Origin of the sequence: Neoroseomonas terrae (genome assembly GCF_018129025.1) — a bacterium.
GTDB lineage: Bacteria > Pseudomonadota > Alphaproteobacteria > Acetobacterales > Acetobacteraceae > Neoroseomonas > Neoroseomonas terrae.
The window spans coordinates 163153-218158 of record NZ_JAAEDI010000006.1 but is presented as its reverse complement, the minus strand read 5'-3'; the positions used below and the strand labels follow the sequence as shown (position 1 = coordinate 218158).

The window sequence follows — 55006 nt, the reverse complement described above, 5'->3', positions numbered from 1 at the left end:
GCATTCGGGCGCTGGCCCTGAAGCAGGAAACGACACAGGGCGTCGATGCCATCGCCGGCACGCCGTCGCCGTCCGACTACGTCACCTGCCGCTGGACCGTCCGACCGGTTCGGGACCTGGTGCAGAATCCGGGTGAGAGCGGCGCCTATGACGACCTGGCGCCGATCCCGGCCGGCGCGCGCGCCGAACTGCGGATCGCGGTGCCGATGGTCGGCAGCGGCACGGCCGGCCAGGCGCCGGAATGGGGCAAGGCCATGAAGGCGTGCCGCATGGAGGAAGTCGTCACCGCCGCCGCGGTCGGCGCGCCGACGGCAGCCGCATCCGGCACCGGCACCACGGTGACCGCGGCCAGCCCGTTCGGCACCACGGCGCAGCAGTACCGCGGCATGGCGATCCTGCTGACCGGTAACCCGGCCGCCGGCGCGGTCGACGTCGTCATCGACTACACGACCGGCCGTGTCGTCTCGCTCGGGCGCACCTACTCGCCCATCCTGTCGTCCGGCACGTCACTGCAGATTCCGACCAACGTCCTGTACCGGCCGATCAGCGACGAATCGCAGGAAGCTGGCCTGACCGCCTACATCTATGAGGACGGGCTGCGGCACCGGTTCCTGGGCATGAAGGGCAGCTGGGGCATCGGCCTTATCGCGGGGCAGCCCGCCAGCCTGGTCTACACGCTGACCGGCATGGTCGCCGCCTACAAGGAAGCCGCGACGATGGTCACGAACTTCGTGCCCGTCACGCGCCGCCCCCCGCTTTGGATGGGCGGCATGTCGCAGCTCAACCGCGCCGTCGCGGACGTCCAGTCCGTGAACTTCGAGATGGGCAACCGGTCCTACTACACCGAGAATCCCGAAGCCCCGCAGGGGTATGACGTGCCGATCCTGACCGGCGCATCGCCTCGCTACACCCTGAACCCGTTCAGCCGCACGACCCGGTCCCCGGCGCGCGCAGGCGCGTGGGAATCGGGGGTGCCGATGCCCTACGCCGCCATCTGGGGCGCCACGGCCGGCAACCGCTTCGCGCTGTCCTGCCCATCCGCGCAGGTCACCGAGCTGGGCGATGAGGAACGCGGAGAGCTCGGCGTCGATTCCATCGTGCTGACGCCGGACACGCCGAACGCCGGCGCGTTCCTCTGCTGCTTCTGACCGAACCCCGCCGCCGCGGGTCAGGCGCCGCGCCGGCGCTGCACGGACGGCAGGCATGGCGGTGCCTGCCGTCCACCCTCTTCCCGCCAGGAGATTACATCATGACCAAGCCCATCGTGAGCGGTGGCGTTACGATCGACGTGCCCATTCCAGGCACTGATCGCAGTTTCACCCTGCATGCGCCGACGTTCGGGGAGTTCGGTGAAATCGTCGCCCGTTCGGCGTCGATGGTTGTGCCGAACGACGCGATCTTCGTCGACGCCCTCCGTCAGGAGATCCAAGGATCCGGCCTCCCCGAAGAGCAAAAGGCCGCGCACCTCGCTGCGCTCGATGCTGACGAGACGGCGCAGGACGCGCTCACCTCCCACTACGCGGCGTTCGGGCCCGACCGATCGACGTGGTCGGCGGAGGAGCGGAGGGATTTTGGTCAGGCGGATCGGGATGCGAGTGCTGCGCGGCGCCGCCGGATGCGAGCGGAGTGGGCGATGCGTGAGGCGAAGGCTCTGATCGAGTTGCGCCGACACCAAATTGAAGAGCATCGCTCGGAGCAACTGGAGCTTCTCGCGATTTGCCTGCGTTGGAAACGCGACGCAGTGGCGGCCCTGCCGACCGGTGACGTCGAGGTGCTGCATGCGGCGGCGATGCGCTTGGTTCGGCCGGGCCCGGCCGCGGAAAAAAACTGAGGGCCGCCCTGGCGGTCTCGCGCGACCCCGAGGCATTCCGAGGTCGCGCGACACCGGAGGGCGGCGTTCCCTTTCGCGTCGGCGATGAATGGTGGCCACGCAATCCGCAGCATGTCGTACCCCGGGCCTATCACCATGCGGTGCGCCTCTGGGCGCGCTGCCGCGGTGGCATGGGCGGGCTGGCGCTTCTGCCGGAGGCAGGTGGGATCAACCAGCAGCCCGCCTGGCTGATCAACGCCTTCGCAGTCCTGGATGCCGCAGAGCGGCGCTTTGATGAGCTCGACAAGCAGGAGCAGGGATAGGCATGCGCATATCGCTGAAGACGGTTCCAACCGTCAGCGCGATCCGCGATGCGCTGCGATCCAAGCGTGCGCAAGTCGAGGACGCCGCCCGCCGTACGATGAACATCCTGGCGGAGCGCGGGGTCCGGGCAATCCAGGGAGAGATGCGCCGGGTCTTCGATCGCCCGACGCCCTACGCGCTGAACAGCCTTGCGTGGGTGGAAGACCTGCCGGGGCCCGCCGCGGCGGTCGTCTGGCGCGGCAGTACCGATCCGTGGAGCCGGGCCGGTCAATTCAAGGGCGCTCATGAGGGCGCCTACCAGGGCTACCTGCGCGCGCAGATCGGAGGCGGCCCCCGCCGGCAGAAGGCGGGCGAGCGGCGACTTCAGATGCGGATGCCGGGGGGGCAGACGGTTTACCTCGTACCGACGCAGTTCGCCCAGGTCGATGCCTATGGCAATGTGACCGGCCCGCGGATGAACAAGATCCTGTCGGATCTCCAGGCGCTCGGCGGGGCTGGGCAGGGTTTCGATGGAAACCGCCGGCCCGGCAAGCGCAGCCGTGGGCGTCGCCGGGCCGAATACTACTTCGTCGTCTGGCCCGGCCAAGCAGTGCGCCGGACACCGGGTGGTCGCCTGCTGCCAAACAACCTGCCGCCGGCCATCTACCAGAAGCTGGACGTGAAGGGGGCGGAGGTCATTCGCCCCATCCTGATCTTCGCAAAGAAGCCGCCGGTCTACCGGCAGCGGTTGGATCCAAAGGCGATCGTCGCCGGCGTCGTTGCGCGGGAAATGCCGGACGTGTGGGCGGACCGGCTCTCCAAGGCCATTCGGAGATCAGCATGAGCAGCAGCTTAGGGGGCGGCGGTATCCCGCCCATCGAACTGCGCGCCGATGGCGGCGAAGCATTCAATCGCGTCCTGGATGAGGCCGGCCGGGCTGCCGAGCGCCTCGGCCAGCGAGCGCAGGCGAGCGGGCAGCAACTCGGCGCTCTGGCAACTGGCGCCGAAAGCTCGTCACGCGTTCTGGGCGCGCTGCAGGCGGTGGGTACTGCCGCTTCTAGCAGTCTGACGAAGCTGGGCGGGGACTTCGCGACCATTGCGCCGGTGATGGAGCGAGCGACGGGGGCGGCGACCGGCCTGCTTGGTGTCCTTCGCGGGGGAGCGGGTTTGGTTGCCGCCTTCGGGGCGGCAGGCGCCGCGGCGGGTGCTGCCTACGCGATCTTTCAGAACTGGGAGCCCATCACCCGGGCGCTTGGGACATCATTCGACTTCCTGACCGGCCGCGTGCGCCTCAACGAGGAAGCGGTACGAGACGCTGCGGAAGGCGTCCGGGCCTTCATCCGGCTGAGTGAGGATGCGGCGGAGCGGGCCCGGCGGCTGTATCGCGAGGGCATGGCGAGCATTCGGGATCAGGCCAATGCCTCCGCCACGCTCCTGGAAGCGAATCTCCAGGCCCAACAGACTAGCCTTGGATCGCTGACGCGAGGCGCGCGCGTTGGAACCTCTGTCGATGCGACTATCGATGCATTGCAGTCCAACCCGAATCGGTCTGTCGCAGACAGTGCAATTCTGGAGACGCTGCTCCGTCAGCAATCCGCACTGCGCGCGGAGGCGGCTGCCACTGCGGCCCGCCTTGATCGGGACCCTGAAGTCCTGCGAGTGCGGGGCGAGGTCGCGATGCTGGAGCGGCAGATTGCCGGTCAGCGGAATGTTGCCGCGCTGATGGAGGGCCGCATCGCGGCCTCAGTCCAGGACGGCTCCAGTCCGAATCGTCCACCAGCGCCAAGGTCGGGCCGCGGGGGATCGTCGCGCGAGCGGCAGTCGTATGGCCCTCTCGACGGCTCCAACAACGCCTGGATGGAGTGGGTCAACCAGCAGGACGAAGCCCAGAAGCGCGCAGCGGAGAATGAGCGCCAGGTGCTCGAGCGGCGCGAGGAACAGAACCGCCGCGTCACGGATCGCATCGTCGACTACGGCGCCGAGCGCTTCGCTGACCTGTTCGATGAGAACGGCCAGGGCTGGGACGGTATGTGGGACGCGATGGAGCGGACCGCGAAGTCCACCATCGCCCGCATCGCGGCGGAGGCGGTGATCCGTCCTGTCATCGCGCCGATCGTGCAGTCGCTGGGTCTCGGGGGCCTGGGCAGCGGCAATGGCGGCATGTCGGGGCTGTTTGGCCTGGGCAGTATATTCGGCGGTGGGGGCGGCGGGTTCAGCCTCGGCGGCTTCGGCGCCCCCGCCATGGCCGGCGGGTCCATGCCAATGATGTGGTCCGCTGGTCCCGCCGGTGCCGGCGGGGTGGCGGCGGCGCAGGGCGGCGACGGCTCCCTCGACCTGTTCGGCCTCGCCCGCACCGGAAGCAGCCTCTACAGCAATCTCAGCGGTGGCGGCGGCTCCTCCTGGCTCGGCGGCCTCAGCGGGTACATCAACAACCCGATTTGGCAGTCGGGCGCAGGGTGGTTTGCGTCCTCCGGCGCTGGTGCGACGAATGCCGCGCTGGCCGGGATGGGCGCGGGCGTCTACGGCCCTGCTGCGCCGGCTGCGGTAGCTGCCGCTCAAGGCAGCGGCGGCATGCTGAGCACCCTCGGCAGCGTGTCCCTCGGTACCTACGCCGCCGGCATCGGCGGTGGGTACATGCTGGGCACGACGTTCGGCAACATGATCGCCAAGACCGATGCGCAGCGGACCAACGTTCAGATCGGCTCGGGTGTCGGTGCCGTCGGGGGCGCCGCTGCCGGTGCGATGATCGGTTCGATTATTCCCGGCGTTGGCACTGCGATCGGTGCCCTCGTCGGTGGCCTGGTCGGCGGGTCTGGCGGCGGCTCCCTGGGCGGCCTGATCGGCCCCTCGCGCCAGTTCTCCGGCGGCGACGTCGGTATCGGACTGGCCGACAACGGGCACTTCTCCATCGTCGGAGCCGGCGGCAAGCGCTGGGATGAATGGGGGGCGCGCGCATCGGTTCAGGAGGCGATCGACCCCATCAATCAGTTGCTTGGCGCTACCGGTGTGCGCGTCACCGATTCCGTCCGCGGGGCCGCCGGCCTCTGGGGCGCGGTGGATATCGTCGGCTCGGGCATGTCGCCCAACAGCCAATTCGACCCGCAGGACCTGTTCGGCCGTGTGCGCGGCAACCTTACCGCCAACAATGCCAACCTCGAGACGGCCCTGCGTGCCGGCACGGTTGGCTCCTGGCAGGAGATCGAGACGGCCAGCCAGTTCATCACGCAGATCTACGAACCGATGCTGAAGGCCAAGGAGGCGGGCAGCCAGTTCGAACAGACCCTGAAGACCATCGCTGACAGCTTCGCGCCCGCAATCGACGGGGCGCAGCGGTGGGGCCTGTCGATCGATGCGCTGAGCGCTGCGCAGGCGAAGCAGACGGAGGAAGCCTACGCCGCGCGCAGCCGCGCTGATGTGCGCGCTGCCCAGGGTCTGGACGCCCGGCGCATGGCGACGGGCGGGCGCGCCTTCGATGCGTCGATCTTCAGTTTCGACATCCAGACGGAGGATGAGCGCCGGGCGCTGGAGGCAACCCTGACGGATCTCGGCATCGGCGAGGGCTCGGGCCTGCGCGCGGAAAGGCTCAGCTACTACGACGTGGTCAGGGGTGAGGAGCGGGCATCCCTCTATCGCGACCGCGACCGGCAGCTGACCGGCCTGGGGACGGCGTTCGAGATGCGGCGCCTCGGGGCGCTCGGCACGCCGGACAGCATGATGCAGGCATTCGACCTGCGGGCCACGGCGGAGATGGAAGAACTCCGGACGGCCCTGAAGGCCCTCGGCGCCGCTTCCGATGACGTGCGCGTCAGCATGCTCGCCTCCGCGCAGGCAACCGAGCGTGATGTATTGCTCAAGCAGCAGCAGGATCAGAAGGCCGGCACCGCGCGCGACCTCCTCCTCGGGCTCACGGTCGGCGGCGGGGGCGGGTTGGCGCCGGAGGCGCGCTATTTCGCGGGTCTCCAGGCCTACAACCAGGCACGGCAGAGCGGGGATATCAATCAGCTATCGAGCGTGGCGCAGACGTTCCTGCCGGTGGCGCGCGACTACCTCGGCACCAGCGAGCGGTTTGCCGCCCTGACTGCCGGCTTCGGACGGGACATCGCGGCGCTGGGCGGCGATCAGTACGGCCTGTCCGCGCTGCTCGACGTGCAGGCCGGAAGCACCGCTGCGCTGGAGCGGATCTTCGACATGAACGGTCTGGCGCTCGACGAGATGAAGGGGATGCGGGGCGACATCAATCGCCTCCTGTTCACCCTGGAAGCCCTCATCGCGCGCCGCTAAACCTGACGGGGAACATCAATGCCAATCCTGCCCTGGCGTGCCAAGCAGTCCACCGACACGGTGGGGACCGGCACGCTGACACTCAACTCCGCCTCGGGCGCCGGGCGCAGTTTCAATGCTGCCTATGGCGCGTCGTCCATCGCCGTGAAGTACGTCATCTCCTGGGCGAACGGTTTCGAGATGGGCTTCGGGCAATTCAACGGCGGATTGCCGGGAACGCTGACGCGAGGCGCGGTCCTGGCATCGTCCAACAGCGATGCCCTGGTGTCGCTGCCGCCGGGCACCAAGGATGTGTTCGCCTGGATCGACGCGGGGGAGCGACGCGTCATCGAGAGCACGGCGACGACCGTTAACCTGACGCTCGCCGACCTCGGCAACTTCCTCAACTGGTGGACCGCGGCGAGCGCCGGCACGGTGAACCTGCCCGCCATCGCCACGGTGCCGATCGGCAGCGACATCGAAATCCGCAATGGCGGGAACGCTCTGCTGACGATAGACGCGAACGCGTCCGAGACCATCAACGGTGGGGCGACGCTCACACTAGCGCCGGGTGAGGTGGCAACCCTTCGGCGGGTGACGTCCGGCTGGGTCAGTAGCGCGCTCCCTGCCGAGGTGTTCGTCCGTTCCCAGGGCGGCGTCCTGGTCGGCGCGATCGACTTCACGCTTCCGGCCGGCTTTCGCGCCTTCCGGATCACGATCACCGAAATGGCGGTGAGCACCACGAACTGCCAGATCGGGCTTCGCACCTCCACCAATGGGGGCGCATCGTTCGCGGCTGGCGCCTCGGACTACAATTTCCGGCAATTGTGGAACAGCACGTCGAGCCTGGTCGGTACGTCGACGGGCAACTCCTCCATGCTGCCGATGTCGTCGTCTATGGACGGGTCGACGCTGCTGACGGGCGATTACACCTTCTTTGTCGGTGACAGCCCGGTCGCCCCCTCCCTGGTCGGAAAGGCCACCTACGTCGATTACGGCGGCGGCGGTTCGTATGGCGGGATCGGCTTATTCGGCGGCCGGCGCAACGCTGCCGGTGCGGTCAACGCGATCCGCATCCTGCCGACGGTCGGCACGCTGTCCGGCAACGTGACCATCGCAGGGATTCGCTGACATGCAGAAGATGGTGGACGGCCTCCTCGTCGAGATGTCGGAGGAGGACCTGGCGCAGATGGAAATCGACGCGGAGCGCGCCGCGCTGGTGTTGGTCCCTGATTCCATCTCGCGCACGCAAGGCCTTATCGCCCTGCTGGGCGCCGGGATCACCGAGCAGATGATCCGCGACCGCATCGCGCTCATCGAGAATGAAACCGAGCGCGAAGTCACGCGGCTTCGGTTTGAGCAGCAGACATGGCTGCGGGGCAGCGACTTCATCGCCTGGGGCGCCGAGCAGTTCGCGCTGACGGCCGAACAGGTGGACGGCCTCTTCGTCACGGCGGTCGGACTGTGACGTGATGCAAAGCGCAGGATTCGACGGTCCTGGCTTCCAACCGCCGGCGACGCTGCCTGCGATGTTCGAAGAGGCGGCGGGTCTGACGCGGCCGGTGCTGACGGCGGGGTCCGAGCCGCGCGCGGTGGTGCTGTTGGTGGAAGTCGACGCGAAGGGGCTGGCGTCCTCATGAACCTGGGCTTCGATGCTCCCGGCTTCTGGCCGCCCGCTTGGCTGCCGGATGCGTTCGTTTCGCCGCAGGGTATCGACACGCTGCGGTGGGCGAGTGCCGGCTACGCGACGGCCAGCACCGACGACCCGGCGAGCACGGTCTACCAGCCGCGCCTGACCGGCGATGTGGAGATCAGCCAGTCGGCGCTCGATGCCCTGGGGATCGGGGGGAAGCTCACGGTGGGGCTATCCACGATCGGACTGGATGACGCGGACGCGGCACTGCGCGACCTGCACCGCTACGGGCTGGCCGACGGGCGGGGGCTGCGGATCCGGCGTGTGCCGGTGGTGGACGCGCGCGCAAGCGACGTCGGAACGCCGCTGGCGGGCAAGGTGCTGGGAATGCGCCTGGATCTCTCGGCAGGCACTGCGACCATAACCCGCACCGACCCTGTGCTGGCATTCTCGGGCCTGACGCGCGGGGTGGATCGCGGGGCAGGGCGCACCGGCACCCTGGTCGGTGTTGATGTGCTGGAGCGCCTCGCGGTGCCGCTGCAGCCGACGAAGTACGCGGGGACCGGAGGCATCGAGGGCGGCGACGAGCTCAAGGACCGGCCCAAGCCTGTGCTGCTCGGGCGCTGCGGCAACGTGACCCCCAACTTCCTCGGCAACATCGACCTCGGCGCCGGCAGCCTGCCGACCTACCAGGTGTCCTGGCGACAGGTCTTCTCCATCGATGCGGTGCGCATCCGCGGCGTGGAACAGGCGCTGGTCAGCAGCGGCACACCGACGGTCGGCCAGGCGCGGCCGTGGGAAGCTCTCGGCATGTTCCAGCTCGGGAGCACGCCGGACGGGATCGTGACGGCCGACGTTCGCGGCGACGCCGATGGCGGGTACGTCAGCAGCACCGCGGGCGTCCTGCGGCGGCTGATCAATGCGCTGGGGCCGGGCGTCGGCGCGCTGGAGATCGACGGCAGTTCCTTCGCCTTTGCTGAGGCGGACATCCCGGGCGAGATCGGCTGGTACAGCGGCGGGCAGGAGATCACAGCCTCCGACGCCGCGAGCACCATTGTGCAGGCCAGTGGGGCGGTGCTCTGCGGTGGTCGGTCGGGCGCCATTCGCCTGTTCGATCCGATCGCGAGCGACGCGACTGATCAGTTCGATATCAAGGCGGGTTGGGTCCTGGACTGCCGCCCGGTCTCGCTGCCGGCCTCGCTCCGATCGCTGTCCACCTCCGTCGGCGTGAACTGGCGGCCCAATTGGACCCCGATGACGGACGTGGCGGGTAGTGTCCCGGCCGCGGATCGCGAGCGGCTGAAGAATCGCGCGTCGGGCCCGGAGCGTATCAACAGTGTCACGCTCACCCAGCGCCTCGCGCCGCAAAGGGACATGCTGCTTCCCGGGCTGTTCTGGTCGCAGGCGGACGCCTCGACCCGAGCGCAGGCGTGGGCAAGGTGGCTGGAGGCGGGGCCGCGGATCTTTGAGATCACCACCGATCGCTATCTCGGTCAGATCGAGTGCGGGCACGTCGGCCGCGTTTCGTACGACCTGTGGGAGATGGGCGGCGGGGTGCGTGGCGTCGTCGTCGGGTGGCGGGAGCAGCTCGGGGCGCAGCGGCTGACAATCACCATCGCGACCCAGGGAGCCTGAGATGCCGGGTGCCTTCCTTTACGACGACGTGACCGCGCGCGCTGCGTCGGTGACAGCCGCTGCCGCCACGGTTCCGACCATGCCGCTATCGAATCTGCAGGATCCTCAGCCGCGGGTGCGGACGCGGTTCATGGGGAGCAGTGCGGCGATCCTGTTCGACCTTGGCGCGTCGCGCCCGCTCGATTGCGTGGCGCCCCTGTCCGGCACACTGACGGCCTCGGCAACGATCCGTGTTCGGCTCTCAACGGCCGATATCACGGGCGCCGCCGGCGACGCTTGGGATAGCGGCGTGGGGCCCGCAGCGACCGGCGACGAGGCCAACGGCAACGTAGTCGTGGTGCGCGCCGCAGGTCCGGCGACGGGCCGGTACCTCCTGGTGGAAGTGACCGACGCGGCGTTGTCGGAGATCGATATCGGCCTCGTCGTGGCGGGGGCGCTGTGGCGCATGACCCGTGCTCAATCCTGGGGTTACCAGGAAGATCGGATGATCCTCGATCGCCGGGATAGGAATGGGTACACGGGGGCGGAGTTCCCCGCCCCGGCGCTGAGCAACCCGCGCTTTGCCGCGTTTGAGACGCGCTACCTCGGCGTGTCGGAGATCGCCACGCAGTACCGGGCGATGGTGCGACGGAACGGCGCGGTGCGCGACGTGCTGTGGGTGCCGGATACCGGGCTCAGCCGGGTGGAGATGAACCTCCGCAGCATCTGGGGTGCCGTCGTGCAGCCCGGCCAGGCTGACGGCATGACGCGGACGGCGTTCCCCGGCTGGTCGCGCTCCTGGCGCGTCGTGGAGCGGCTTTGATGGTGCCGGAGATCCTCGACCTCACCGGGGCCGTCGCGGGCGCCCTGATCGGCGCCGCGGGCTTCTGGTTGCGCGGCGCGGCGGTGTTCGCCCGCGTCACCGGCCGCGGCGCGACGACGGCGCGGGTTGTTGCCTGGGCCGTCCCGTTGGCGCTGCTGGCGTGGTTGGTGACGCCGCTGCCGTGGGGCTGGTCGCTGGCGCTGGCAGTCGCGCTCTGGCTCGGCTGCCTGCCCGGCTGGTGGCGGTCGAGCGACCTCGGCAGGAACGAGGGCGGATGGTCCCGCGACGCGGCGCTGCACATGGTGCGGGGCGTGCTGTGGGGGGCACCCGCGGCCGTGGTGCTATGGCTCGCCGGCGGCGGTTGGTGGTGGCCGTTGGTGGCTGGGCTGACCTGCGCGCCGGCGTACGAGATCGGGTGGCGGGTGCGGCCCGTCGGTGACGCGCGGCGCCCGGGCGCGACGGAGATCGGTGAATTGCTGTTCGGCGGCGCGCTTGGCGCCGGGGTGATCGCGGGCTCCTGGCGCGTCGTGGAGCGCGTCTGATGCTGTCCCGGCTGGACTACCCGGACACCGACCTGCTGGCGGTGGCGCGGGCGAATAGCGGCTGGTCGTTCGGGCCGGACGGTGTGCTGGCCGAGCGGCTGGCAAACACCCTGCGCCCTGACTGGGATCCAGCGACAGGGGCGCATCGCGGGCTGCTGGTAGAGGCGGCGATCACCAACCGCATCACCGATCCGCGCTTCCAAGGTGCCGCATGGTCGCAAAGCAACGTGGTGCTGGCACCGAATGCCGGCCTTGCGCCCAACGGCCTTACCGAGGCGGCGCTGCTGACCGACGGCGGCGCGACCAGCACGCATGTCATCGGTGCGGCAAACATGACCGTGGCGAACATCGGTGACGTCTATACGTCCTACGTCATGGCTCGGGCTGGCGCCGGCAGCTTCATTCAGTTGCTTTGGGCCAATGCGATAGCGGGCTTTGGCTCCTGGGCGAACTTCGACCTCGCCAATGGCGTGGTCGGCAACACGGGTGCGAACGTCAGCAGCGGCATCCGTCCGCTGCGGGACGGCTGGTTCCTCTGCTGGATGTCGGGGGCGATGACAGGCGCGGCGACGGCCGCCTCGCTCAACCTCTACCTCATCACGGGCGCCGGCCAGGGCAGGGCGCCGAGCTACGCGGCCGCTGGGCTGAGCGTGTACCTGTGGGGCGGTCTGACTGCCCTCGCAGGCTTCGTGCCGAGCCCGGTGCTTTCGCCCATCGGCTCGCCCGGGCCTTCTACCCGCTCCGCCGACAACGTCTCCTTCATCGACGTCCAGCGCTGGCTCACGCCAGCCGCCGGCACCTTCGTCATCGACTTCATCCCCGGGGACGTTCTCAGCGGCGATCGTGAGCTGCTCACGGTCGACGACGGCACGTCCAGCAACCGCATCCGCCTGTCGCTGATTGCGGGTGGCACGACGGTCCGGCTTCGCTCGATAGTCGGGGGCGTGATCGCGGGAACCGTCGCGATGGCCTCCGGTCCGGCGCTGCAGCGGCACACGGTGCGCGCGTCCTACGGGCCGGCGGGGCTGGTCCTGTCGGTCAATGGCGCGGCGCCCGTCTCGACCGCCGTCGCCATACCGCCGGGGCTACAGCGGGCATTCCTCGGCAATGCCGCTGGGGGGAATCACCTGAATGGCTGGATCGGCCCGCGCGCGGAGCACCTGGCGCGGCAGTACACCGATGCGGCCGGGCCCGACGGCTACACGATCAGGGATCGCTGACATGCCGACGACGGTCTCCGCACGCGAGTTCCTGCGGCATCCTTTGGCGTTCACGCTGCATCGTCTCGCCGCGATCTTCCGCGAGGACAGCGCCTGGGCCGAGTTCAGCAGCGCCGTCGGCATGCTGGCCTTCGGTTCGTGCCTGCTGCTCGGCCGCGGAGCCGAGGACTATCGATCCTTCGATCTGATGACGGAGATCCTGCCGGGGCACGGCGTCGCGGTGTTCACTGTCGCTGGTGGCCTGGTGCAGTTGTTCGGCCTGTTCTTCCGCATTCGATTCCTGCGCGCCATCGCTGCCATGGGCGTGGTGATGTGGCTCGGCAGCCTATCGTTCCTGGTGTGGCCAATCTTCCCCTGGTCGCCCTTCCTGGCTGCCACTGCCGCATGGACGTTCCCGAACCTGCTGGTGGTGGCCAAGCATGCCCGCGACTGGTGACGCCTACGCTCTGCTGATCCAGGGCGCGATGTGGTTCGGCTCCGCCGCCGGCGCGGCCGTGCTGTACGGCTGGTGGGACCGGTGGGCAAAGAAGCGCACCGAGGACCGGCAGTTCGAAACCGACGAAGAGAGGCGCCTGCGCGAGCGCGAGGAGAAGTGGCAGGCCGACCTGGTGAAGGACCGGGACCGCGCGCGCGCGGCTGAGCGCGAGGCGGAGGAGCGGCTGGACGAAGCGCAGGAGAGCGGCACGCGCTGGATGCTGGCTGGGCGCCAGATGGAGGAAGTGGCGCGAACCCAGCGCCACCGCGGCAACGACCTGATGCAAGTGCTCCGAGGGCTGTTGACTGAGGAGCAGCGCAAGCTGGCTGGGCCGGCGACCGACTATCACCTGCCACCAATTCCATCACTCGAGACGCTGCGCCCCCCGAAGGGCGCGTGACCCCCGCCGGCGGGTGCCGGCATCCAACATCGGAGATCCCCGTGAACCTCGCCCCCATCATGGATGCGGCGGTGCTGGCGGCTGCCGGCGCTGTAACCGCGCTTGCCGGCCTGCTGATCCGCAGCCTGCCTCTGCTGCTCCGCTATCTGTCGGTGCAGATCAACGGTGCCGACACCACGCTGATTCGGCACGCGATCGAGAACGCCGCGCAGCTCGCCCTGGAGAAGGTCCGGCAGGGCCTCGGGAGCGAGGTCGCCATTCAGGGCATGGCGGACTACGTCGCCGGCGCCTTGCCCGAGACGACGCAGCGCGTCGGCATCGCGCGCGTCACGCTGGAGCAGATGTGCCGGGCCGCCTTCGCGCGGAAGGTCGCGGCGGGTGACGGATGATGCCCGCCTTCCTCCTTTCCCCCGTCGCCCGCTGGCTCGCCGCCGGCGCCGTCCTGCTGGTGCTGTTCGGCGCCTGGCGCGTCGAGGCGGCGCGGCGGGAGGCCGCCGACCTGCGCGCCGTTGCCGCTGAGGAAGCGGTGAAGGGCAGGGACACCGCCATCGTCGCGCTCGAGCGCCTCGCCATGGCCGTCGCCGAGCGCGACGCGCGATTCCAACCGATCCGGAGGGCCGTCGATGCCGCGCCTGTCACGCACGCCTGCGTTGCTGCCCCTGCTGTGCGCGCCGCTCTGGATGGGCTGCGCGCCCGTGACGCCGGCGCCGCGGGTGTTCCCGCCGTCGACGCTGGTGTGCCGGCCGGAACCGCCGGTGCCCGTCGCCCCCGATGACCAGGCGCTCGCGCGCTGGATCCTGGATCTGGCCGAGGCCGGCGAGGACTGCCGGCAGCGGCTCGCAACCGTGAGGGAGATCGCTACCCCATGAGCATTTTCAGCTGGCTGCGCGGCGGTGCAGCAGCGCCGCCGCCTGTCGCGCCCGGGCCGATCCAGCCGATCGAGCCCTGGCCTCGACCCACCCGGGCTATCCCGGTGCACGCCGTTGGCGACCCCGTGCCAGCGTTCCGCCCGACCGAAGCGGACCTCCGATTCCAGGATTGCGTCGCCATCGTGCTGAAGCATGAGGGCGGCTTCGTCGACCATCCAGCTGATCCGGGCGGGGCGACGAACATGGGGATCTCGCTGCGCTATGCGCGGACGCTCGGCAGCATGATGGATCTCGACGGGGACGGTGACGTCGATCGGGACGATATCCTGCTCGTGTCGCCCGCGAAGGCGGCGATGGTGTATCGGCAATGGTTCTGGGCGGATGTCCGCGGTGATGACCTGCCCGCCGGCGTCGACCTGGCCGTGTTCGATTTCGCGGTGAACAGCGGTGGCATGCGGGCGGCGAAGTGTCTCCAGCGCATGGTCGGCGTCGGGGCGGATGGCTTCGTCGGGCCGATCACGCTGGCTGCCGTGCGCGCGGTGAACGACCGGGCGCGGCTGGTGGACCGGATCTGCGATGATCGGCTGGCGTTCCTGAAGGTGGCGCGGAACAGCAACACCGGCGCGCTGCTGTGGCCGACCTTCGGGCGGGGGTGGCAGCGCAGGGTGGATGACATCCGCGCGCGCGGCAGGTTGATGGGCCCCTGATCAACGTCCCGCGCCCTCGGGCGGACTAGGTATCACTGCCCATGAGGTGCGTTCCCCTCGTAGTCTTTCGGGGAACCTGAGGTGTGAAGTTTGGAAGCGTCGCTGATCTACCTTGCGCGGCAACTGATCCTGGATGTTCACTGGACGTGAAGGGGGCCGTTGCCGCGGCCCTCCTTCGTCAGGAACTACTGGCTCGAAGCGTTACCGGCCCTGCTTCGGTGGGGTCGGCTTCGCCGTCGGAGGGGTCGTTTTCGAAGGGGTCCGGATGGTTTCCACCACCGACCCTTCCTTGTCGCGGCGAGCCGCTTCCACTGGTTTGAACTGGCCAGTGCCAGCGTCCCGGCCGATCTTCCGAGTAGTCATGTTTACTCCTGCTTGTTCGCAGTCGATGGGATGCCCACCGATGCGGTAGGCAAACGAACATTAGCGCTTGCGCCCCGAGTCGGCCCAGCAGTGGTGGGTGGTGGATGGCGGTGGATATCGTGGTTGGGGGTGGCAAGTGCGGCCCCCCAGCGCAACAGGAGGCGGTCACGCGCGTTCCTTTGCGGAGGCCGCCATGCCGAAGTTCAGACGCAGGATGAAGTTGCCCCCAGAGGATCCGGCGCTCGAGGCGCTCGCTCGCAGGAAGGCCGAAGCATTGGCGCGGGCTGAGTTCGGCGAAGGCGGCTTCTGCCGCCAGGTCATGCGCCAGGGCGACACCCACGAGTTCTGGTGCCACATCGCCCACCAGCCCGGAGAGGCTGGGGACCTCGTCGGGAAGATGGTGACGGTGAAGGTGCCCTAGGGCTTCCTCGGCGGTACCACCTTGATCCAGGGCGGCAGTCGCTGTTGGTCGAGCCACAGGTCGACCAGGTAGACGATGGTGCCCGGCACGCCGAAGCTCGACCCGTCGAGCGGGTGGCCCTCCATCTTCAGTCGGCAGACGTGTCCGCCTGGATTGCAGTCGATCTGGGCGCCGCGATGCTCATAGCTCGGCCCGCCGAGGGGGCCGGTCGCGGTGACGAGCTTCTCGGGGTCGGGGCGGCGGCCGTCGAGGCGGTGGGGGAGCGGCAGTGCGTCGGTCATGCCGGGTCGCGCTTCTCGCCGCGGGCCACGATGATCAGCGAATCATCCGGCAGCGGCCGCTGTAGGGCCTTCGCGAGGTCCCAGGGCGCGGTCATCCACATCTCGCGCTCATCCTCCTCCGTCAGGATCACGGGCATCGCCTTCGGATGGATGGCGCCGACCTCCCGGTTCGGCTCGCATGTCAGGAAGGCGAAGAGGTCGGTGGTGACCTCCCCCTCCTTCAGCTTTCGCACAGACGTCCACTGCGGCAGCCAGATCCCCGCGAAGAACGCGAGCGGCCGATCGGCGCCCAGCGCGAACCACGCCGGCGGCTTGCGGCCGTCCGGCTGCGGCTCCGGTTCTGCGAAGCTGGTGAACGGCACGAGGCAGCGGTTCGCCGGCCCCAGCCAGCGCCGCCAGTGCGCCGAGTTAGTGTTGCGCACATTCACCACCCCCGAATCCACCTTTCGGCCGTGCAGGACGAACGCCGGCGACGGCATGCCCCAGCGCGCCATTGCGAGCTCGCGCCCCTCCGTCGTGTTCCGCACGATTGGCGCGGCATAGTCGGGGAAGACCGCCGGCATCGGTGCCATGTTCCCAGTCAGATCTCGCCAGGGCTTCGCGAGGAGGCGGATCGCCGCCTGGTTGGTGTGGACCGCGTAGTTCGTGCACATGTAGTCCTCCCAGACGTCCTCGAGCTCCTCCGGCCAGGGTGCCGTCACCGCCGGCAGAGGTCCACGCGCCGCCCTTCGTTCCTTGGGCCCTGTGTCGACGTGCAGCTGCAATGCGACGTTTCGGTTGCCGCAGCGACAGCGCAGGCGACGCCGTAGCTCGAGGGTGCGGATCAACGGGCCGAAGCGCTCGATCGCCGCGGGGATCCCGACCTCATACGTCGCGCGGCAGGCGCCCGGGGCATGGGAGCAGAAGAAGCAGAGATAGTGGAGGTCGTCGGGCACCGACCGGCCAAGCTGCACACCGTCAGGGTGCAATTCGGCTGCCGGGAACCAGGCCGACTTGGAGGGGCGCGGCGGCATGGCCCGAGGCTAGCCGACCGTGAACGGGATGAGAACACGCGAGGCCGTCAGCGCCGAGCAGCGGTCGCAATCTGCTCCGCATTCGGCATCCCCTCCAGCAGCATGTCGGCCCAGATCTGCGCCAGCTCGCGCCGGCGCGTGCGGTGCAGGGCGCGGTTGTAGGCGCCCTCGACCGGATCCTTCGGGCCGTGCGCCAGCATGAGGTCGATGGCCTGGCGATCGGCGGGGTATCGTTCATTCAGGACGGTCGACCCAGTGGCGCGCCAGCCATGCGCGACATGCTCGCCGCGGAAGCCAGCGCGATTCATCAGGTACCCGATCGCGTTCTCGCTGAGCGGCCGGCGGGCCTGGCGCGTGCTGGGGAAGAGAAGGGGCCCTCGGCCCGCCAGTCGCGTTGCTTCCTTCACCACGTCGACGGCGTGCGTCGACAGCGGCACGACGTGTTCGAACTGGCTTTTCATCCGCTCCGGTGGGATGCGCCAGGTGGGCTCCTGGCCGTCGAGATCCTCGAATTCGTCGAGTACGGCTCCACGCACCTCGCCGGGCCGCACCAGCGTCAGCGCAAGCAGCCGTAGGGCCAGCCGAGTGACCGGGAATGCCGGCAGCTGCTCGCAGGCCTGCAGCACCTCCCGCGCCCGGGCGATCGTCGTCACCGCCGGCCGGCGGCCGCTCTTGTCGATCGGCGTCATGGCTCGGCTGAGATGGGCCGCAGGGTCACGGCCGTTGCCGGTCGACGCGATGTGGAACTGGAAGGCGTGGGAAATCCGCTGCCGCAGCCGGTGCGCCAGGTCGACCGCCCCGCGCTTCTCCACCCGCCGCAGCGCCTCGAGCACCATGGGCGTCGTGATCTCGGGAAGGGGCAGGGCGCCGATCGTCGGGAATATCTCGCGCTCGAGGCTGGCCAGCACGTCCGCCGCATGGTGCGGCTTCCAACTGGGCGCCTTCACCGCGTGCCATTCGCGGGCGACGACCTCGAATGTTGCCGGCGGGGCCTGCCCTGGCTGCAGGGCGCCAGCGCGCTTTAGCGCTGAGGGATCGACGCCGCGCCGCTTTGCGGCCTTCGCCTGGTCGCGCGCCTCACGCGCGGCAGCGAGCGAGATCTCCGGGTAGCTGCCAAGCGACAGCAGCTTCTCCTTCCCATCGATCTTGTACCGGACACGCCATAGTTTGCTTCCGCTTGGCGTGACGAAAAGGTGCAGGCCGCCGGCGTCGGGGATCCGGTATCCGGATTCGCGCGGCTTCGCCTGGCGCACCTTCACGTCTGTGAGCGGCATCGATCCTCCGGTGGGTATCGGCCGCTGGGGATACCCGCTCCATACCCGCTGTTCCCATTTACTGAGGGTGGAACGGACGGGAAGGGAGGGGAAGAAAAAACCGCAGAAGGCCGGGCCTCTGCGGTTCAAAATGGAAGGCTACAGATGCGCTTGGAAGGGCGCTTGGCTCCCCGAGTAGGACTCGAACCTACGACCTAGGGATTAACAGTCCCGCGCTCTACCAACTGAGCTATCGGGGAACGGAGCCGGGCGCCGCGTATAGTCCTGCGCGGCAGCAGTGTAAACCCTTCCTGCGCGGTGGAGGTCCGGAGCGGAATCGAACCGCTGTAGAGGGTTTTGCAGACCCTTGCCTGACCACTCGGCCACCGGACCAACGCGCTGAGATCACCAGATTGAATAGAGCAGCCTTGGCAGGGCTTGGCGGTCGCCGTCCCTCGCGTTTGGCAGTGCCCGGGGGATGCCCCCCCGTTCACGTGGCGCGCTTCTTACTGGCGGCGCGGCCCCGGTGCAACCGGCTGACAGAAGCCTTATGCGCTCTTTTCGTTACACGCCGCCGGTCGGGGGACGGGCGGGCGTCTGTGCGCTTGGCGCGGCCGGGCGGGCAGACCTATAACCCGGGCTCGTTTTCGAAGGGCCTTCACAGATGGATTTCGCCGAGGCGCGCCGGTTCATGGTCGATGGTCAGCTCCGGCCGAACCAGGTGGACGACCCGCGCATCGTCTCGGCCATGCGGGACCTGCCGCGGGAACGCTTCGTGCCCGCCGCCGCCGCCATGCGGGCCTATGCCGATGCCGATGTGCCGCTGCCCGGCGGGCGGGCCATGCTGAAGCCGCTCGTCCTCGCGCGGCTGGTGCAGCTCGCGGCGCTGCGGCGCGGGGAACGCGCGCTGGTGCTCGGCGCGGGCACCGGTTGTGGCGCGGCGCTGATGGCGACGATGGGTGCGACGGTGACGGCCGTCGAATCCGATCCGGCGCTGCTGGCGATCGCGCGCGTCGCCCTGGCGGCGACCATGCCCGCCGGCCAGGTGACGCTGATCCAGGCCGCGCCGGAGGGCGGCCATCCGGCCGGCGCCCCCTATGACGTCATCATGATCGAGGGCGGCGTCCATGCGGTACCGGAGGCGGTACAGGACCAGCTCATCGAGGGCGGGCGGCTCGTCGCCATCGGCCTCGCGGGCGGGCCGCCGGGGCGCGCCTGGCTGATGCGGCGCGTCGGCGGCAGCATGACGACCACGATCGACTTCGATGCCCATGCCGCGGCAGTGCCGGGCTTCGGCGTGGCACCGGCCTTCGCGTTCTGACACCGTGGCCACGGACCCCGCCGGATTTTCTCCGTCGGGGTGGCGCAGCCCTGTTGCGGTGCGTTAGCTTCCCTACGTTTAGCGTCGGGCTCGGCAGCGGATCCCGTGCGTTGCCGCGCGCCATCCAGTTGGGGGATTGAGGACGTGATGACCAGCCTGCGACGGACCATGCTTCTTTCCGCCGCGCTGACCGTGCTGCCGGCTGCCGCTTCGTGGTCCCAGTCGCTGCAGGAGGCGCTGGCCGCCGCCTACGCGAACAACCCGGGATTGCTCGCCGCCCGCGCCCAGGCCCGCGCGGTGGACGAGAACGTGCCCCAGGCGCTGTCCGGCTGGCGGCCCACCGTCATCATCGGCGCGGCCGGCGGCTATGCCGACACCAGCACCCGGTCACAATCGACGGTGGCCGTCGCGCGCGACGCGCAGGGCAACATCATCAACCTCGACAGCGCGGGCACGCCGTTCTCGGTGTTCTCGGACCAGCCGCGCACGACGGCGAACGTGACGGCCACGGTGACCCAGCCGCTATACCGCGGCGGCCGCACCACGGCCGGGACGCGGCGGGCGGAGAACCAGGTCTATGCGCAGCGCGCACGGCTGCTCGCCGTCGAGCAGACCGTCCTGCTCGACGGCGTGCGCGCCTATGTCTCGGTGGTGCAGAACCAGGAGGAGGTTCGGCTCAACGAGAACAACGTGCAGGTGCTGGTGCGGCAGCTGCAGGCGACGAACGAGCGCTTCCGGGTCGGTGAGATCACCCGCACCGACGTCGCGCAGGCCGAGGCTCGCCTCGCCGCGGCGCGATTCCAGCTGGAGCAGTCGCAGGGCACGCTGCAGGCGTCGCGTGCCACGTTCGTCCGCGTCATCGGGCTGGCGCCGGCATCGCTCGTCGCGCCGCCGCCCATCCGCCCGCCGGTGCGGAACTTGCAGGAAGCGATCCGCCGCGCGACCGGCGACAGCCCCGCGGTGGTCGAGGCGACGTTCAACGAGTCGGCCGCGCGGGACAATATCGACCTGCAGTTCGGCGCGCTGCTGCCGTCGCTGAGCGCTCAGGCGCAGGCCTTCCGCATCGACAACAACCAGACGCGCGGGTCGCGCCAGACCGGCGCCCAGGTCACGGCGAACCTGTCGGTGCCGCTGTATCAGGGCGGTGCCGAGCATTCCGCCGTGCGCCAGGCGCGCCAGCAGGCGCAGCAGGCGCGTCAGTTGCTGATGGATGCGCGCCGCGTCGCCGAACAGGATGCCACCCGAACCTGGGAGGCGCTGACCACCGCGCGCGCGCAGGTCGACAGTTCCCGCGCCGAGATCCGGGCACAGGAGATCGCGCTGGACGGCGTGCAGCGAGAGGCGATCGTCGGTAGCCGCACCACGCTCGATGTGCTGAATGCCGAGCAGGAACTGCTCAATGCCCGCACGCGACTGGTGCGCGCGCTGGCGACGCTGATCAACTCCTCCTACGAACTGACCGCGTCGCTCGGCCGACTGACCGCGCAGGATCTGTCGCTGCCGGTGCAGATCTACGACCCGCGCGCCTACTACAACACGGTGCGCGACCGCTGGGTCGGCACGGGCGATTTCAACGAACAGGTGCCGCAGGCGGCGGTGGTGCCGCAGGGCGTCATCTCGGTGCAGCCCTTGGTGCCGATCAACCCGACGCCCGCGGCGCGGCGGACGCCATGAGCGGGCAGGGCAACCCGCCGGCCGGGCCTCCCGCCGAACAGTCGATGGAGGACATCCTTGCCTCCATCCGCCGCATCCTGAACGAGGATGATGCGGCGCCGCCGACCGCCGCCGTGGAGGAAGGCGCTGCGGCGTCGACCGCGGCGCCGGAGCCATTGCTGCTGACGGAGGAGATGATGGTTTCCGCGCCGGAGGAGCCTGCCGCGGCGCCACCGTCGCAGCCCGCGCCGCCGGTCGTGACGGCGGCGCCGGACCCCGAGCCGGTTGAGGCCGATCCGCCCGCGCCCTCTGCGCCGCCCCCCGACGCGCTGCTGGCCCCGGCCGTGGCCGCCGCGGCGGCGGCCTCGGTCGGCCAGTTGCTGCGTGCCGTCAGCACCGAGCGCACCGCCCAGGTTAGCCGCGGCGGGCCGAGCATCGAGGATGTGGTACGCGAGGAGCTTCGCCCGCTGCTGAAGGACTGGCTGGACCAGCATCTGCCGGCCATCGTCGAGCGGCTGGTCCGGGCCGAGATCGAACGGGTGGTCGGCCGCGCCCTGTCCTGACGCGCAGGCCGCCCTTGACGCGGGGCGGCCGGCGATGAAGGGATGCGCCCATGCTCGACAAGTCCTTCGACCCCGCCGCCATCGAACAGCGCCTCTATGAGGGCTGGGAAGGCGCGGGCGCCTTCTCCGCGAACCCCGCTTCGCCGGCCAAGCCCTTCACCATCATGATCCCGCCGCCCAATGTCACGGGCAGCCTTCATATCGGCCATGCGCTGGACAACACGCTGCAGGATGTCCTGATCCGCTGGCGGCGCATGCAGGGGCGCGACGCGCTGTGGCAGCCGGGCACCGACCATGCCGGTATCGCGACGCAGATGGTGGTGGAACGGCTGCTGGCGCAGGAAGGCAATGCGGACCGGCGCAGCCTGGGGCGCGAGAACTTCGTCAAGCGCATCTGGGAGTGGAAGGCGGAATCGGGCGGGACCATCACGCGGCAGTTGCGGCGGCTGGGCGCCTCGCTCGACTGGCCGCGCGAACGCTTCACCATGGATGAGGGCCTGTCCGTCGCGGTGCGCGAGGTCTTCGTGCGGCTGTATCGCGAGGGGCTGCTGTACCGCGACAAGCGGCTGGTGAACTGGGACCCTAAGTTCCTGACCGCCATCTCGGACCTGGAGGTGGAGAGCAAGGAGGTGAAGGGCTCGCTTTGGCACCTTCGCTACCCGATCGAGGGCGAGCCGGGCCGCTTCCTGGTGGTGGCGACCACGCGGCCGGAGACGATGCTCGGCGATACGGCGGTGGCCGTGCATCCGGAGGATGAGCGGTTCCGCGCGCTGGTCGGCAAGCGCGTGATCCTGCCGCTGGTCGGCCGCGCCATTCCGGTCGTGGCGGATGAGTATTCGGACCCCGAGAAGGGGTCGGGTGCGGTGAAGATCACGCCGGCGCACGACTTCAACGATTTCGAACTCGGCAAGCGGCACGACCTGCCGATGCCCTCCGTGCTGGATGCGGAAGGTCGCGTGATGCTGGACGAGATCGCGGCGGCCTTTGCTGCGATGGATGGCGTGTCGGATCTTGATTTCGTCCGAGGCCTCGCCGGACAGGATCGCTTCGCGGCGCGCAAGGCGATCGTCGCGCGGCTCGAGGAACTGGAACTCGTCGAGAAGATCGAGCCGCACACCCATGCCGTGCCGCATGGCGACCGATCCGGCGTGCCGATCGAGCCGCGGCTGACGATGCAGTGGTATGTCGACGCGAAGACGCTGGCGCAGCCGGCGATCAAGGCGGTCGAGACCGGGCAGACCGTGTTTACGCCCAAGCAGTGGGAGAACACCTTCTTCGCCTGGATGCGCGACATCCAGCCCTGGTGCGTGTCGCGGCAGCTCTGGTGGGGCCACCAGATCCCGGCCTGGTATGCACCGGATGGCGAGGTGTTCGTCGCGCATTCCGAGGAGGAGGCGCGCACGCTCGCGCAGGCCAAGTTCGGCCGCGACGTGGCGCTGACGCGCGACGAGGACGTGCTCGACACCTGGTTTAGCAGCGGGTTGTGGCCCTTCAGCACGATCGGCTGGCCGGAGAAGACGCCGGAACTCGCGAAGTACTACCCCGGCGACGTGCTGGTGACGGGCTTCGACATCATCTTCTTCTGGGTCGCCCGCATGATGATGCTGGGCATCCACTTCATGGGCGAGACGCCCTTCAAGACGGTCTGCATCCACGGCCTGGTGCGCGACGAGAAGGGCCAGAAGATGTCGAAGTCGAAGGGCAATGTGCTCGACCCGCTGGAGCTGATCGACGCGCATGGCGCGGATGCGGTGCGCTTCACGCTCTGCGCGCTGGCCGGGCCGGGACGCGACATCAAGTTGGCGAAGCAGCGTATCGAGGGGTATCGCGCCTTCGCCACCAAGATCTGGAACGCGTCGCGCTTCTGCGAGATGAACGGGATCGCGCCGCGAACGGATTTCGATCCGTCGGCGGCGACGCTGCCGTTGTCGCGCTGGATCCTCGATGCCGCGAACAATGCGGTGGCTGAGGCCAATGCCGCGCTCGAAGCCTTCCGCTTCGATGACTATGCGATGGCCTGCTACCGCTTCACCTGGAACACCTTATGCGACTGGTTTCTGGAATTCGCCAAGCCGGTGCTGAACGGGCCTGACGGAGCGGAGAAGGAGGAGGTGAAGGGTGCGGCCCAGCATGTGCTCGGCACCATCCTGAAGCTGCTGCATCCGGTGATGCCGTTCCTGACGGAAGAGCTTTGGCACCGGATGGGCTTCGGCGAGGAAGGCAGCCTGATCCGCACCGCGTGGCCGGAGGCGGCGTCGGTGCAGGGCGCGGCCGAGGCGCGTGTGGAACTCGATTGGGTCGTGCGGCTGGTTTCCGAAATCCGCACCGTGCGGTCGGAGATGAACGTCGCGCCGTCCATCACGGTGCCGCTGCTGTTGTCGGGCGCGTCGGGGGAATCGCTCGATCGCGCGGCGCGCTGGTCGGATGCGATCAAGCGGCTCGGGCGCGCGACGGAGATCCGCGAGTTGGCCGGCGACCCGCCCAAGGGCTCGGTGCAGGCTGTGGTGGGCGAGGCGACGGTGATGCTGCCGCTGGGCGACGTCATTGACCTGCCGGCGGAGCGCGCGCGCCTGGCCAAGGAACGCGCGCGCATCGAGGGCGACGCGAAGAAGGCCGAGGCGAAGCTGGGCAGCGAGGTCTTCGTCTCCCGCGCACCGGAGGAGATCATCCAGGAGAACCGCGACCGCCTGGCCGCCGCGCAGACCGAGATGGCGCGGCTGGACGCGGCGATGGCGCGCATCGCCGGCTGATGGTCGACGCCGGCACGCTCAACCTGATCGGCGGTCTCACCATCTTCATGGTGGTGACGGTCGCCGGGCGGGGTGTGCTGGCGCGGCGTGGGATGTCGATGGCTGTCGCACAGACGGTGGCGGGGCTTGTCGGGATCGCCCTCGCGGTCGCCTTCATCCTCTCGATGGAATAGGAACTTTACGAGAACATTCCGCCTGCCTAAGCTGCTCCGCGTGCCTCGGGAGGATGCGGGATGGCGGTCGGGCAGATGGGCGGCTTCGTCGCGAGGCGTGGCGTTCCCCGCGCCCCGCGGCTGGCGTGACCGCCATGGCGAAGGCGCGCATCCATATCGGCGTCGGCGGCTGGACCTTCCCGCCCTGGCGCGGCGTGTTCTATCCGAAGGGGCTGCCGCACAAGGATGAGCTCGCGCATGCGGGCAAGCACCTGACCGGCCTTGAGATCAACGGCACCTATTACCGCCTGCAATCGCCGGAGAGCTTCGCCAAGTGGCATGACGAGGTGCCGGAGGGCTTCGTCTTCGCGCTGAAGGGGTCGCGCTTCGTCACCAACCGCCGCGTGCTGGCCGAGGCCGGGCCCTCGTTGGAAAAGTTCTGCGCCAGCGGGCTGTCGGCGCTGAAGGACAAGCTGGGGCCGATCAACTGGCAACTCGCCGGCACGAAGCAGTTCGATGCGGAGGATATCGACGCCTTCCTCGGCCTGCTGCCGAAGGAAGTGGATGGTGTCACGCTACGCCACGCGATGGAGGCGCGGCATGAGAGCTTCCGCCATCCCGAATTCATCGACATCGCGCGCAAGCATGGCGTGGCGGTCGTCATCGCGGCCGACAGCGAGTTCCCGCTGATCACCGACCTGACAGCGCCCTTCGCCTATCTCCGCATCATGGGGACGACGGCGGAGCATCCGGCGGGCTATGCGCCGAAGGTGCTGGACGCCTGGGCGAAGCGCGCGCAGGCGCTGGCGAAGGGGGAGGGGCTCGACGACCTTGCCGAACCTGTAGGCAAACCGGGGAAGAAGACCGCGCGGGACGTCTTCCTCTTCGTCATCAGCGGGGAGAAGGAACGCAACCCGGCCGCGGCGGTGGAGATCATCGGCCGCATGCAGGGCTGACCGGGCGCGGGCGAAGGGCTGACGGCGGCCGCCGGCCACCCATATGCGGGGCATGATCCCGCTCTCCGTTCTCGATCTCTCCCCGATCCCCGAGGGCAGCGACGCCGGCCAGGCGTTGCGCCACTCCCGCGATCTTGCCCGTCATGCGGATGCGCTCGGCTACCGGCGCTTTTGGATGGCGGAACACCACAACATGGCTGGCATCGCGAGCGCCGCGACGGCCGTCGCCCTCGCGCATGTCGCGGAAGGCACGCAGCGCATCCGCATCGGCGCCGGCGGCATCATGCTGCCGAACCATGCGCCGCTGATCATCGCGGAACAGTTCGGCACGCTCGCGGCGCTGTATCCGGGGCGGGTCGATCTCGGCCTTGGCCGTGCGCCGGGCACGGATCAGGTGGCGGCGCGGGCGCTCCGGCGCAACCTCGCCGGCGATGCGGACAGCTTCCCGCAGGATGTCGCGGAGCTGATGGAGTATTTCCGCCCCGCCCATCCCGACCAGGCGCTGCGCGCCGTGCCGGGGGAGGGCCAGGATGTCGAGGTCTGGATCCTCGGCTCCAGCACCTTCGGGGCGCAGCTCGCCGCCTATCTCGGCCTGCCCTACGCCTTCGCCTCCCACTTCGCGCCGCAGCAGATGATGGATGCGCTGAAGATCTATCGTGAGCGGTTCCGGCCGTCGGATCGTCTCGCGACGCCGCGGGCGATGGTCGGTGTCAACGTGTTCGCCGCCCCGACGGAGGACGAGGCGCGCTTCCTGTTCTCGTCGCTGCAGCAGGCGTTCATCAACCTGCGCATTGGCCGCCCCGGCAAGCTGCCGGCGCCAGTCGAGGGCTTCGACGCGCGGATCGGCCCGCGCGAACATGCGATGCTGTCGCACTCGCTGTCCTGCTCGGTGGTCGGCACGCCGGAGACGATCCGTCGCGACCTGGCCGAACTGGCGCAGCGCACCGGCGCGGATGAATTCATGGTGACGGCGCAGATCCACGACCCGGCCGCCCGCCTGCGATCCTTCGCACTGCTCGCCGAGGCGCAGGCGATGGCGGAGGCTTGACGCCAGCCGCGCATCCGCCCCGGATACGCGGCAGACCAGCCCGAGGAAGCCAGTCAAATGCCGTCGACCTGGGACAAATCCCGCCTGCCCAGCCGCCACACCACGCTGGGGCCGGAACGCGCGCCGCACCGGTCCTACTACTACGCGATGGGCCTGACGAAGGAGGAGATCGAGCAGCCGCTGGTCGGCGTCGCCTCCTGCTGGAACGAGGCGGCACCGTGCAACATCGCGCTGTCGCGCCAGGCGCAGGCGGCGAAGAAGGGCGTGAAGGCAGCGGGGGCGACGCCGCGCGAATTCACCACCATCACGGTGACGGACGGCATCGCGATGGGGCACCAGTCGATGAAGTCCTCGCTGGCATCACGCGAGGCCATCGCGGATTCGATCGAGCTCACGATGCGCGGCCATTGCTATGACGCGCTGGTCGGCATCGCCGGCTGCGACAAGTCGCTGCCCGGCGTGATGATGTCCATGCTGCGGCTGAACGTGCCGAGCGTGTTCATGTATGGCGGCTCGATCATGCCCGGGAAGCATCACGGGCGGGACGTGACGGTGCTCGACGTGTTCGAGGCGGTGGGTCAGCACGCCGCGGGCAACATGTCCGACGAGGAACTGGACGATCTGGAACGCCACGCCTGCCCCGGTGCCGGCGCCTGCGGCGGCCAGTTCACCGCGAACACCATGGCCTGCGTGTCGGAGGTGATCGGCCTCGCATTGCCGTTCTCCGCTGGCGCGCCGGCGCCGAACGAGGAACGCGACGACTACGCCGTGGCCTCGGGCAAGGCAGTGGTCGAGCTGATACGCCGCAACCTGCGTCCGCGCGACATAGTCACGCTGGACGCGCTGCACAATGCGGCGGCGATTGTCGGCGCCACGGGCGGTTCCACTAACGCCGCGCTGCACCTGCCGGCCATGGCGCATGAGGCCGGCATCCGCTTCACCCTACAGGATGTCGCGGAGATCATGCGCAAGACGCCGCATATCGCGGACCTTAAGCCGGGCGGGAAATACGTGGCGGCGGATGTGTTCCGCATCGGCGGCGTGCCCGTCATCATCAAGGCGCTGCTCGACGGCGGCTATGTGCGCGGGGACTGCCTGACGGTCACGGGCAAGACGCTCGCGGAGAACCATCGCGAGGTAATCGTCCCGAAGGACCAGGACGTGGTGTACCCCACGACCAACCCAATCAGCCCGATCGGCGGTGTCGTCGCGTTGCACGGCAACCTCGCGCCGGACGGCGCCATCGTGAAGATCGCGGGCATGCACAACCTACGCTTCGAAGGCACCGCGCTGTGCTTCGATTGCGAGGAAGACGCCTTCGCCGCCGTGGAGGCCCGCGCCTACAAGCCCGGCGACGTCATCATCGTGCGCTACGAAGGCCCGAAGGGTGGGCCCGGGATGCGCGAGATGCTGTCCACCACCTCCGCGATCTACGGGCAGGGGATGGGCGACAAGGTCGCGCTGATCACCGATGGGCGGTTCAGCGGCGCCACGCGCGGCTTCTGCATCGGCCATGTCGGGCCGGAGGCCGCGGTTGGCGGCCCGATCGCGCTGCTGCAGAATGGCGACCGCATCGTCATCGATGCCGAGGCCGGCACTATCGACATGATGGTGCCGGAGGAGGAGATCGCCCGCCGCCGCGCCGCCTGGAAGCCGCGCGCGCACGATTACAATGCCGGTGCGCTGTGGAAATACGCGCAGCTCGTCGGGCCGGCGCATCTCGGTGCCGTGACCAATCCCGGCGCGGTGGCCGAAACGCACTGCTACGCCGACCAGTAACCGCCACACCGCCGCCACGGCGGCGCCACAGGCAACGCGCCTGCTTCGTCTCGCGTTGAAGGGCTGCGGTTTCGACCGCGGCCCGCTGACGGGAGATGCGAAAGCATGACGAAGCGCCTGTTGTTGCCCGCGCTCGCGGGGCTCGGTCTGGCGGGGTGCGTGGCCTATCCCGCGCCGCCGCCACCGCGGCCCGTCTATGTCGCGCCGGCGCCGGTTTACGCGCCGCCGCCGCCGCCACCGGTCTATGTCCAACCGCCGCCGCGCCGCCAGCGTGTCTGGGTGCCCCGGCGCTGCGACGCCTATGGACGCTGTTACGGCGGGCGCTGGGTGTGGCGATGATGCGGGCGGCGTCTTATCGGCGCGCGCCATGCTCACCATCTTCCTGAACAGGGGACGGGCGGCGCCGGGGCCGTCCGACTCGGAAGGAATACCGTGATGCGCCCGGTCGTCGCTGTGCTGCTGGTTGCCGCTGCCCCCCTGCTCGGGGGCTGCGTTCAGTATCCGAACGGGACCTGGGGCCCCGCGCCGGCACCGCAGCCGGCTGTCGTTCCGTATGTCCCGCCCCCGGTCGCCTACGCGCCCCCAGCCTACGGCTATGGCTACCAGCCGGGCGTGCCTGTCTATGTCGCGCCGCCGCCGCCGGTCTATGTGGCGCCGCCGGTCAGCATCGGCATCGGGTTGGGCTGGGGCGGCGGCTGGGGTCGCGGGTACTACGGGCCGGGCTACTGGGGCCGGCCATGGTACGGGCGGCGCTGGTAGTCAGCGCAGCGTCGCAATCACCGGCGTATGGTCGGATGGCTGCATCTCGCTGCGCGGCAGCGTGTCGACCTCGCATGTGTTCAGCCGATCGGCCAGTTCCGGGCTAAGCATCACATGGTCGATTCGCAGGCCGCGGTTGGTCTCGAAGGCCGCGCCGTAATCCCAGTAGGTGAACAGCGTCTCCCGCGGGTGCAGCGCCCGCAGCGCATCGGTCATGCCGAGATTCAGCAGCGCGCGGAACTGCGCCCGCGTCTCGGGCCGCACCAGCGCGTCGGTCGGCGGCAGGGCGCCGGGCGCAAGGTCCGCATCCGTCGGGCACACGTTGAAGTCGCCCAGCACGGCAAGCGGCGTGAAGCTGTCGAGCCGGTCGGCGACGACGCTCCGCAGCCGCGCCATCCAGTTGAGCTTGTAGGCATAGCCCGCCTCGCCGCCGGAATTGCCGTTGGGCAGGTAGATGCCGGCCACGTTCATCCCATCGACGCGCACCTCGATGTAGCGGGCGTGGCCGTCCTCGGGATCGCCCGGCAGGGCCTCGGCCACCACGTCGAAGGGGATTCGCGCGATCACCGCGACGCCGTTCCGCCCGCCCGACTGGCCGACGGCGCGGGTCGTGTAGCCCAGCGCCTCGAAATCCGCGCAGGGGATCTGCTCGGCCAGGCAGCGCGTCTCCTGGAGGAACAGCAGCTCGGGCTGCACGCGCTCGAGGAAGCGCGCGACATGGCCGAAGCGCTGGCGGATCGAATTGACGTTGAAGGTCGCGAGTTTCATGCCGGCCGGGATCGTAGGGTGGCCGGCACCATACCCTTCACGTGGAAGCCGCGGTCAAGCCGCCCGGGTCAGCCGACCGAAAACGACGTCCCGCAGCCACAGGCGGAGACGGCCTGCGGGTTGCGGATGGCGAAATGCGCGCCGATCAGCTCCTCGGCCCAGTCGAGTTCAGCGCCGGCCAGCAGGTCCAGCGACACCGGATCGACGAAGACCCGCCCTGAGCCGTCGCCGACGACCAGGTCCTCGGCCTCCGGCGCATCCTCCAGCCCGAAACGATACTGGAAGCCCGAACAGCCGCCGGCCTCGACCGCCAGGCGCAGGCCGGCCTCCGGTCGCCCGTCGCGGGTCGCGATCTCGGTGATCTGGGCATGGGCGCGTTCGGTGACGCGGAAGGCGGGGGCGGCGGCATCGAGCATGGGGTCGGCACTCCTCGACCCCCAAGATAGGGCTTCTGCGCGCTGGTTCCAACGCGGCGGTGCGGTTGCCGGCCCGTGCCGGGCGGTGCTAGGGCCGAACCCATGGCTCTCGCCCCCCATGCCGTCCGGCCCGAGACCTCCCGCGGCCGGCTGCATCCCGAGGCCGGGGGCGATACGCGCTCGCCCTTCCAGCGGGACCGGGACCGAATCATCCACGCCACATCGTTCCGGCGGCTGCAATACAAGACTCAGGTCTTCGTCTATCACGAGGGCGACCATTTCCGGACGCGCCTGACCCACAGCATCGAGGTCGCGCAGATCGCCCGCTCGATCGCGCGCCTGCTCTGGCTGGATGAGGACCTGGCCGAGGCGCTCGCGCTCGCCCACGACCTGGGCCACCCGCCCTTCGGCCATGCGGGGGAGGATGCGCTGAACAGCGCGATGAAGCCCTATGGCGGCTTCGACCACAACGCGCAGTCACTGAAGGCGGTGACGCAACTCGAAACCCGATACGCCGGGTTCGACGGGCTGAACCTGACCTGGGAGACGCTGGAAGGCCTCGCCAAGCACAACGGCCCGCTGCGCCGGCCCGCGCCCTATATCGCCGACTACGACGCGATGCATCCGCTCGATCTCGGCACCCATGCCTCGGCCGAGGCCCAGGTCGCCGCGCTGGCGGACGACATCGCCTACAACAACCACGACCTGGATGACGGTCTGCGCGCGCGCCTGTTCACGCTCGAGGAAGTGGCGGCGCTGCCGCTGGTCGGCGAGGCGCTGGCCAACGCGCGCGCCGCGATGCCCGACATGCCGCCGGAACGCGCCGCCCCCGAGATGATCCGCCGCGTCATCAACATGATGGTGCTGGACGTGGTGGCGGAGACGCGGCGGCGCGTCGCGCTGCTGGCACCGACGACGGTGGACGACATCCGCCGCGCCGGCGGCCCGGTCGTCGCATTCTCCACCGCGATGGCGGAGGCGAACCTCGCTTTGCGCGACTTCCTGTTCACCCGGATGTACCGGCACTGGCGGGTCAACCGCACCATGGCCAAGTCGAAGCGCGTGGTGCAGCTGCTGTTCAGCCTGCTGCATGGCGGCCCGCAGATGCTGCCGCCCGCCTGGCGCGGCCGGGCCGGGGATGCCGGGAGCCCACGCTGCGCCCTGGTGGTCTGCGACTACATCGCAGGCATGACCGACCGCTACGCGCTGGAGGAGCACCGGCGCATGACCGACCCGGACGTTCCGGGCTGAAGCCTTTCCTCGGCGGAACTCAGGATTGCGCGCTATCACCCCGGATCGGCCGCCGCGTTCCGTGACGGGGTGGCTACGCGCCCGCGCGGGCTTGTCGTATAGCCTTCGCACGTTCCAGCCGAGTACCCGATGACCGAGAACATCTTCACCCTGCTGACGCAGGAGGTGCGCGGCCTGCTCGCGGCCCTGCTACCCGACCTGCCGGCCGAGGCGCTGGCCCGCGTGCAGGTCGAGCCGCCGCGCGACCCGGCGCATGGCGACATGGCGACGAATGCCGCGCTCGTCGCCGCAAAGCCGGCGCGGATGCCGCCGCCGAAGCTTGCCGCTGCGCTGGCGGAACGGCTTCTGGCGCTGCCGATGGTGACTGAGGCGACGCCGGCCGGCCCGGGCTTCGTGAACCTGCGGCTGGATGAGAACTTCCTGCGTGGCCAGGTCTCGACCGTGCTGAAAGCCGGCACCGCCTATGGCGACAGCCGCCTTGGCGGGGGCGTGCGGGCGAATGTCGAGTACGTTTCCGCGAACCCGACCGGGCCGATGCATGTCGGGCACTGCCGCGGCGCCGTCGTCGGCGATGCGCTCGCCAACCTGATGAAGAAGGCGGGCTGGGCGGTCACCAAGGAGTACTACATCAACGACGCCGGCAATCAGGTGCAGGCGCTCGGCTGGGCGACCTATTGGCGGTATGTCCGCACCGTCACCATGGACGCCGATGCGTGGAACGCCGAGAACGCCGAGCGGCGCTTCGGCGTGGCACTGCAGTATCGCGGCGACTACCTCGTCGCGGTGGGGGAGGCGCTGGCCGAGCGCTTCGGGGACACACTGATGCCGCGCGAGGTCGGCGCGTCCGAGCTGCCGCCGGAGGAGACGATGTCGGCCTTCGGCCCCGCGCTGGAACGCGGCTGGCTCGTGAAGACATCGTGGATCGACACCTGCCGCGAGACGGCGGTGGCGATGATGATGGTCGCGATCCGCGAGGACCTGGCGATGCTGGGCGTGGCGCAGGACGTGTTCCGGTCCGAGCGCGCGATGGTTGAGGCTGGCGCGGTGGAGGGGGCCGTTTCGCTCCTTGAACGCAAGGGGCTGATCTATGAGGGCGTGCTGGAACCGCCCAAGGGCAAGACGCCCGATGATTGGGAGCCGCGTCCGCAGACGCTGTTCCGCGCGACCGATTTCGGCGACGACGTGGATCGGCCGCTGCGCAAATCGGATGGCTCGAACACGTATTTCGCGAACGACATCGCCTATCACGCCGATAAGGTCGGGCGCGGCGAGCAGTTGCTGATCGACGTCTGGGGCGCCGACCACGGCGGCTACGTGCCGCGCATGACGGCGGCGGTGAAGGCGGTCTCGGATGGCCGCGTGCCGCTGGAGATCGTGCTGTGCCAGATCGTCCATGTGCTGAAGGGCGGCGAGCCCGTGCGCATGTCGAAGCGCGCCGGCACCTACATCACGCTGCGCGACCTGATCGAGGAGGTCGGCCGCGACGCGGTGCGCTTCACCATGCTGACGCGCAAATCCGACGCACAGATGGAATTCGACCTCGACCGCGTGGTCGAGCAGTCTCGCGACAACCCGGTCTTCTACGTGCAGTACGCCCATGCCCGCTGCTGCTCGGTGCTGCGGCAGGCGGAGGCGATGGACCCCGCGCTGACGGCCGGCCTTGGCGCGGTGTCGCTCGCGGCACTGACCGACGGGGCCGAAATGGCGCTGATCCGGCGCATCGCCGCCTGGCCGCGGATGGTCGAGGCCGCCGCAACTGCGCGTGAGCCCCACCGAATCGCGTTCTATCTGGGGGACTTGGCGGGGGACTTTCATGTACTGTGGAACCGCGGTCGCGACGATTCGACGCTGCGGTTCATCCGCGAGGAGGATCCTGTCGCGACTCGGGCCCGGCTGGCCCTCGTCGCAGCGACCGCGACGGTGATCCGGTCGGGCCTCGGCGTCATGGGGGTGACGCCGGTGAACGAGATGCGTTGACGGGCTGCCCACGGCCCGAGGGATGCAAGGGGGGTGGGGCGTGACAGATGTACCGGTGCCGTCCTATCGCGTGCGGCGCGAGGATGATGGGGGATCGCCCTGGCGGATGCTCGCCTTCGGCGGCGGCATGGCAGGGGTTTTGCTGCTGGGCGGGGCAGCGTGGTGGGGGATGACCTCGAGCGGCGGGCCGCGCTCGGTACCGCTGATCGAGGCTGACCCGCGGCCCTTCAAGGTGCGGCCCGACGATCCCGGCGGGCTGCGTGTGCCGAACCAGGACGAGCTGATCTTCGAGCGCAGCCGCGGCAGCACTGCGCAGCCGCCCGGCGCGCGACTCGCGCCGGAGCCGGAGGCCCCAAGCCTCGATGCGCTGCGTGCCCAGGTGGCACAGCCGGCGCCGCGGCCGGCACCCGTGCAGCTTCCGCTGACGTCGCAGGCGCCGGCGCCGGCAGGGACGGAGCCTGCGCCGGCGCCTGCCGCGCCGCAGGTGGCCGAGGCACCGGCTCCCGCCGCAGCCGTGCGCCCTGCGCCGACGCCGAATGGCCGGGTACGGGTGCAGCTGGGCGCGTTGACCTCGGAGGAATCGGCGCGGGGCGAATGGGACCGGCTGGCGCGACGGCATGCCGACCTGCTTGGTGAGTTCCGCCCGCAGGTCGTGCGGTTCGAGCGGGAAGGGCAATCCACCCTGTTTCGCCTGCGCACCGGTGGCTTCGCCGACGTGACCGCCGCGCGGGCCTTCTGCGAGCAGGCCCGCGAGCAGCGCATTCCCTGCGTCGTCGTCCGCTGACGATCCTGCCGTGACCCCCCGCGCGGCGATCATCGGCCTGTCCGGGCCGCGGCTGACGGCCGAGGAAGCCGCGCTGCTGCGTGACCGCCGGCCGGTCGGCACCATCCTGTTCGCGCGCAACGTGGCCGATCCCGAGCAACTCCGCGCGCTGACCGGGGAGATCCGGGACATCCTGGGCGCCGAGGCGCCGATCCTGGTGGACCAGGAAGGCGGCCGCGTCGCCCGGCTGAAGCCGCCGCACTGGGAGCGCTTCCCGGCCGCCGCCGCCTTTGAGCACGCGTCCGAGGCTGCGCTGCGCGCCAATGCGGAGCTTCTTGGCCGCACCTGCCGGCAGGCGGGGCTGGACGTGGTCTGCGCGCCTGTGCTGGACCTGCGGCTGCCCGGCGCCCATGGCGTGATCGGTGACCGAGCCTTCGGCGGGGACCCCGCCACGGTCGCCCGGCTCGGCGCGGCCTTCGTCGCCGGGTTGCAGGCGGCGGGGACGATACCGGTGATCAAGCACATCCCCGGCCATGGACGGGCGCTGGCCGACAGCCATCATGAACTGCCGCGCGTCGCGGCCGCGGCGGCCGACCTCGCGGCCGACATCGCGCCCTTCCGCGCCCTGGCTGGGTCCGGCGCTTGGGCGATGACCGCCCACGTGCTCTATGAAGCCTGGGATCGGGCGCTGCCCGCCACCATCTCCCCTGCGGTGATCAGGGACGTCATCCGTGGCGAGATTGGGTTCGAGGGCGTTCTGGTGACGGATGATTTGGCGATGGGCGCGCTGGACGGTGCGTCGAACGATCTGGCCGGCGCGGCGCTCGCCGCCGGCTGCGACGTGGTGTTGCACTGCACGGGACGGCTTTCGGATACGGCTGCGCTGCTGTCGGCTTGCCCGCCGCTGACCGACCGGACCGCGGAGCGGCTGGCGCAGGCGCGTGCGGCTTCCGAGGCATTCCATTTTCGGCGCCCGGAGGCATTGCGCGCGCTGCGCGATGCCGCGCTCGGTGCCCTGGCCGCGGCGGCCCCCGGCGACGACCCGACCGCGCGGCCCGCCTGATGCCCGACTGGTTGCCGGAGGTGGCGGCGGCGGTGATCGCCGCCGTGCTCGCCATCACGCTGCATGAGGCCGCGCATGGCTATGCCGCCCTGTGGCTGGGCGACGACACGGCGAAGCGCGCCGGGCGGATCAGCATCAACCCGCTGCGTCATGTCGATCCGGTCGGCACGCTGATCCTGCCCGGCGTCATGGTGGCCGGGCAATTGCTCGCGATCGGGCATGTGCAGGGGGTGTTCGGCTGGGCCAAGCCGGTGCCGGTCGATATCTGGCGGCTGCGCAATCCGCGCTGGGGCATGGTCCTGGTCGCCGCGGCCGGGCCGGCGATGAATGCCGCGCTGGCGGTCGCGGCGGCGCTGCTGGTGCATCTGGTAGTCGCGGGCGAGAATCTGCTGGGTCCCGACCTGGCCTGGTTCCTGGCGCGGATATGCGTGCTGTCCGTGCTGACGAACCTGGTGCTCGGCCTGTTCAACCTGCTGCCGCTGCCGCCGCTGGATGGCGGGCGCATCCTGGTCGGCATCCTGCCGCGCGGCCCGGCCATGGCGGTGGCGCGCCTCGAGCCCTACGGCATCATGATCGTGCTGCTGGGCCTGTTCATCCTGCCGATGGCGATCCCGTCCTGGAACCCGATGGACATCTTCCTGCGCGAGGTCGTCCAGCCGGCCTTCGAGTTCGTGGTCGCCATCACGGGCCATGAGGACGGACGGTGAGCGAATCGCTGCACCTGACGCTGGACGGGTTCGAGGGGCCGCTCGACCTGCTGCTGGAACTCGCGCGGTCGCAGAAGGTCGATATCGCGAAGATCTCGATCGTCGCGCTGGTGGACCAATATCTCGCGGTCATTGAGGGCGCGCGGCAGGTGCGGCTGGAACTGGCGGCCGACTGGCTGGTGATGGCGGCCTGGCTGGCCTGGCTGAAATCCCGCCTGCTGGTACCGCCCGAGGAAGCCGAGGGCGAGGATGCCGAGGTGCTCGCCGAACAGCTCGCCGAGCGGCTGGTCGAACTGGAACGGATGCGCGCGGCCTCCCTGTGGCTGAACCGGCGGCCCTGGCTGGGGCATGACGTCTTCGCCCGCGGCGCGCCGGAAAGCCTGCGGGTCGAGGATCGGTCGGGGCTGCATGCCGACCTGCCGTCGCTGCTCCAGGCCTATGTCGCGGCGCGGCGGCGGGCGCTGGCGAAGCGGCCCTACCGACCCAAACCGCGCAAGCTGTTCACGGTGCAGGAGGCGCTGGAACGGCTGACCCGGCTGGTCGGCGCGCTGCCGTCCTGGTCCGTGTTGCAGGGCTTCCTGCCCGATACCATCCTCGATCCGGTGGAACGTCGCGCCGCCCTTGCCAGCACGCTGGTGGCGGGGCTGGAGATGGCGCGCGGCGGCGGGATCGAGATCCGCCAGGACGAGGCCTTCGGGCCCATCATGGTGCGCCGCCGGACCGAGGAGGGTGCCGCGGATGACCAACCAGCCTGAGGCGCCGGAGCCGCCCCAGCATGGGCCGGCCGAGGACACGATGACGGGGGCCGGGGCGGAGGGCGCTGTCCCGCGGGACGAAGCTGCTGCAGACGGCGGCGAAGCGGGCGCGCCGGCCGAGGCAGGCCCCGCCACGACCGCGGGGCAGGAGCCGGCCGATGATGCCGCGGCTTCGGCGCCTCGCGAGGATGATGCCCCCGCGGACAGCCAAGGGCAGGACGCTCCGCCTGAGGATGCGGGCCTGGACCCCGACCTGCTGGCCGCCGCCGTGCGGCTGGCGGAGGCGCTGGTCTTCGCCTCCGACCGGCCCGTGACCGCGGCGATGCTGGGCGCCATCCTGCCCGAAGAGCTGACCGCCGGCACGGTCATGGCGGCGCTCGCGGAGGCCTGCGAGGGCCGCGGCGTGGTGCTGGCCGAGGTCGCCGGTGGCTGGGCGTTCCGCACGGCGCCGGATCTCGCGGCACGGCTGACGAAGGTGGTCCAGGCGCCGCGGCGCCTGCCGCGCGCGGCGATGGAGGCGCTGTCCATCATCGCCTACCACCAGCCCTGCACCCGCGGCGAGATTGAGGAGATTCGCGGCGCCGCGCTGGCCCAGACGACGCTGGAGGCGCTTCTGGAACTCGGCCTGGTGGCCCCGCGCGGCCGTCGAGAGGTACCAGGCCGGCCAACCCTGTGGGGCACGACGCCGAAGTTCCTGGAGCAGTTCGCGCTGAAGGCGCTGTCGGACCTGCCCCGCAAGGAGGAACTGGTGACGGCCGAGACCGGACCGGCGCTGCCGCTCGGCCCGGCCGCCGCGCCGGGACGGGCGCCGCCCGCCGCGGAACCCAGCGCCGCGGATGCATCGCTGGCGTCCGAGCCGGCTGTCACGGAGCGCGACGACACGCCAGGCGCGCCGGGCCCCGCGGTCGAGGGAAGCGAGGAAACGGCAGCCGAGCCCGAACCCGAGGCCGCGGAGGGCGAGGATACGCCGCCTACGCCTGCGCCGTGACCATCGGCTCTCTGCGCCACCGCGCGGCCTGCTCCGATTGCGACCGATGCGCCACGTCCCGGCGCGGAGGCATCCCGGCCAACGGGCCGGCCCACGCTGTCCAAGGACAGGAACAGTGACCCTGGAATTCCACGATATCCACCACGCCTACGGTGATCTGCCAGTTCTGCGCGGCATCGGCCTGTCGGTTGCGCCAGGCGAGATCGTCTGCCTGCTCGGTGCCTCGGGCTGCGGCAAGACGACGCTGCTGCGCCTCGCCGCGGGGCTTGAGCCGTTGCAGGCCGGGCGGATCGAACTGGGCGGCCAGGTGATGGCCAAGCCGGGCCGGGAGGTGCCGCCGGAACGGCGTGGGGTCGGCTTCGTCTTCCAGGACTACGCGCTGTTCCCGCATCTGAGCGTCGCCGAGAACGTCGCATTCGGGCTGCGCTTCGCCTCGCGTGCGGAACGCGCCCCGAGGGTGAGCGAGGCGCTGGCCCTCGTCGGACTCGACACCTATCGGGATGCCTATCCGCACATGCTGTCGGGCGGGCAGCAGCAGCGCGTGGCGCTGGCCCGAGCGCTGGCGCCGCGCCCGGCGGTGCTGCTGCTGGACGAGGCATTCGCCAGCCTGGACGCCCGGCTGCGGGAGCAGGTTCGCGACGATACACTGCACGTTCTCCAGAACGCGGGGATCGCGACCCTGCTGGTGACCCATGATGCCGAGGAGGCGATGTTCATGGGCGACCGCATCGCGCTGATGCGGGAAGGGCGCATTTTGCAGCTCGGCCCGCCGGAGGCGCTGTATTTCGGACCGACCGACCGCTACGTCGCGACCTTCCTTGGCGAGGTGAACCGGCTGCCGAGCCGGGTGCGCGGCGGTCAGGCGACGACGGCGATCGGCGCCTTGCCGGCCGCGGGCCAGCCTGAGGGGGCTGCGGTCGAGGTCCTGGTGCGGCCGGAAGGGCTCCAGATCGGCACGGCTGCCGCCCATCAGGCGGAGGTCGAGGCCTGCCGTATGTTGGGGGCCACCACGCTGGTACATCTTGCGCTGCCGGACGGGGCAGGGGGGGTGCTTCGGCTGCACGCGCGCCTGCCGGCCGGGCGGCGCCTGTCGCGCGGCGAACGTGTAACGGTGGCGATCGATCCCGAACGGGCCTTCGTCTTTCCGCCCGAGGCACCCTAGATATCAGTGCGCCGCATTGGCGAGATGCCGGCTTCCTGCTAACGGGGCGTCCCCCGCCGGCAGTGGCGCCGAGGGACAAGGAACGCATGCTAGGGCTCGATTGGTCAGAGATCGCCTTGATCGCGGTGGTGGCGCTCGTCGTCATCGGGCCCAGGGACCTGCCCGATGCCATCAAGGGCATTGCGAAGGGTATCCAGTCCCTGCGCCGCAAGGTCGCCGAGTTCCAGCAGCAGGCCGATGAGCTGGTCCGTGAGGCCAAGCTCGAGGACGTGCGCAACCAGATCGCTGACGTCCGCAACACGATCAGCGAGATCCGGTCCTTCGACATCAAGGGGCAGATCACCAAGGCGGTCGATTCCGACGGTTCGGTGCGCAAGGCGTTCGAGGATCCGATGATCCCCGGCGGCAGCTACACCCCGCCGCCTGCCTATGAACCGCCGCCGGTGCCGGAAAACGCACCGGCCTTCGTGCCGCCCGACGTCGCGCGCTGGGCGGCCCCGCCGGCCCCGCCGCCCCCGCTGCCGGCACCCCCGCCCGCACCGGCCTTCGTGCCGCCGACCGAGGCTGCACCGGCCCCGGCGACGCCGGTCGCCGCCGTGCCGCAGCCGCTGCCGGCGCACCAGCCCGAGCCGCCACGGCCGGCCCCCACCAACCCGAGCGTGTAGGCGACCGCTTCCTTGGCGACCGAAACGACCGAAGACGACGATCCGATCCACGACAAGGCGATGCCGTTGATGGATCACCTGAAGGAGCTGCGCGCGCGGCTGCTCTGGTCCGTCGCTGCCTTCCTGATCGCCTTCGCCGGCTGCTATTATTTCGCCGAGCCGATCTACTTCTTCCTGGCCGAGCCGCTGATCCAGGTGATGCGCGATCTCGGCCATTCCAACCCGCGGCTGATCTTCACCCATCTGCTGGAGGCGTTCGTCACCTACCTGAAGGTGGCGTTCTTCGGCGCGGTGTTCCTGTCCTTCCCGATGTGGGCGACGCAGCTTTGGCTGTTCGTCGCCCCCGGCCTGTACCGCAGCGAGAAGCGGGCGATCCTGCCCTTCCTGGTCTCCTCCCCCTTCCTGTTCCTGCTGGGGGCGGCGCTCGCCTACTACTTCATCTTCCCGCTGGCCTGGCGCTTCCTGGCCGGCTTCGCGACTCCGCCGGGGGGCTGGGACGGCGCCTCCGTCGATCTGCTGCCGAAGGTCAGCGAGTACCTCTCGCTGGTCATGCACATGATCCTGGCCTTCGGGATCGCCTTCCAGCTTCCGGTGCTGCTGACGCTGCTCTGCCGGGTCGGCATCCTGAACGTGGAGTCGCTGCGCAAGGGGCGACGCTACGCGATCGTCATCATGTTCGTGGTGGCTGCCGTGCTGACGCCGCCCGACATCATCAGCCAGATCGGCCTCGCCGTGCCGCTGATCCTGCTCTACGAGGTCTCGATCCTCGCCGCGCGGTGGATGGCGCCGAAGCCGCAGGATCCGAGTTGACCCCGGCGCGCCGTAAGGGGCGCGCCACGTCACGGGTCCGATTCTTCAAGAGGCATTTGAGCGATGCATGACATCAGGGCGGTGCGGGCTGATCCCGCGGCATTTGACGCGGCGCTGAAACGGCGCGGGATCGATGCGGCCTCGGCCGCGATCCTGTCCCGCGACGAGGCCCGCCGCAGCGCCCAGACCGCCCTGCAGGAGAAGCAGTCGCGCCGCAACGCCATCGCCAAGGAGATCGGCATGGCGAAGCGCCAGGGCGGGGATACGGCCGCACTGGAAGCCGAGGCCGTGGCGCTGCGCGACGAGATGGCGGCACTGGAAGCGACCGCCGCCGAGGCCGAGCGCGAGCAGACCGCGCTGCTGGAGGTTCTGCCCAACACGCTGGATGCCGAGGTGCCGGATGGTGCCGACGAGGCGGCCAATGTCGTGCTGCACACGCATGGCGAGATCCCGGCCTTCTCCTTCACGCCGAAGCAGCATTTCGAACTCGGCGAGGCGCTGGGGCTGATGGATTTCGGCACGGCGGCGAAGATCGCCGGCGCGCGCTTCACCGTCCTGAAAGGCGGGCTCGCGCGGCTGGAACGCGCGCTGGGTCAGTGGATGCTGGCGTTGCACACCGAGGCGCATGCCTACACCGAGGCGTCGGTGCCGCTGCTGGTCAACGACGCCGTCGCCTACGGCACCGACAAGCTGCCGAAATTCGCCGATGACCTGTTCCGCACCACCGACGGGCGCTGGCTGATCCCGACCGCGGAAGTGCCGCTGACCGGCTTCGCGATGGATGCGATCCTGCCCGAGGCCGATCTGCCGATACGCCTGACGGCGCTGACGCCCTGCTTCCGGTCGGAAGCCGGCAGCGCCGGGCGCGACACGCGCGGCATGCTGCGCCAGCACCAGTTCTGGAAGGTGGAGATGGTCTCCATCACCACGCCGGAGGAATCGGGCGCCGAGCACGAGCGCATGACGCGCTGCGCGGAGCGGGTGCTGACCGATCTCGGCCTGACCTGGCGGCGGGTGTTCCTGTGCGCCGGTGATACCGGCTTCGGCGCGGCGCGGACCTATGACCTCGAGGTCTGGCTGCCCGGACAGCAGGCGTGGCGGGAGATCTCATCCTGCTCCAACACGCGGGACTTCCAGGCGCGGCGGATGAACGGCCGCTACAAGCCGAAGGAAGGCAAGGGCAACGTCTTCCTGCACACGCTGAACGGGTCGGGCGTCGCCCTCGGACGCGCGCTGATCGCGGTGATGGAGACCTACCAGAACGAGGATGGCAGCATCCGCGTGCCGGAGGCGCTGCTGCCCTTCATGGGCGGGGTCAAGAAGATCGGCTGAACGGGACGGCGATTGTCTCGCCGAAGGCGGGGATGCGGAAGTCGGCGTCCCCGCGCAGCGCGAGCAGGCGTTGAACCGGCTCGTCGATCGGCTCCCGCGTCAGCTTGAACACGCCGAAATGCATGGCGATGGAGGTGCGCGCGCGCAGGGCGGCATGGGCCTGCATCGCCTCTTCCGGGTTCATGTGCACGGACGACATGAACCAGCGCGGATCATAGGCGCCGATCGGCACCATGGCGGCGTCGAAGGGGCCGAGGCGCGCGCCGATCTCCGCGAAATGAGGACCCCAAGCGCTGTCGCCGCAGAAGAACACGCGGGCGCCGCTGGCCGATTCGATGGCGAATCCGCCCCATAATGCGCGGCAGGTATCGCGCAGCGTGCGCGCCGAGCCATGCCGCATCGGCAGGTAGGTGATGCGGTGGCCGCCCGGCAGTTCATGCGCCTGCCACCAGTCGAGCTCGGTGACGTCGCTCAGGCCTGACCGGCGGATCAGCGCCGCGTTGCCGAGGCCGGTGACGACAGGCGGCGCGCCCATCCCCGCGAGCCGAGAGAGCGTCGCGAGATCGAGATGATCGTAGTGGCAATGCGACACCAGCACGGCGTCTGGGCGCGGCAGGGCTTCCAGCTCCTGGCCGGGGGCGCGGGCGCGTCGCGGGCCGATGAAGCGGAAGGGACTGGCGCGGGGGGACCAGACGGGGTCGGTCAGCAGCACCGGGCCGCCATCGATCGCGATGCAGAAGCTCGCATGGCCTATGGCGGTGATCGCGACATGGCCGGGCGGTGGTGGGGCCGGGGCAGGCTGCGGCGGATCGATGATGTGACGCGGCCAGCGCCCGCCGTCGCCGCCGAACATCAGCCGCACCACATCCTTCAGCCGCTTGCCGCCGGGGGAACCATCGGGATTGCAGAAGCGGCCGCGCGCGTCGCGAACCGCGCCGGCTATCCGCGCCGCGGCTGCCGCGTCAGTCCCCGGGTGATCCATGGCTACCGCGCGCTCTCGGCCCGAACGCTATGTCGGGCCGGCCAGGGACCGCACGCCGTCATCGGTCGCCAGTAGCCCCTCGGTCGCCATGCCGACAAAGAGGCCGTGCTCGACGACGCCCGTCGTCGCCTTCAGGCGGGTTGCGAGCTGGCCCGGATCGCCGATGGCGCCGCATTGCGCGTCGTAGATCAGGTTGCCGTTGTCGGTCAGATACGGCGCATCGCCCTTCATGCGGAGCGTGACCGCGCTGCCAACGCCGCAGGCCTGGAGCACCGCGCGGATGCGGGCCGCCGTGGTGCCGTGGCCGAAGGGGACGACCTCGATCGGCAGGGCGAAGACGGTGCCGAGTTGCGCGACATGCTTGCTCGCATCCGCGATGACGATGCAGCGGCGGGACAGCGTCCAGACCAGCTTCTCGCGCAGCAGCGCGCCGCCGGCGCCCTTGATCAGCGCCAGGCCCGGGCCGATCTCGTCGGCGCCGTCGACCGTGATGTCGATGTGCTCCACGGCATCGAGGTCCACCAGCCGCATCCCGAGACCTTCGGCCTGCTCCGCCGTCTGGCGCGAGGTCGGCACGCAGGCGATGTCGAGGCCGCGCGCCGCCAGCGCATCCACGAAGAACTTCGCCGTGGAGCCGGTGCCGAGGCCGACGACGGTGCCCGGCTGGATCAGCGCCGCGGCGGCCTTGCCGACGGCCTTCTTCTGCTGGTCTGCGCTGGTCATCGCCATCACCCCTCGATCTTCACGCCAAGCCGGCCGGCGAGGTCCTGGATGAACTGCCAGGCCACGCGACCGGAGCGCCCGCCGCGCGTCACCGACCATTCGATCGCCTGGGCATGCAACTCCTCGGTCGAGATCGGCAGGCCGAAATGGACGGCGTAGCCCTCGATCATCGCGAAGAAGGTCGGCTGGTCGGCGTTGTGAAAGCCGATCCAGAGGCCGAAGCGGTCGGAGAGGGAGACCTTCTCCTCCACGGCCTCGCCAGGGTTGATCGCGGTGCTGCGCTCATTGTCGATCATGTCGCGTGACATCAGGTGCCGGCGGTTCGACGTCGCATAGAACAGCACGTTCGGCGGGCGCCCCTCGATGCCGCCGTCGAGCACCGATTTCAGCGCCTTGTAGTCGGCGTCGTCCTTCTCGAAGGACAGGTCGTCGCAGAACACCAGGCAGCGGCGGGGCTGCAGCCGCAACTGGCCAAGTAGGTCGGGCAGGGTGCGGATGTCCTCGCGGTGGATCTCGATCAGTGCGAGGGAGCCGGGAATCTCGGCATTGGCCGCGGCGTGGGCGGCCTTTACCATGGAGGACTTGCCGGTGCCGCGGGCGCCCCACAGCATGGCGTTGTTGGCGGTGAAGCCGCGGGCGAAGCGCATGGTGTTGTCGACCAGCAGCGCCTTCTGGGCATCGATGCCCCGCAGCAGCCCGATCGGGACGGCCGCGACCCTCGGGACCGGGGCCAGGTGTGGGCGCGGTTCCGGATGCCAGACGAAGGCATCGGCGGCGGTCAGGTCGAGCCCGGAGGCCGGGGGCGGGGCCAGGCGCTCGAGCGCCTCGGCGATGCGGGTCAGGGCGGGCAGCAGGGCAGGGTGGTCCATGGCCCGCCGGGCATAGGACGGCTCGGTATTGACGGGAAGGGGTGGGCCGCTAGGTTCCGGCGCGTAAAGCCGGGAAAACGGAGCAGAACCATGTGGAATCCCTTCGCGATCTCGGTCGCCCATGCGCAGGCGGCGGAGGCGGGTGCCGCCGGCATCGCCATGCAGATCATGCCGCTGGTCCTGATCTTCGTCGTCTTCTACTTCCTGCTGATCCGCCCCCAGCAGAAGAAGATGAAGGAGCATCGCTCGATGCTCACGCAGCTGAAGCGCAACGACCGCGTCGTCACGGCGGGCGGCATCGTCGCCACCATCACCAAGGTGAAGGAAGGGACGGACGAGATCGAGGCGGAGATCGCGCCGAATGTGCGGGTCTCGCTCGTGCGCGGCACGATCACCAGCGTCATTCGCCCGCAGGCGGCGAACGACACCAAGGCGGACTGACACCGATGGCGGGGCCGCGCACGCTGCTGGACCTGGCGGGCGCGCTGCGGGACCCGCCGCGCCTCGCCGACGCCGCCCTGGTGGTGATCGATGCCCAGGGGGAGTACGGGACCGCCGGCAAGCTGCCGCTGGACGGCATGGCGGCTTCGCTCGTCGCCCTGTCCGGGCTGCTGGCGCGTGCCCGGGAAACAGGCGCGACGGTCATCCACGTGGCCCATCGTGGCAAGGCGGGCGGGTTGTTCGACCGCGCCGCAGCCGGCGGCGCCTTCCTGCCTGAGGCGACGCCGCTGGCCGGCGAGGCCGTGGTGGAGAAGGGGCTGCCGAATGCCTTCGCCGGTACGGAGCTCCAATCGCTGCTCGCCACCGCAGGCAGGCCGGACCTCGTGATCGCCGGCTACATGACGCATATGTGCGTCAGCGCAACGGTGCGCGCCGCTCTCGACCTCGGCCATCGCGTCACGGTCGCCGGCGACGCGGTGGCCACCCGCGCCCTGCCCGACCCGATGGGCGGCGCGGCCATTGCGGGTTCAGAGGTCAGCAGAATCGCGTTGGCCGAACTCGCGGACCGCTTCGCGATGGTGGTGCCGGCTGCCGCATTGACCTGACGTCGGTGTGTGCGGCGCGCCTGCCGAGGGCGTGCGCCTGCGATTGATTTGAGGGCAGAGGAAGCTCGACTTTCGCTAAGTGAGGCAAGCGACTACACCCATTCGTGGTGGTCCGGGATCGGGCTGCTAACCAATGGTACCAATGGCTCTCGCCTCACTGACGTATCGATATGTCCTTCGATCCTTCTACGACGTTTTTGATCACCTGCTTCCTCGCGCTGATGCTGGGCGCCCTGCAGCTATGGATGTGGTTGCAGGATCGCAAGCAATACGCCCTGGCATCGATCGGCAGCGCGTTCCTGCTGGGCGGGATCGCTTCGATTCTCGTCTCGTTGCGCGGCGTCGCCGCCGATTTCGTCTCGATCGACCTTGCCAATACCGTCTTTGCTATCGGCTACGGCCTGATCTGGACCGGTATGCGGCAGTTCGAGCAGCGGCGGCCGCTGCCTATCGGCATCGTCGCTGGCGCGGCCGTCTGGCTGCTGGCCTGCCAGGTGCCCGCCTTCTATGGGAATTTGACGGCGCGGGTGGCGCTGATGTCGACGATCATCGCCTCCTACTGTGTCGCGGCGGCGCTGGAGCTGCTGCGCGGCAAGGTCAGCCGGCACCTGCCGTCGCGCCTTCCCTTGGCCTGGTTGCTGCTGATCAACGCCTGCCTTCACGCGGCGCGGGCGCCGTTGTTGGTGTTGACGCCCGTGCCGGGCGATGCCCGGTTGCTCCCGACCAGCTCCGCCTGGTTCGGTTTCGTGTCGATGTCCGCGATCATCGTGATCGTCGGCGTTTCCGTCTTCCTCATCTCGCTCGCGAAGGAACTGGCGGAGCAGCGTTCCATCGCCGCGCTGGCGGCGGCACGGGATGCCTCGGACCGGGCCAATGAGGAGAAGTCGCGCTTCCTGGCGCGAATGAGCCATGAGTTGCGGACGCTGCTGAACTCAGTGCTGGGCATGGCGCAGTCGCTGGCGCGCGACCCGGGATTGTCGCCCGCGCAGCATGAACGGGCGGCGACGCTGGAACGGGCGGGCCGCCATCTGACGGCCATCGTGAACGACGTCCTCGACCTTGGGCGGGTGGAGGCCGGGCGGCTGGAACTCGCGCCGCGCGCGGTCGATCTGCGGGGATTGCTCGATGAGGTGATCGACTTCAACCGGTCGGCTGCCGAGGAGGAGGGTGTCGCCCTGGATCTCCGGCTGCACGCGGCCCTGCCGCTGGCCGTGCTGGCGGATCCGGTGCGGCTGCGACAGATCCTGCTGAACCTGCTTGGCAATGCGGTGAAGTTCACGCCGGCGGGCGGACAGATCGTGCTGGCTGCGCAGCCGGTGCCGGCCGGCCTCGAATTCGCGGTCACGGATGACGGTCCCGGCGTGCCGGCCGACCAGCGCGAGCGGCTGTTCCGCGACTATGAGCGCATGGGTGCGGATGCCGCCGGCACCGCCGGGACGGGGCTTGGCCTGGCCATCACGGCAGCGCTGGCGCGCGCGATGGGTGGCGGCGTGGCCTATGCGCCCGGCCCGGACGGCAGGGGCAGCCGGTTCAGCGCGACGCTGCCGCTGCCCGAGGCGCCTCTACCCGTCGCCGCGACGCCGCGCGCCGAGACGGAGGCGGCGCGTCTCGCGCAGGGCCTGCGCATCCTGGTCGTGGACGACATCGCCGCCAACCGGATGGTCGCCGAGGCCCTGCTGACCCAGGCAGGCCACCAGGTGCAGTCGAGCGCCGACGGCCCTTCGGCGATCGCCGTGCTGGAGGGCGGGATGCCGCTGCCCGATGCGGTGCTGATGGATGTCCACATGCCGGGCATGGATGGCCTGGAGGCCACGGCCCGGATCCGGGCGCTACCCGGGGCGGCGGGGCGCGTGCCGGTGATCGCGGTCACCGCCGAGGCCGCGCCGGAGGAGGTTCGCGCCTGCCTGGAGGCCGGCATGGACGGGCATGTCGCGAAGCCGATCGACAGCGCCGCGCTGCTGGCGGCGATCGGCGAGGCGCAACGCCGCCGCGCCGCCGCCGTGGCCCCCTGAACCGGCCGCGACGCTACAGCCTGGGGTCGCTGGCCCAGCCCTGGCCCGAACTCGCCGGCACGGTGCCGAGGAACGAGGTGCCGCGATAGGCGCCGTTGCCGTCCACATCGATCCCGAGCCGGGCAATGGCGACGAACGCACAGGCCCGGCAGCCGGCCAGGACAGGCAGGGCGAAAAGTAGCCGCGCACCGCCATCCGGCAGCGCGACGTGACGGATGAAGGCCTGGGTGCCGACCTCCAGCATCGCGTCGGGATGGGCGGGGCGCAGGCTCGCCTGGACCTCGGGGGCGAGGCGGTTCGCCTCGCCCATCACCAGGATCGCGCGCTCCTGCCGGATCACGGCCGCCCATTGGACGGTGCTGTTGGCCCGTTGCAGGAAGGCGAAGCGCACGGCGGCGAGCGGCCCGAAGCGGCGGATCTCCTCGACCTGCAGCGGCTCGCGGAACTGCCCTTGCAGGGCGAGCGCCAGCGCGCGCCGGTCATCGAGGGGAAAGGCGACATCCCGCGCTGCCGCGGGGGCGGCGACCAAAGGCAGCGCCAGCACCAGGCGGCGGAGCATCGCGGTACTCCCTGTCGACATACGGATATGAAAAAGGGCGCCGGGAGATCCCCGGCGCCCCTTCCGCGGCAAAGCGTCGCGGTTCAGGCTGACTGGCCGGAGGTGAAGCCGCCCTTGCCGAGCAGATCGGCAACGACGTCCCAGTTCACCAGCTTGTCGAGGAAGTTCGCGAGGTAGTTCGGGCGGACGTTGCGGAAGTCGAGGTAGTAGGCGTGCTCCCACACATCGACGCCGAGGATCGGCTTGCCTTCGCCGGTCGAGATCGGGTTGGCGCCGTTCGGGGTCTTCGTCACCTTCAGCTTGCCGCTGCCGTCGATGATCAGCCACGCCCAGCCGGAGCCGAACTGGCCCGCACCGGCCGCCTTGAAGTCATCCTTGAACTTCGCGAGGCCGCCGAGGTCGCTGTCGATCTTCGCCGCGAGCGCGGCCGGCACGCTCTCGCCATGCGAGCCGCCCGGCGCCATCACGTTCCAGAACAGGCAGTGGTTGTAGTGCTGGCCGGCCTGGTTCAGCACGGGCAGCCCGTCGGCGCCGGCCTTGCCGGCTTCGGCGACCACGGTTTCGAGCGACTTGCCGGCGAGGCCCTTGCTCTCGACCAGGCCGTTCAGCGCGGTGACGTAGGCGTTGTGATGCTTGCCGTGATGGAGCTCGAGCGTCTCCTGGCACATGCCGTTGGCGGCCAGCGCGCCGGTGGCGTAGGGCAGAGGAGGAAGGCTGAAGGCCATGGGGTCTCTCCCGATCGTCGGACGAAGCGCGGGCCGCGCTACCCGTCCGAGGTAGGCGGGGCCTTGTCGGGCGTCAACCGCATGGGGGTTTCGCGCCGCACCGCACACGCGCATATCGGCGCGGTGAGCCTTTCCCCGATCGGCGCCTTCGCGCGCAGCCACGACCCGGATCGATTTCTCTGCGCCCTGTTCGCACCGGCGGAGCGGCGCGAGCCGCTGTTCGCTCTGATCGCCTACAACCATGAACTCGCCCGCGCACGGGAGGCCACGTCCAACCCGATGGCCGCGCTGATCCGCCTGCAATGGTGGCGCGACGCGGTGGAAGAGGCGCGCGCCGGCCGCCCGCCCCGCCGGCACGAAGTCGCGGGGCCGTTGCAGGAGCAGGTCGCGGCGGGTGCGCTCGATGCCGATGCGCTGATCGACCTCGCCGATGCTCGGGAGGCAGAGACGGAGGAAGGCGGCTTCGCGGTCGAACAGGAATTCGTGACGTGGCTGCGCGGGACGGCGGGCGGATGGTCCGCGGTGGCGGGCCGCGCGCTCGGCGCCGATGCTGCGGCAGCCGAGGTGCTGCGGGGTCTTGGCGCGGCCTATGGGCTTGCGGGGGTGCTGGGATCGGTGGTCGCGCATGCGGCGCAGGGGCGCTGCCTGTTGCCTCTCGATCGCCTCGCCGCGGCCGGACTGCGCGCCGAGGAGGTGATCGCGGAACCGCAGGGCTCCCCGGTCGCCGGCGTGGTCCGGGCTTTGGCGCAGGAGGGGCTGACGGCGCTTGCCGGCGCGCGGCGTGACGTCACGCCGGCCTTCATCGCCGCAGCGCTGCCCGCCGTGCTGGCGAGGCGGGACCTTCGGCAGTTGGCCCGGGCGGGCAGGGTGGCGGGGCGCGGCGTCGGTGATCGATTCGCCGTGTCATGGGCGGGCATCCGGCAGAAGCTTTGATGGACAGCCGGCGGGCGTGTCCGATCGCGCTGACGTGATCTGACGGGTTCCCGCGCCGTGGAGCCAATGCCCGCCTGGGTTTGCGGCTGATCGGCACGCGAGGCGCACCACAGCCGGCTGTGAGCGGGTTCATCGCCCGATGCGGACTCCTGCGGTACGGCTCGGATGACAACGCATGCAGGAGTCGCAGACCATGCCGGTGAACGATGCGGAATTCGGGGGGGCGACAGGCGATCGCAACCTCGCCTTCGCGCAGGGCTGGAATCCGTCGAGCCGCTCGGCGCGTGGCGGCATCTCCTTTCCCCAACAGGTGAAGATCCGTCCAGGCGAGATCCTGATCCGCATCGGCCATTCCGTGGACGCCAATGGGGATGCGATTCCGGACTGGGTGAACCTGACCTCCCCGTGGTGGATGACCAGCGGCACCTTCCTTGAGATCGGCGGGCGCAGCGAGGATTCCGGAACCGGCATCGAGCAGATGGTGCGCATGAAGCTGGCCCTGACGCCGGATTTCGGCGTGGCCGACACGCTGTTCTGGGTGCGCGTCAAGCAGACGCTGCGGGCGTGGAACGGCCGGGGCTTTCCGGTGATGGAGGACCCCGACCCGGCGGTGCGCGAGAGCCAGGGCGTGCCGCTCGCTTGGCATGGGGGCTACGAGATCTCGCAGAACTTCATCCCCGGCCTGCGCGACTTCGCGGCGTGGAAGCCGTCGCCCATCGCACTCGGCGCCTTCGAGGTGCTGCCGAAGATGCCGCTGATCGCCTGGGGCTCGCTGCGCGCCGGCGGCTTCGCCGCGCTGCCCTTCCCGATGCCCTGATCCGGAGTTTCCGATGCAGTCCGTGCTTGCTGCTTTCCCGCGCCGCCCGCTGACCCTGAAGCCCGGCCGCAGCGCGACCGGGGGCTGGGTGCTCGCCATTCTGGGCCTGCTGCTGTTCGGCGGTTTCCTAGTGCTGGTCGGCGCCCAGATCGCGCCCGAAATCCGCGACGACCTCGCCATCCGCGATACGGCACGGCCGGCGCCGCAGGTGCGGGTGAACGGCGGCCGCTGCCGGTCGCGCCTGTTCATGTTCCAGGATTGCGAGGTGACGCTCACCTGGCGCGGCAAGGACGGCACCGGCACCCGCACCATGAGCTACATGTTCGTCGAGCCGCATATGGGCTCCTGGAACGTCATGCCGATGATGGACCCGGCGAGGCCGGACCTCGTCAGCACCGACCTCGGTATCGAGCGCCTGACGAACCGCATCGTGACCGCGATCGGCGCCGTCATCGTCGCGCTGGCGCTGATCGCCGGCGGCTTCGTGGCGGCGCGGAAGGCGCAGCGGATATCCGGCGAGGTGAAGGCGCTGTCCGGCCGGGTGCTGGAGCCGGTTCCCGTGGCCTTCGACGGCTGGGGCCAGCAGACATGGAAGATCCGGGATGAGCACGGCACGGCCTTCGAATGGCCTGTCGGGAAAAAGGACAAGCCCTTCGTGCTGGATGAGCAGCGCGGCCTGATGCTGGCGCTGCGCCCGGCGGAGGGCGGCCCGGCCTTCCCCCTGGACGAGAAGCTGCGCTTCGTGACGCTGAGCCCGGAGGAGCGCGCCGCCATCCGGCAGGCCGGCGGGCTGCCGCCAACTTGACGCCGCGGGGGGCCGCCGTGAAGCATGGCCGCGCAATGCGCGGGGCCGAAGGATGATCGAGGGCGTGCCGTCCGGGACGGTCGGCGTGCCGGTCGTCATCTTCTCCTTCGACCGGCCGCAATACCTTGAGAAGCTGTGTCGCGGGCTGCTGGGACAGACGCAGGTGCGTGTCGATCCGGCGCGGGTGATCCTCGCGCAGGATGGCGAGGTGTCGGCGCTGACCGGCCATCGCCATGCGCTGCCCCGGCGCCTGCGCCGCAGCATCGAGGTGTTCCGCCATCACTTCCCCGAAGGCGAGGTGCTGGCGGCGGAGCACAATCTCGGCATTGCCGAGAACGTCCTGCGCGGCCAGCGCCACGTCTTCGAGACGCTGGATTGCGACGTCGGATATTTCTTCGAGGACGATCTGGAGCCGGGCCCGCTGTATCTTGCGGCGCTGGAGGCGATGCGCCTCGCGACCGAGCCCTTTGCCGCGCAGGTTGGCACCTTCGCCGCCTATGGGCCGCAGAAGGACCCGCAGCCGGGGCCGGCTGTCGGCCTGCAGCAGCTCGGCCACCATTGGGGATTCGGCCTGCGGCGCGATGCCTGGCGGCGCATCTGTGAGTGCAATGGGGATTGGTGGGACGAAGTCCGACGCAACGACTACCGCGCGCGGAACCGGCTTCGGCTGTTCCGCCTGTGGCGCAAGCGCGAGATGGCGGCCGTCGGCGTCAGCCAGGATGCGGCGTCTGAACTGGCCTGTGCCGAGCTGGGCCTGGCGCGGCTGAATACCTCGGTCTGCTTCGCTCGCTACATCGGCCAGGAGGGCGAGCATTTCACGCCCGGCGTCTTCAGGAAGCTAGGCTTCGACAGTGCCCGCCTGGCCGCGGGGGACCGCTTCACGATGGAACCCGTCACCGGGGAGCAGATTGCGCGGATCGCTGCGTCGGCGCGGACGATGCTGCGCGCCTGGCGGGCCAAGTCCCTCGAGCCGACCATCGCCGCGCTGGAGGCGGAACGCGACGACCCCGATCGGCTGGCGACCGAGGAGGAGATTGCCACGCTGTGGCACCTGATGCTGGACCGCCGGACGGTGCCGGCGGCGGTGATACGGCAGCATGCTGGCAGGACCACTATTCGCGCCTTGCGGCGCGAGATCGTCCGCATGCGGGAGTTCCAGCACCAGACCGGGCCGTGATCAGGCCCGCTTGCGTTTCGCCGGCCGCGCCTCCCGCGTCGTCAGCAGCGGAGCAAGGAAGCGGCCGGTGTGGCTTTCGGCCACGGCGGCGATGTCCTCCGGCGTGCCTTCCGCGATGAGGCGGCCACCGCCTTCGCCGCCTTCGGGGCCAAGGTCGAGCACCCAATCCGCGGTCTTGATGACTTCGAGGTTGTGCTCGATCACCACCACCGTGTTGCCCTGGTCAACAAGCGCATGCAGCACTTCGAGCAGCTTGCGCACATCCTCGAAATGCAGGCCGGTCGTCGGCTCGTCGAGGATGTAGAGCGTGCGGCCCGTGGCGCGGCGGGAGAGTTCCTTCGACAGCTTGATGCGCTGCGCCTCGCCGCCCGACAGCGTCGTCGCCTGCTGGCCGAGATGGATGTAGCCGAGGCCGACATCGCGCAGCACGGACAGCTTGTCGCGGATCGACGGCACCGCGCTGAAGAACTCCACGCCCTCGTCCACCGTCATGTCGAGGACGTCGGCGATCGACTTCCCGCGGAACTTCACTTCCAGCGTCTCGCGGTTGTAGCGCTTGCCCTTGCAGGTGTCGCAGGTGACGTAGACGTCGGGCAGGAAGTGCATCTCGATCTTGATGAGGCCGTCACCCTGGCAGGCTTCGCAGCGGCCGCCCTTCACGTTGAAGCTGAAGCGGCCGGGCTTGTAGCCGCGGGCGCGGCTGTCGGGCATCTCCGCGAACCAGTCGCGGATCGGTGCGAACAGGCCGGTATAGGTCGCGGGGTTCGACCGCGGCGTGCGGCCGATCGGCGACTGGTCGATGTCGATGATCTTGTCGAGCAGGTCGAGGCCCTCGATCCGCTCATGCGGGGCAGGGACCTCGGCCGCGCCCATCAGGCGACGGGAGGCGGCCTTGTACAGCGTCTCGATCACCAGGGTGGACTTGCCGCCGCCGGAGACGCCGGTGATGCAGGTGAAGGTGCCGAGCGGTAGCGACGCCGTCAGGTTCTTCAGGTTGTTGCCGGTGGCACCGACGACGCGGAGTTGCTTCTTGCGGTCGATCTTGCGGCGCGTCGCGGGCACCTCGATGCGGCGGATGCCGGACAGGTACTGGCCGGTCAGGCTGGCCGGGTTGGCGGCGACCTCGGCCGGCGTGCCCTGGGCGATGACGTGGCCGCCGCCCTTGCCCGCGGCCGGGCCGATATCGATCAGGTGGTCGGCCTGGCGGATCGCATCCTCGTCATGCTCGACCACCAGCACCGTGTTGCCGAGGTCCCGCAGGCGCCGCAGCGTCGTCAGCAGGCGTTCATTGTCGCGCTGGTGCAGGCCGATGGAGGGTTCATCCAGCACATAGAGCACGCCGGTCAGGCCGGAGCCGATCTGCGAGGCGAGGCGGATGCGCTGCGATTCGCCGCCCGAGAGTGTCGCGGAACCGCGTCCGAGGCTGAGATAGTCCAGCCCGACATCGACCAGGAACTGCAGCCGTTCCTCGATCTCGCGCAGGATGCGGCGGGCGATCTCCTGGCGCTGCGGCGTCAGAGTCTCCATCACCGTCGCGAACCAGTCGCGCGCGCGGCGGATCGACAGCTCGCTGACCTCGCCGATATGCTTCGTCGCGATCTTCACCGACAACGCCTGCGGCTTCAGCCGGTAGCCGGCGCAGACCGCGCAGGGCTTCTGCGCCTGGTATCGCGAGAGATCCTCGCGCACCCACGGGTTGTCCGTTTCCTTGAAGCGGCGCTCGAGGTTCGGGATGACGCCCTCGAAGGGCTTCTTCACCTCATAGGCGCGCAGCCCGTCCTTGTAGCGGAGGGTCACGACCTCATCGCCGGTGCCAAACATGATCTGCTGGCGCACTGCGGCCGGGATGTCCTGCCACGCGGTCGTCATCGTGAACTTGAAATGCTTCGCGAGGCTGTCGAGCGTCTGCGTGTAGTAGGGCGACTGCGCGCCGGTCCAGGGCGCGACGGCGCCATCCTTCAGAGAGACGTCGTCCTGCGGCACGACCAGCATCGGGTCGAAGAAGGTCTCGGTGCCGAGACCGTCGCAGGACGGGCAGGCGCCGTGCGGGGAGTTGAAGGAGAACAGCCGTGGCTCGACTTCCTCGATGGTGAAGCCGCTGACGGGGCAGGCGAACTTCGCGCTAAAGACGGTGCGTTCCTGCGTGTCGGCATTCTCGGCATAGGCGATGCCGTCGGACAGGCCGAGCGCGGTCTCGAAGGAATCCGCGAGACGCTGCGCGATGCCTTCGCGGACCACGATGCGGTCGATCACCGCCTCGATGTCGTGCTTCAGCTTCTTGTCGAGCTTCGGGGCCTCGGCGATCAGGTGCAGCTCGCCGTTGACCTTCACGCGCTCGAAGCCGCGGCGCTGGAGCTCGGCGAGTTCCTTCTTGAACTCGCCCTTCTTGCCGCGGGCGACGGGGGCGAGCAGCAGCAGCCGCGTGCCTTCCGGCATCGCCATCACGCGATCGACCATCTGGGAGACCGTCTGCGCCTCGATCGGCAGGCCGGTCGCGGGCGAGTACGGCACGCCCGCGCGCGCCCAGAGCAGGCGCATGTAGTCGTGGATCTCGGTGACCGTGCCGACGGTCGAACGCGGATTGTGGCTGGTGGTCTTCTGCTCGATGGAGATCGCGGGCGACAGGCCCTCGATGCTGTCCACATCGGGCTTCTGCATGAGCTGCAGGAACTGCCGCGCATAGGCCGAGAGCGACTCGACGTAGCGCCGCTGGCCTTCCGCGTAGATGGTGTC

The 55006-nt window shown here is 69.8% G+C and carries 57 protein-coding genes and 2 tRNA genes (2 of these 59 running past the window's edge); 46 read left to right on the top strand and 13 right to left on the bottom strand.

Annotated elements, in window-relative coordinates:
• The 18 genes from GXW78_RS07565 to GXW78_RS07485 all read left to right on the top strand — a co-directional run.
• Nucleotides 1-1148: the 3' portion of a hypothetical protein gene (locus tag GXW78_RS07565; RefSeq protein ID WP_211867518.1), read on the top strand. 22 nt of this gene lie to the left of the window's left edge; only the last 1148 of its 1170 coding nucleotides appear in the window; its start codon lies beyond the left edge, outside the window; the stop codon is at nt 1146-1148.
• 101 nt (nt 1149-1249) lie between these two features.
• On the top strand, nt 1250-1831 hold the full coding sequence (locus tag GXW78_RS07560) for a hypothetical protein (RefSeq protein ID WP_211867516.1): 582 nt from the start codon (nt 1250-1252) through the stop codon (nt 1829-1831).
• 170 nt (nt 1832-2001) lie between these two features.
• Nucleotides 2002-2133: a hypothetical protein gene (locus GXW78_RS28235; RefSeq protein ID WP_272876802.1), complete on the top strand. Its 132-nt coding sequence runs from the start codon at nt 2002-2004 to the stop codon at nt 2131-2133.
• Nucleotides 2134-2231: 98 nt separating this feature from the next.
• Entirely contained in the window at nt 2232-2957 is a 726-nt protein-coding gene (locus GXW78_RS07555; RefSeq protein ID WP_211867514.1) for a hypothetical protein, read from the top strand.
• The gene (locus GXW78_RS07550) at nt 2954-6394 is read left to right on the top strand and encodes a hypothetical protein (protein ID WP_211867512.1); all 3441 of its coding nucleotides are present in this window, start codon (nt 2954-2956) and stop codon (nt 6392-6394) included. The genes GXW78_RS07555 and GXW78_RS07550 overlap by 4 nt, the downstream gene beginning before the upstream one ends.
• 18 nt (nt 6395-6412) lie before the next feature.
• Nucleotides 6413-7504: a hypothetical protein gene (locus GXW78_RS07545; protein ID WP_211867511.1), complete on the top strand. Its 1092-nt coding sequence runs from the start codon at nt 6413-6415 to the stop codon at nt 7502-7504.
• A 1-nt stretch (nt 7505) separates the two neighbouring features.
• Nucleotides 7506-7841, top strand: a complete 336-nt coding sequence (locus GXW78_RS07540; protein ID WP_211867509.1) for a hypothetical protein — start codon at nt 7506-7508, stop codon at nt 7839-7841.
• A gap of 4 nt (nt 7842-7845) precedes the next feature.
• Nucleotides 7846-8013 carry a hypothetical protein gene (locus GXW78_RS07535; RefSeq protein WP_211867507.1) on the top strand — a complete coding sequence of 56 codons (168 nt, stop codon included), beginning with the start codon at nt 7846-7848 and terminating at the stop codon, nt 8011-8013.
• Nucleotides 8010-9641, top strand: a complete 1632-nt coding sequence (locus tag GXW78_RS07530; protein ID WP_211867505.1) for a hypothetical protein — start codon at nt 8010-8012, stop codon at nt 9639-9641. Before GXW78_RS07535 ends, GXW78_RS07530 begins: the two co-directional genes overlap by 4 nt.
• A gap of 1 nt (nt 9642) precedes the next feature.
• Nucleotides 9643-10443, top strand: coding sequence for a hypothetical protein (locus GXW78_RS07525; RefSeq protein WP_211867503.1), 801 nt, complete (start codon nt 9643-9645; stop codon nt 10441-10443).
• Nucleotides 10443-10985 (top strand): hypothetical protein, encoded by a 543-nt coding sequence (locus tag GXW78_RS07520; protein WP_211867501.1) that lies wholly within the window; start codon nt 10443-10445, stop codon nt 10983-10985. The genes GXW78_RS07525 and GXW78_RS07520 overlap by 1 nt, the downstream gene beginning before the upstream one ends.
• Entirely contained in the window at nt 10985-12205 is a 1221-nt protein-coding gene (locus GXW78_RS07515) for a phage head spike fiber domain-containing protein (protein ID WP_211867499.1), read from the top strand. Before GXW78_RS07520 ends, GXW78_RS07515 begins: the two co-directional genes overlap by 1 nt.
• 1 nt (nt 12206) lies before the next feature.
• Nucleotides 12207-12641: a hypothetical protein gene (locus GXW78_RS07510; protein ID WP_211867498.1), complete on the top strand. Its 435-nt coding sequence runs from the start codon at nt 12207-12209 to the stop codon at nt 12639-12641.
• Nucleotides 12625-13080: a hypothetical protein gene (locus GXW78_RS07505; protein WP_211867496.1), complete on the top strand. Its 456-nt coding sequence runs from the start codon at nt 12625-12627 to the stop codon at nt 13078-13080. The genes GXW78_RS07510 and GXW78_RS07505 overlap by 17 nt, the downstream gene beginning before the upstream one ends.
• A gap of 41 nt (nt 13081-13121) precedes the next feature.
• Nucleotides 13122-13469, top strand: a complete 348-nt coding sequence (locus GXW78_RS07500; RefSeq protein WP_211867494.1) for a hypothetical protein — start codon at nt 13122-13124, stop codon at nt 13467-13469.
• A complete protein-coding gene (locus tag GXW78_RS07495) occupies nt 13469-13855 on the top strand; it encodes a hypothetical protein (RefSeq protein WP_211867492.1) in 387 nt (128 codons plus the stop codon). Before GXW78_RS07500 ends, GXW78_RS07495 begins: the two co-directional genes overlap by 1 nt.
• Before the next feature lie 90 nt (nt 13856-13945).
• Nucleotides 13946-14656, top strand: a complete 711-nt coding sequence (locus tag GXW78_RS07490; protein WP_211867490.1) for a glycoside hydrolase family 108 protein — start codon at nt 13946-13948, stop codon at nt 14654-14656.
• 577 nt (nt 14657-15233) lie between these two features.
• A complete protein-coding gene (locus GXW78_RS07485; RefSeq protein WP_211867488.1) occupies nt 15234-15440 on the top strand; it encodes a hypothetical protein in 207 nt (68 codons plus the stop codon).
• Here the strand turns inward: GXW78_RS07485 and GXW78_RS07480 are convergent.
• From GXW78_RS07480 to GXW78_RS07460, 5 genes are all read right to left on the bottom strand, one after another.
• Nucleotides 15437-15721, bottom strand: coding sequence for a hypothetical protein (locus GXW78_RS07480; protein WP_211867486.1), 285 nt, complete (start codon nt 15719-15721; stop codon nt 15437-15439). The genes GXW78_RS07485 and GXW78_RS07480 overlap by 4 nt on opposite strands.
• The gene (locus GXW78_RS07475) at nt 15718-16374 is read right to left on the bottom strand and encodes an SOS response-associated peptidase (protein WP_211867560.1); all 657 of its coding nucleotides are present in this window, start codon (nt 16372-16374) and stop codon (nt 15718-15720) included. Before GXW78_RS07475 ends, GXW78_RS07480 begins: the two co-directional genes overlap by 4 nt.
• A gap of 407 nt (nt 16375-16781) precedes the next feature.
• Entirely contained in the window at nt 16782-17993 is a 1212-nt protein-coding gene (locus GXW78_RS07470) for a tyrosine-type recombinase/integrase (protein WP_338147703.1), read from the bottom strand.
• 178 nt (nt 17994-18171) lie between these two features.
• Nucleotides 18172-18247: transfer RNA gene (locus GXW78_RS07465), tRNA-Asn, on the bottom strand.
• Nucleotides 18248-18306: 59 nt separating this feature from the next.
• A tRNA-Cys gene (locus GXW78_RS07460) sits at nt 18307-18380 on the bottom strand.
• Between the two features lie 271 nt (nt 18381-18651).
• Between GXW78_RS07460 and GXW78_RS07455 the strand changes: the two genes are divergently transcribed.
• The 10 genes from GXW78_RS07455 (at nt 18652) to GXW78_RS07410 (ending at nt 28968) form a co-directional block, all read left to right on the top strand.
• Nucleotides 18652-19308 (top strand): protein-L-isoaspartate O-methyltransferase family protein, encoded by a 657-nt coding sequence (locus GXW78_RS07455; RefSeq protein ID WP_211867485.1) that lies wholly within the window; start codon nt 18652-18654, stop codon nt 19306-19308.
• A gap of 147 nt (nt 19309-19455) precedes the next feature.
• Nucleotides 19456-20982, top strand: a complete 1527-nt coding sequence (locus GXW78_RS07450; RefSeq protein WP_211867484.1) for a TolC family outer membrane protein — start codon at nt 19456-19458, stop codon at nt 20980-20982.
• Entirely contained in the window at nt 20979-21524 is a 546-nt protein-coding gene (locus tag GXW78_RS07445; protein ID WP_211867483.1) for a DUF2497 domain-containing protein, read from the top strand. Before GXW78_RS07450 ends, GXW78_RS07445 begins: the two co-directional genes overlap by 4 nt.
• A gap of 50 nt (nt 21525-21574) precedes the next feature.
• Nucleotides 21575-24274: a valine--tRNA ligase gene (locus tag GXW78_RS07440; protein WP_211867482.1), complete on the top strand. Its 2700-nt coding sequence runs from the start codon at nt 21575-21577 to the stop codon at nt 24272-24274.
• Nucleotides 24274-24447, top strand: a complete 174-nt coding sequence (locus GXW78_RS07435) for a hypothetical protein (RefSeq protein WP_211867481.1) — start codon at nt 24274-24276, stop codon at nt 24445-24447. The genes GXW78_RS07440 and GXW78_RS07435 overlap by 1 nt, the downstream gene beginning before the upstream one ends.
• Before the next feature lie 134 nt (nt 24448-24581).
• Nucleotides 24582-25382: a DUF72 domain-containing protein gene (locus GXW78_RS07430; RefSeq protein ID WP_211867480.1), complete on the top strand. Its 801-nt coding sequence runs from the start codon at nt 24582-24584 to the stop codon at nt 25380-25382.
• A gap of 52 nt (nt 25383-25434) precedes the next feature.
• Nucleotides 25435-26430, top strand: coding sequence for an LLM class flavin-dependent oxidoreductase (locus GXW78_RS07425; RefSeq protein ID WP_211867479.1), 996 nt, complete (start codon nt 25435-25437; stop codon nt 26428-26430).
• Nucleotides 26431-26487: 57 nt separating this feature from the next.
• Nucleotides 26488-28209, top strand: a complete 1722-nt coding sequence (gene ilvD, locus GXW78_RS07420; RefSeq protein WP_211867478.1) for a dihydroxy-acid dehydratase — start codon at nt 26488-26490, stop codon at nt 28207-28209.
• Between the two features lie 105 nt (nt 28210-28314).
• A complete protein-coding gene (locus tag GXW78_RS07415; protein WP_211867477.1) occupies nt 28315-28548 on the top strand; it encodes a hypothetical protein in 234 nt (77 codons plus the stop codon).
• Nucleotides 28549-28644: 96 nt separating this feature from the next.
• Nucleotides 28645-28968: a hypothetical protein gene (locus GXW78_RS07410; RefSeq protein ID WP_211867476.1), complete on the top strand. Its 324-nt coding sequence runs from the start codon at nt 28645-28647 to the stop codon at nt 28966-28968.
• Here the strand turns inward: GXW78_RS07410 and xth are convergent, their stop codons facing one another.
• Nucleotides 28969-29736, bottom strand: a complete 768-nt coding sequence (gene xth, locus GXW78_RS07405) for an exodeoxyribonuclease III (RefSeq protein ID WP_211867475.1) — start codon at nt 29734-29736, stop codon at nt 28969-28971. It lies immediately after the preceding gene.
• A 68-nt stretch (nt 29737-29804) separates the two neighbouring features.
• Nucleotides 29805-30152 (bottom strand): HesB/IscA family protein, encoded by a 348-nt coding sequence (locus tag GXW78_RS07400; RefSeq protein ID WP_211867474.1) that lies wholly within the window; start codon nt 30150-30152, stop codon nt 29805-29807.
• Between the two features lie 102 nt (nt 30153-30254).
• On the opposite strand from GXW78_RS07400, the gene GXW78_RS07395 reads away from it, so the two are divergent.
• The 11 genes from GXW78_RS07395 (at nt 30255) to serS (ending at nt 41625) form a co-directional block, all read left to right on the top strand.
• Complete coding sequence (locus GXW78_RS07395) at nt 30255-31403, top strand: deoxyguanosinetriphosphate triphosphohydrolase (protein ID WP_211867473.1); 1149 nt, start codon at nt 30255-30257, stop codon at nt 31401-31403.
• A 129-nt stretch (nt 31404-31532) separates the two neighbouring features.
• Nucleotides 31533-33380, top strand: coding sequence for an arginine--tRNA ligase (locus tag GXW78_RS07390; RefSeq protein WP_211867472.1), 1848 nt, complete (start codon nt 31533-31535; stop codon nt 33378-33380).
• Between the two features lie 40 nt (nt 33381-33420).
• Entirely contained in the window at nt 33421-34164 is a 744-nt protein-coding gene (locus GXW78_RS28230; protein WP_211867471.1) for an SPOR domain-containing protein, read from the top strand.
• 10 nt (nt 34165-34174) lie between these two features.
• Nucleotides 34175-35206 carry a beta-N-acetylhexosaminidase gene (nagZ, locus tag GXW78_RS07380; protein WP_211867470.1) on the top strand — a complete coding sequence of 344 codons (1032 nt, stop codon included), beginning with the start codon at nt 34175-34177 and terminating at the stop codon, nt 35204-35206.
• Nucleotides 35206-35913, top strand: a complete 708-nt coding sequence (locus GXW78_RS07375; RefSeq protein ID WP_211867467.1) for a site-2 protease family protein — start codon at nt 35206-35208, stop codon at nt 35911-35913. The genes nagZ and GXW78_RS07375 overlap by 1 nt, the downstream gene beginning before the upstream one ends.
• The gene (locus GXW78_RS07370) at nt 35910-36668 is read left to right on the top strand and encodes a segregation and condensation protein A (protein WP_211867465.1); all 759 of its coding nucleotides are present in this window, start codon (nt 35910-35912) and stop codon (nt 36666-36668) included. The genes GXW78_RS07375 and GXW78_RS07370 overlap by 4 nt, the downstream gene beginning before the upstream one ends.
• On the top strand, nt 36652-37656 hold the full coding sequence (scpB, locus tag GXW78_RS07365) for an SMC-Scp complex subunit ScpB (protein WP_246521941.1): 1005 nt from the start codon (nt 36652-36654) through the stop codon (nt 37654-37656). Before GXW78_RS07370 ends, scpB begins: the two co-directional genes overlap by 17 nt.
• Nucleotides 37657-37771: 115 nt before the next feature.
• Entirely contained in the window at nt 37772-38818 is a 1047-nt protein-coding gene (locus GXW78_RS07360; protein WP_338147702.1) for an ABC transporter ATP-binding protein, read from the top strand.
• An 86-nt stretch (nt 38819-38904) separates the two neighbouring features.
• Entirely contained in the window at nt 38905-39483 is a 579-nt protein-coding gene (gene tatB / locus GXW78_RS07355) for a Sec-independent protein translocase protein TatB (protein ID WP_211867463.1), read from the top strand.
• A gap of 12 nt (nt 39484-39495) precedes the next feature.
• A complete protein-coding gene (tatC, locus tag GXW78_RS07350; RefSeq protein WP_408904170.1) occupies nt 39496-40293 on the top strand; it encodes a twin-arginine translocase subunit TatC in 798 nt (265 codons plus the stop codon).
• 63 nt (nt 40294-40356) lie between these two features.
• Nucleotides 40357-41625 carry a serine--tRNA ligase gene (gene serS, locus GXW78_RS07345; protein ID WP_211867462.1) on the top strand — a complete coding sequence of 423 codons (1269 nt, stop codon included), beginning with the start codon at nt 40357-40359 and terminating at the stop codon, nt 41623-41625.
• Here the strand turns inward: serS and GXW78_RS07340 are convergent.
• From GXW78_RS07340 to GXW78_RS07330, 3 genes are read right to left on the bottom strand one after another with little or no spacing between them, the layout of a single operon-like run.
• The gene (locus tag GXW78_RS07340; RefSeq protein ID WP_211867461.1) at nt 41609-42607 is read right to left on the bottom strand and encodes an MBL fold metallo-hydrolase; all 999 of its coding nucleotides are present in this window, start codon (nt 42605-42607) and stop codon (nt 41609-41611) included. The genes serS and GXW78_RS07340 overlap by 17 nt on opposite strands.
• Before the next feature lie 27 nt (nt 42608-42634).
• The gene (rpiA, locus tag GXW78_RS07335) at nt 42635-43330 is read right to left on the bottom strand and encodes a ribose-5-phosphate isomerase RpiA (RefSeq protein WP_211867460.1); all 696 of its coding nucleotides are present in this window, start codon (nt 43328-43330) and stop codon (nt 42635-42637) included.
• Between the two features lie 5 nt (nt 43331-43335).
• Nucleotides 43336-44199, bottom strand: coding sequence for an ATP-binding protein (locus GXW78_RS07330; protein WP_211867458.1), 864 nt, complete (start codon nt 44197-44199; stop codon nt 43336-43338).
• Between the two features lie 90 nt (nt 44200-44289).
• On the opposite strand from GXW78_RS07330, the gene yajC reads away from it, so the two are divergent.
• The 3 genes from yajC (at nt 44290) to GXW78_RS07315 (ending at nt 47257) form a co-directional block, all read left to right on the top strand.
• Entirely contained in the window at nt 44290-44640 is a 351-nt protein-coding gene (gene yajC / locus GXW78_RS07325; RefSeq protein ID WP_211867457.1) for a preprotein translocase subunit YajC, read from the top strand.
• Nucleotides 44641-44645: 5 nt separating this feature from the next.
• Nucleotides 44646-45245, top strand: a complete 600-nt coding sequence (locus GXW78_RS07320) for a cysteine hydrolase family protein (protein WP_211867456.1) — start codon at nt 44646-44648, stop codon at nt 45243-45245.
• A 170-nt stretch (nt 45246-45415) separates the two neighbouring features.
• Nucleotides 45416-47257, top strand: coding sequence for a response regulator (locus GXW78_RS07315; protein WP_211867455.1), 1842 nt, complete (start codon nt 45416-45418; stop codon nt 47255-47257).
• 13 nt (nt 47258-47270) lie between these two features.
• Here the strand turns inward: GXW78_RS07315 and GXW78_RS07310 are convergent, their stop codons facing one another.
• Nucleotides 47271-47816: a hypothetical protein gene (locus GXW78_RS07310; protein ID WP_211867454.1), complete on the bottom strand. Its 546-nt coding sequence runs from the start codon at nt 47814-47816 to the stop codon at nt 47271-47273.
• A gap of 83 nt (nt 47817-47899) precedes the next feature.
• Nucleotides 47900-48541 carry a superoxide dismutase gene (locus tag GXW78_RS07305; protein WP_211867453.1) on the bottom strand — a complete coding sequence of 214 codons (642 nt, stop codon included), beginning with the start codon at nt 48539-48541 and terminating at the stop codon, nt 47900-47902.
• A 123-nt stretch (nt 48542-48664) separates the two neighbouring features.
• Here GXW78_RS07305 and GXW78_RS07300 point away from each other — a divergent pair, with 123 nt between their 5' ends.
• From GXW78_RS07300 to GXW78_RS07285, 4 genes are all read left to right on the top strand, one after another.
• The gene (locus GXW78_RS07300; RefSeq protein ID WP_338147701.1) at nt 48665-49474 is read left to right on the top strand and encodes a squalene/phytoene synthase family protein; all 810 of its coding nucleotides are present in this window, start codon (nt 48665-48667) and stop codon (nt 49472-49474) included.
• A 175-nt stretch (nt 49475-49649) separates the two neighbouring features.
• Nucleotides 49650-50291 carry a hypothetical protein gene (locus tag GXW78_RS07295; protein ID WP_211867450.1) on the top strand — a complete coding sequence of 214 codons (642 nt, stop codon included), beginning with the start codon at nt 49650-49652 and terminating at the stop codon, nt 50289-50291.
• Between the two features lie 13 nt (nt 50292-50304).
• On the top strand, nt 50305-51096 hold the full coding sequence (locus tag GXW78_RS07290; RefSeq protein WP_211867448.1) for a hypothetical protein: 792 nt from the start codon (nt 50305-50307) through the stop codon (nt 51094-51096).
• A gap of 64 nt (nt 51097-51160) precedes the next feature.
• A complete protein-coding gene (locus GXW78_RS07285; protein WP_211867446.1) occupies nt 51161-52273 on the top strand; it encodes a glycosyltransferase family 2 protein in 1113 nt (370 codons plus the stop codon).
• Here the strand turns inward: GXW78_RS07285 and uvrA are convergent, their stop codons facing one another.
• Nucleotides 52274-55006, bottom strand: the 3' portion of a protein-coding gene (gene uvrA, locus GXW78_RS07280) for an excinuclease ABC subunit UvrA (protein ID WP_211867444.1). The gene runs 129 nt beyond the window's last position; only the last 2733 of its 2862 coding nucleotides appear in the window; the start codon falls outside the window, past its right edge; it ends in the stop codon at nt 52274-52276.

What these genes read in the sequence shown, in the direction of transcription:
- GXW78_RS07560 (WP_211867516.1), top strand. Translation starts at nt 1,250, where the DNA reads ATGACCAAGCCCATCGTGAGCGGTGGCGTTACGATCGACGTGCCCATT.
- GXW78_RS28235 (WP_272876802.1), top strand. Translation starts at nt 2,002, where the DNA reads ATGGGCGGGCTGGCGCTTCTGCCGGAGGCAGGTGGGATCAACCAGCAG.
- GXW78_RS07555 (WP_211867514.1), top strand. Translation starts at nt 2,232, where the DNA reads ATGAACATCCTGGCGGAGCGCGGGGTCCGGGCAATCCAGGGAGAGATG.
- GXW78_RS07550 (WP_211867512.1), top strand. Translation starts at nt 2,954, where the DNA reads ATGAGCAGCAGCTTAGGGGGCGGCGGTATCCCGCCCATCGAACTGCGC.
- GXW78_RS07545 (WP_211867511.1), top strand. Translation starts at nt 6,413, where the DNA reads ATGCCAATCCTGCCCTGGCGTGCCAAGCAGTCCACCGACACGGTGGGG.
- GXW78_RS07540 (WP_211867509.1), top strand. Translation starts at nt 7,506, where the DNA reads ATGCAGAAGATGGTGGACGGCCTCCTCGTCGAGATGTCGGAGGAGGAC.
- GXW78_RS07535 (WP_211867507.1), top strand. Translation starts at nt 7,846, where the DNA reads ATGCAAAGCGCAGGATTCGACGGTCCTGGCTTCCAACCGCCGGCGACG.
- GXW78_RS07530 (WP_211867505.1), top strand. Translation starts at nt 8,010, where the DNA reads ATGAACCTGGGCTTCGATGCTCCCGGCTTCTGGCCGCCCGCTTGGCTG.
- GXW78_RS07525 (WP_211867503.1), top strand. Translation starts at nt 9,643, where the DNA reads ATGCCGGGTGCCTTCCTTTACGACGACGTGACCGCGCGCGCTGCGTCG.
- GXW78_RS07520 (WP_211867501.1), top strand. Translation starts at nt 10,443, where the DNA reads ATGGTGCCGGAGATCCTCGACCTCACCGGGGCCGTCGCGGGCGCCCTG.
- GXW78_RS07515 (WP_211867499.1), top strand. Translation starts at nt 10,985, where the DNA reads ATGCTGTCCCGGCTGGACTACCCGGACACCGACCTGCTGGCGGTGGCG.
- GXW78_RS07510 (WP_211867498.1), top strand. Translation starts at nt 12,207, where the DNA reads ATGCCGACGACGGTCTCCGCACGCGAGTTCCTGCGGCATCCTTTGGCG.
- GXW78_RS07505 (WP_211867496.1), top strand. Translation starts at nt 12,625, where the DNA reads ATGCCCGCGACTGGTGACGCCTACGCTCTGCTGATCCAGGGCGCGATG.
- GXW78_RS07495 (WP_211867492.1), top strand. Translation starts at nt 13,469, where the DNA reads ATGCCCGCCTTCCTCCTTTCCCCCGTCGCCCGCTGGCTCGCCGCCGGC.
- GXW78_RS07490 (WP_211867490.1), top strand. Translation starts at nt 13,946, where the DNA reads ATGAGCATTTTCAGCTGGCTGCGCGGCGGTGCAGCAGCGCCGCCGCCT.
- GXW78_RS07485 (WP_211867488.1), top strand. Translation starts at nt 15,234, where the DNA reads ATGAAGTTGCCCCCAGAGGATCCGGCGCTCGAGGCGCTCGCTCGCAGG.
- GXW78_RS07480 (WP_211867486.1), bottom strand. Translation starts at nt 15,721, where the DNA reads ATGACCGACGCACTGCCGCTCCCCCACCGCCTCGACGGCCGCCGCCCC.
- GXW78_RS07475 (WP_211867560.1), bottom strand. Translation starts at nt 16,374, where the DNA reads ATGTGCACGAACTACGCGGTCCACACCAACCAGGCGGCGATCCGCCTC.
- GXW78_RS07455 (WP_211867485.1), top strand. Translation starts at nt 18,652, where the DNA reads ATGGATTTCGCCGAGGCGCGCCGGTTCATGGTCGATGGTCAGCTCCGG.
- GXW78_RS07450 (WP_211867484.1), top strand. Translation starts at nt 19,456, where the DNA reads ATGACCAGCCTGCGACGGACCATGCTTCTTTCCGCCGCGCTGACCGTG.
- GXW78_RS07445 (WP_211867483.1), top strand. Translation starts at nt 20,979, where the DNA reads ATGAGCGGGCAGGGCAACCCGCCGGCCGGGCCTCCCGCCGAACAGTCG.
- GXW78_RS07440 (WP_211867482.1), top strand. Translation starts at nt 21,575, where the DNA reads ATGCTCGACAAGTCCTTCGACCCCGCCGCCATCGAACAGCGCCTCTAT.
- GXW78_RS07435 (WP_211867481.1), top strand. Translation starts at nt 24,274, where the DNA reads ATGGTCGACGCCGGCACGCTCAACCTGATCGGCGGTCTCACCATCTTC.
- GXW78_RS07430 (WP_211867480.1), top strand. Translation starts at nt 24,582, where the DNA reads ATGGCGAAGGCGCGCATCCATATCGGCGTCGGCGGCTGGACCTTCCCG.
- GXW78_RS07425 (WP_211867479.1), top strand. Translation starts at nt 25,435, where the DNA reads ATGATCCCGCTCTCCGTTCTCGATCTCTCCCCGATCCCCGAGGGCAGC.
- ilvD (WP_211867478.1), top strand. Translation starts at nt 26,488, where the DNA reads ATGCCGTCGACCTGGGACAAATCCCGCCTGCCCAGCCGCCACACCACG.
- GXW78_RS07415 (WP_211867477.1), top strand. Translation starts at nt 28,315, where the DNA reads ATGACGAAGCGCCTGTTGTTGCCCGCGCTCGCGGGGCTCGGTCTGGCG.
- GXW78_RS07410 (WP_211867476.1), top strand. Translation starts at nt 28,645, where the DNA reads ATGCGCCCGGTCGTCGCTGTGCTGCTGGTTGCCGCTGCCCCCCTGCTC.
- xth (WP_211867475.1), bottom strand. Translation starts at nt 29,736, where the DNA reads ATGAAACTCGCGACCTTCAACGTCAATTCGATCCGCCAGCGCTTCGGC.
- GXW78_RS07400 (WP_211867474.1), bottom strand. Translation starts at nt 30,152, where the DNA reads ATGCTCGATGCCGCCGCCCCCGCCTTCCGCGTCACCGAACGCGCCCAT.
- GXW78_RS07395 (WP_211867473.1), top strand. Translation starts at nt 30,255, where the DNA reads ATGGCTCTCGCCCCCCATGCCGTCCGGCCCGAGACCTCCCGCGGCCGG.
- GXW78_RS07390 (WP_211867472.1), top strand. Translation starts at nt 31,533, where the DNA reads ATGACCGAGAACATCTTCACCCTGCTGACGCAGGAGGTGCGCGGCCTG.
- GXW78_RS07375 (WP_211867467.1), top strand. Translation starts at nt 35,206, where the DNA reads ATGCCCGACTGGTTGCCGGAGGTGGCGGCGGCGGTGATCGCCGCCGTG.
- scpB (WP_246521941.1), top strand. Translation starts at nt 36,652, where the DNA reads ATGACCAACCAGCCTGAGGCGCCGGAGCCGCCCCAGCATGGGCCGGCC.
- tatB (WP_211867463.1), top strand. Translation starts at nt 38,905, where the DNA reads ATGCTAGGGCTCGATTGGTCAGAGATCGCCTTGATCGCGGTGGTGGCG.
- serS (WP_211867462.1), top strand. Translation starts at nt 40,357, where the DNA reads ATGCATGACATCAGGGCGGTGCGGGCTGATCCCGCGGCATTTGACGCG.
- GXW78_RS07340 (WP_211867461.1), bottom strand. Translation starts at nt 42,607, where the DNA reads ATGGATCACCCGGGGACTGACGCGGCAGCCGCGGCGCGGATAGCCGGC.
- rpiA (WP_211867460.1), bottom strand. Translation starts at nt 43,330, where the DNA reads ATGACCAGCGCAGACCAGCAGAAGAAGGCCGTCGGCAAGGCCGCCGCG.
- GXW78_RS07330 (WP_211867458.1), bottom strand. Translation starts at nt 44,199, where the DNA reads ATGGACCACCCTGCCCTGCTGCCCGCCCTGACCCGCATCGCCGAGGCG.
- yajC (WP_211867457.1), top strand. Translation starts at nt 44,290, where the DNA reads ATGTGGAATCCCTTCGCGATCTCGGTCGCCCATGCGCAGGCGGCGGAG.
- GXW78_RS07320 (WP_211867456.1), top strand. Translation starts at nt 44,646, where the DNA reads ATGGCGGGGCCGCGCACGCTGCTGGACCTGGCGGGCGCGCTGCGGGAC.
- GXW78_RS07315 (WP_211867455.1), top strand. Translation starts at nt 45,416, where the DNA reads ATGTCCTTCGATCCTTCTACGACGTTTTTGATCACCTGCTTCCTCGCG.
- GXW78_RS07310 (WP_211867454.1), bottom strand. Translation starts at nt 47,816, where the DNA reads ATGCTCCGCCGCCTGGTGCTGGCGCTGCCTTTGGTCGCCGCCCCCGCG.
- GXW78_RS07305 (WP_211867453.1), bottom strand. Translation starts at nt 48,541, where the DNA reads ATGGCCTTCAGCCTTCCTCCTCTGCCCTACGCCACCGGCGCGCTGGCC.
- GXW78_RS07295 (WP_211867450.1), top strand. Translation starts at nt 49,650, where the DNA reads ATGCAGGAGTCGCAGACCATGCCGGTGAACGATGCGGAATTCGGGGGG.
- GXW78_RS07290 (WP_211867448.1), top strand. Translation starts at nt 50,305, where the DNA reads ATGCAGTCCGTGCTTGCTGCTTTCCCGCGCCGCCCGCTGACCCTGAAG.